The 57,671-nt window shown below is 38.7% G+C and carries 47 protein-coding genes, 1 other RNA gene and 1 pseudogene (2 of these 49 running past the window's edge); 15 read left to right on the top strand and 34 right to left on the bottom strand.

Annotated features, from left to right (window positions below; all coding sequences use genetic code 11):
* Window positions 1-211 carry the start of a bifunctional UDP-sugar hydrolase/5'-nucleotidase gene (locus tag CXF93_RS21495; protein WP_101064544.1) on the bottom strand. 1,694 nt of this gene lie to the left of the window's left edge, so only the first 211 of its 1,905 coding nucleotides appear in the window; it begins with the start codon at window positions 209-211; its stop codon lies off the left edge, out of view.
* 352 nt (window positions 212-563) lie between these two features.
* Here CXF93_RS21495 and hflX point away from each other — a divergent pair, with 352 nt between their 5' ends.
* Entirely contained in the window at window positions 564-1,907 is a 1,344-nt protein-coding gene (hflX, locus tag CXF93_RS21490; protein WP_101064637.1) for a GTPase HflX, read from the top strand.
* A 172-nt stretch (window positions 1,908-2,079) separates the two neighbouring features.
* Here hflX and CXF93_RS22445 read toward each other — a convergent pair whose 3' ends face one another.
* Both CXF93_RS22445 and CXF93_RS22490 read right to left on the bottom strand, forming a co-directional pair.
* Complete coding sequence (locus CXF93_RS22445; protein ID WP_101064543.1) at window positions 2,080-2,589, bottom strand: prepilin-type N-terminal cleavage/methylation domain-containing protein; 510 nt, start codon at window positions 2,587-2,589, stop codon at window positions 2,080-2,082.
* Window positions 2,590-2,755: 166 nt separating this feature from the next.
* Complete coding sequence (locus CXF93_RS22490) at window positions 2,756-2,977, bottom strand: DUF3955 domain-containing protein (protein ID WP_101064542.1); 222 nt, start codon at window positions 2,975-2,977, stop codon at window positions 2,756-2,758.
* A gap of 113 nt (window positions 2,978-3,090) precedes the next feature.
* Between CXF93_RS22490 and CXF93_RS22340 the strand changes: the two are divergent.
* Window positions 3,091-3,297 (top strand): annotated as a pseudogene (locus CXF93_RS22340) (hypothetical protein); the annotation flags it as partial.
* 58 nt (window positions 3,298-3,355) lie between these two features.
* Here CXF93_RS22340 and CXF93_RS21470 read toward each other — a convergent pair.
* Entirely contained in the window at window positions 3,356-4,300 is a 945-nt protein-coding gene (locus CXF93_RS21470; RefSeq protein ID WP_101064541.1) for a porin, read from the bottom strand.
* A gap of 455 nt (window positions 4,301-4,755) precedes the next feature.
* Here CXF93_RS21470 and CXF93_RS21465 point away from each other — a divergent pair, with 455 nt between their 5' ends.
* On the top strand, window positions 4,756-5,124 hold the full coding sequence (locus tag CXF93_RS21465) for a hypothetical protein (RefSeq protein WP_101064540.1): 369 nt from the start codon (window positions 4,756-4,758) through the stop codon (window positions 5,122-5,124).
* Window positions 5,125-5,273: 149 nt separating this feature from the next.
* Here CXF93_RS21465 and CXF93_RS21460 read toward each other — a convergent pair whose 3' ends face one another.
* Window positions 5,274-5,633: a hypothetical protein gene (locus tag CXF93_RS21460; protein WP_101064539.1), complete on the bottom strand. Its 360-nt coding sequence runs from the start codon at window positions 5,631-5,633 to the stop codon at window positions 5,274-5,276.
* A gap of 373 nt (window positions 5,634-6,006) precedes the next feature.
* On the opposite strand from CXF93_RS21460, the gene CXF93_RS21455 reads away from it, so the two are divergent.
* On the top strand, window positions 6,007-7,587 hold the full coding sequence (locus CXF93_RS21455; protein ID WP_101064538.1) for a phospholipase D family protein: 1,581 nt from the start codon (window positions 6,007-6,009) through the stop codon (window positions 7,585-7,587).
* A 250-nt stretch (window positions 7,588-7,837) separates the two neighbouring features.
* The gene (locus tag CXF93_RS21450) at window positions 7,838-8,239 is read left to right on the top strand and encodes a hypothetical protein (protein ID WP_101064537.1); all 402 of its coding nucleotides are present in this window, start codon (window positions 7,838-7,840) and stop codon (window positions 8,237-8,239) included.
* Window positions 8,240-8,401: 162 nt separating this feature from the next.
* Here CXF93_RS21450 and CXF93_RS21445 read toward each other — a convergent pair whose 3' ends face one another.
* Window positions 8,402-9,451: a DUF2235 domain-containing protein gene (locus CXF93_RS21445; protein WP_101064536.1), complete on the bottom strand. Its 1,050-nt coding sequence runs from the start codon at window positions 9,449-9,451 to the stop codon at window positions 8,402-8,404.
* Between the two features lie 140 nt (window positions 9,452-9,591).
* Here CXF93_RS21445 and CXF93_RS21440 point away from each other — a divergent pair, with 140 nt between their 5' ends.
* Window positions 9,592-9,993 (top strand): hypothetical protein, encoded by a 402-nt coding sequence (locus tag CXF93_RS21440; protein ID WP_101064535.1) that lies wholly within the window; start codon window positions 9,592-9,594, stop codon window positions 9,991-9,993.
* Window positions 9,994-10,262: 269 nt separating this feature from the next.
* Here the strand turns inward: CXF93_RS21440 and alr are convergent, their stop codons facing one another.
* Window positions 10,263-11,483 (bottom strand): alanine racemase, encoded by a 1,221-nt coding sequence (gene alr, locus CXF93_RS21435; protein WP_101064534.1) that lies wholly within the window; start codon window positions 11,481-11,483, stop codon window positions 10,263-10,265.
* Window positions 11,484-12,423: 940 nt separating this feature from the next.
* Between alr and CXF93_RS21425 the strand changes: the two genes are divergently transcribed.
* Entirely contained in the window at window positions 12,424-13,050 is a 627-nt protein-coding gene (locus tag CXF93_RS21425) for a hypothetical protein (RefSeq protein WP_101064533.1), read from the top strand.
* 117 nt (window positions 13,051-13,167) lie between these two features.
* Here the strand turns inward: CXF93_RS21425 and CXF93_RS21420 are convergent, their stop codons facing one another.
* The gene (locus CXF93_RS21420) at window positions 13,168-13,953 is read right to left on the bottom strand and encodes a leishmanolysin-related zinc metalloendopeptidase (RefSeq protein WP_101064532.1); all 786 of its coding nucleotides are present in this window, start codon (window positions 13,951-13,953) and stop codon (window positions 13,168-13,170) included.
* Window positions 13,954-14,473: 520 nt separating this feature from the next.
* Here CXF93_RS21420 and CXF93_RS21415 point away from each other — a divergent pair.
* Window positions 14,474-16,297 carry a hypothetical protein gene (locus CXF93_RS21415; RefSeq protein WP_101064531.1) on the top strand — a complete coding sequence of 608 codons (1,824 nt, stop codon included), beginning with the start codon at window positions 14,474-14,476 and terminating at the stop codon, window positions 16,295-16,297.
* Window positions 16,298-17,013: 716 nt separating this feature from the next.
* Here the strand turns inward: CXF93_RS21415 and CXF93_RS21405 are convergent.
* The 17 genes from CXF93_RS21405 to CXF93_RS21320 form a co-directional block, all read right to left on the bottom strand.
* Window positions 17,014-17,394, bottom strand: coding sequence for a hypothetical protein (locus tag CXF93_RS21405; RefSeq protein ID WP_101064529.1), 381 nt, complete (start codon window positions 17,392-17,394; stop codon window positions 17,014-17,016).
* A 93-nt stretch (window positions 17,395-17,487) separates the two neighbouring features.
* Window positions 17,488-18,213 (bottom strand): hypothetical protein, encoded by a 726-nt coding sequence (locus CXF93_RS21400; RefSeq protein WP_101064528.1) that lies wholly within the window; start codon window positions 18,211-18,213, stop codon window positions 17,488-17,490.
* Window positions 18,214-18,325: 112 nt separating this feature from the next.
* Entirely contained in the window at window positions 18,326-18,742 is a 417-nt protein-coding gene (locus CXF93_RS21395) for a hypothetical protein (RefSeq protein ID WP_101064527.1), read from the bottom strand.
* A gap of 107 nt (window positions 18,743-18,849) precedes the next feature.
* The gene (locus CXF93_RS21390) at window positions 18,850-19,176 is read right to left on the bottom strand and encodes a hypothetical protein (protein WP_101064526.1); all 327 of its coding nucleotides are present in this window, start codon (window positions 19,174-19,176) and stop codon (window positions 18,850-18,852) included.
* Between the two features lie 642 nt (window positions 19,177-19,818).
* On the bottom strand, window positions 19,819-20,661 hold the full coding sequence (locus CXF93_RS21385; RefSeq protein ID WP_101064525.1) for a methyltransferase domain-containing protein: 843 nt from the start codon (window positions 20,659-20,661) through the stop codon (window positions 19,819-19,821).
* A 655-nt stretch (window positions 20,662-21,316) separates the two neighbouring features.
* Window positions 21,317-22,765: a hypothetical protein gene (locus CXF93_RS21380; protein ID WP_101064524.1), complete on the bottom strand. Its 1,449-nt coding sequence runs from the start codon at window positions 22,763-22,765 to the stop codon at window positions 21,317-21,319.
* Window positions 22,766-22,817: 52 nt separating this feature from the next.
* Complete coding sequence (locus CXF93_RS21375; protein WP_101064523.1) at window positions 22,818-24,581, bottom strand: hypothetical protein; 1,764 nt, start codon at window positions 24,579-24,581, stop codon at window positions 22,818-22,820.
* A gap of 316 nt (window positions 24,582-24,897) precedes the next feature.
* A complete protein-coding gene (locus tag CXF93_RS21370; protein ID WP_232784287.1) occupies window positions 24,898-26,040 on the bottom strand; it encodes an HNH endonuclease signature motif containing protein in 1,143 nt (380 codons plus the stop codon).
* Complete coding sequence (locus tag CXF93_RS21365) at window positions 26,041-26,760, bottom strand: OmpA family protein (protein ID WP_198551728.1); 720 nt, start codon at window positions 26,758-26,760, stop codon at window positions 26,041-26,043.
* A 3-nt stretch (window positions 26,761-26,763) separates the two neighbouring features.
* Complete coding sequence (locus CXF93_RS21360) at window positions 26,764-28,566, bottom strand: MotA/TolQ/ExbB proton channel family protein (RefSeq protein ID WP_101064522.1); 1,803 nt, start codon at window positions 28,564-28,566, stop codon at window positions 26,764-26,766.
* Between the two features lie 296 nt (window positions 28,567-28,862).
* Window positions 28,863-29,252 carry a hypothetical protein gene (locus CXF93_RS21355; protein ID WP_157824470.1) on the bottom strand — a complete coding sequence of 130 codons (390 nt, stop codon included), beginning with the start codon at window positions 29,250-29,252 and terminating at the stop codon, window positions 28,863-28,865.
* Window positions 29,236-30,714, bottom strand: a complete 1,479-nt coding sequence (locus CXF93_RS21350) for a TnsD family Tn7-like transposition protein (protein ID WP_101064520.1) — start codon at window positions 30,712-30,714, stop codon at window positions 29,236-29,238. The genes CXF93_RS21355 and CXF93_RS21350 overlap by 17 nt, the downstream gene beginning before the upstream one ends.
* A complete protein-coding gene (locus CXF93_RS21345; protein ID WP_101064519.1) occupies window positions 30,711-31,676 on the bottom strand; it encodes a TniQ family protein in 966 nt (321 codons plus the stop codon). Before CXF93_RS21345 ends, CXF93_RS21350 begins: the two co-directional genes overlap by 4 nt.
* Entirely contained in the window at window positions 31,666-33,111 is a 1,446-nt protein-coding gene (locus CXF93_RS21340) for an ATP-binding protein (protein WP_101064518.1), read from the bottom strand. Before CXF93_RS21340 ends, CXF93_RS21345 begins: the two co-directional genes overlap by 11 nt.
* An 11-nt stretch (window positions 33,112-33,122) precedes the next feature.
* Window positions 33,123-35,351 carry a hypothetical protein gene (locus CXF93_RS21335; RefSeq protein WP_101064517.1) on the bottom strand — a complete coding sequence of 743 codons (2,229 nt, stop codon included), beginning with the start codon at window positions 35,349-35,351 and terminating at the stop codon, window positions 33,123-33,125.
* Entirely contained in the window at window positions 35,348-36,175 is an 828-nt protein-coding gene (locus tag CXF93_RS21330; RefSeq protein ID WP_101064516.1) for a TnsA endonuclease N-terminal domain-containing protein, read from the bottom strand. The genes CXF93_RS21335 and CXF93_RS21330 overlap by 4 nt, the downstream gene beginning before the upstream one ends.
* A 736-nt stretch (window positions 36,176-36,911) precedes the next feature.
* A complete protein-coding gene (locus CXF93_RS21320) occupies window positions 36,912-37,763 on the bottom strand; it encodes a hypothetical protein (protein WP_101064514.1) in 852 nt (283 codons plus the stop codon).
* 459 nt (window positions 37,764-38,222) lie between these two features.
* Between CXF93_RS21320 and CXF93_RS21315 the strand changes: the two genes are divergently transcribed.
* Window positions 38,223-41,438, top strand: coding sequence for an ATP-binding protein (locus CXF93_RS21315; RefSeq protein ID WP_101064513.1), 3,216 nt, complete (start codon window positions 38,223-38,225; stop codon window positions 41,436-41,438).
* 341 nt (window positions 41,439-41,779) lie between these two features.
* Here the strand turns inward: CXF93_RS21315 and gcvP are convergent, their stop codons facing one another.
* From gcvP to CXF93_RS21275, 8 genes are all read right to left on the bottom strand, one after another.
* Window positions 41,780-44,686, bottom strand: a complete 2,907-nt coding sequence (gene gcvP, locus CXF93_RS21310) for an aminomethyl-transferring glycine dehydrogenase (protein ID WP_101064512.1) — start codon at window positions 44,684-44,686, stop codon at window positions 41,780-41,782.
* A 123-nt stretch (window positions 44,687-44,809) separates the two neighbouring features.
* Entirely contained in the window at window positions 44,810-45,196 is a 387-nt protein-coding gene (gene gcvH, locus CXF93_RS21305; protein WP_101064511.1) for a glycine cleavage system protein GcvH, read from the bottom strand.
* Between the two features lie 218 nt (window positions 45,197-45,414).
* Window positions 45,415-46,509 (bottom strand): glycine cleavage system aminomethyltransferase GcvT, encoded by a 1,095-nt coding sequence (gcvT, locus tag CXF93_RS21300; protein ID WP_101064510.1) that lies wholly within the window; start codon window positions 46,507-46,509, stop codon window positions 45,415-45,417.
* Window positions 46,510-47,018: 509 nt separating this feature from the next.
* Window positions 47,019-48,236 carry an FAD-dependent 2-octaprenylphenol hydroxylase gene (locus CXF93_RS21295; RefSeq protein ID WP_101064509.1) on the bottom strand — a complete coding sequence of 406 codons (1,218 nt, stop codon included), beginning with the start codon at window positions 48,234-48,236 and terminating at the stop codon, window positions 47,019-47,021.
* Window positions 48,237-48,290: 54 nt separating this feature from the next.
* On the bottom strand, window positions 48,291-49,496 hold the full coding sequence (gene ubiH, locus CXF93_RS21290) for a 2-octaprenyl-6-methoxyphenyl hydroxylase (RefSeq protein WP_101064508.1): 1,206 nt from the start codon (window positions 49,494-49,496) through the stop codon (window positions 48,291-48,293).
* 223 nt (window positions 49,497-49,719) lie between these two features.
* Complete coding sequence (locus CXF93_RS21285) at window positions 49,720-50,487, bottom strand: tetratricopeptide repeat protein (protein WP_101064507.1); 768 nt, start codon at window positions 50,485-50,487, stop codon at window positions 49,720-49,722.
* 198 nt (window positions 50,488-50,685) lie between these two features.
* A complete protein-coding gene (locus CXF93_RS21280; RefSeq protein WP_101064506.1) occupies window positions 50,686-51,258 on the bottom strand; it encodes a UPF0149 family protein in 573 nt (190 codons plus the stop codon).
* A gap of 98 nt (window positions 51,259-51,356) precedes the next feature.
* Window positions 51,357-52,325 (bottom strand): LysR family transcriptional regulator, encoded by a 969-nt coding sequence (locus CXF93_RS21275; RefSeq protein ID WP_101064505.1) that lies wholly within the window; start codon window positions 52,323-52,325, stop codon window positions 51,357-51,359.
* Between the two features lie 179 nt (window positions 52,326-52,504).
* On the opposite strand from CXF93_RS21275, the gene CXF93_RS21270 reads away from it, so the two are divergent.
* The 6 genes from CXF93_RS21270 to serA all read left to right on the top strand — a co-directional run bounded on the left by CXF93_RS21270 (window position 52,505) and on the right by serA (window position 57,273).
* A complete protein-coding gene (locus tag CXF93_RS21270) occupies window positions 52,505-53,452 on the top strand; it encodes a DMT family transporter (RefSeq protein WP_101064504.1) in 948 nt (315 codons plus the stop codon).
* A gap of 352 nt (window positions 53,453-53,804) precedes the next feature.
* Window positions 53,805-54,125, top strand: a complete 321-nt coding sequence (gene zapA / locus CXF93_RS21265; protein WP_101064503.1) for a cell division protein ZapA — start codon at window positions 53,805-53,807, stop codon at window positions 54,123-54,125.
* A 4-nt stretch (window positions 54,126-54,129) separates the two neighbouring features.
* Window positions 54,130-54,314, top strand: a non-coding RNA gene (ssrS, locus tag CXF93_RS21260) — 6S RNA.
* A 54-nt stretch (window positions 54,315-54,368) separates the two neighbouring features.
* The gene (locus CXF93_RS21255; protein ID WP_101064502.1) at window positions 54,369-54,986 is read left to right on the top strand and encodes a 5-formyltetrahydrofolate cyclo-ligase; all 618 of its coding nucleotides are present in this window, start codon (window positions 54,369-54,371) and stop codon (window positions 54,984-54,986) included.
* A gap of 71 nt (window positions 54,987-55,057) precedes the next feature.
* A complete protein-coding gene (gene rpiA, locus CXF93_RS21250) occupies window positions 55,058-55,714 on the top strand; it encodes a ribose-5-phosphate isomerase RpiA (RefSeq protein WP_101064501.1) in 657 nt (218 codons plus the stop codon).
* A 329-nt stretch (window positions 55,715-56,043) separates the two neighbouring features.
* Window positions 56,044-57,273, top strand: coding sequence for a phosphoglycerate dehydrogenase (gene serA / locus CXF93_RS21245; RefSeq protein WP_101064500.1), 1,230 nt, complete (start codon window positions 56,044-56,046; stop codon window positions 57,271-57,273).
* Between the two features lie 75 nt (window positions 57,274-57,348).
* On the opposite strand, the gene CXF93_RS21240 is transcribed toward serA, so the two are convergent.
* Window positions 57,349-57,671 carry the end of a LysR family transcriptional regulator gene (locus CXF93_RS21240; protein ID WP_101064499.1) on the bottom strand. Its footprint extends 574 nt past the window's final position, so the window shows 323 of its 897 coding nt (coding positions 575-897); its start codon lies off the right edge, out of view; it ends in the stop codon at window positions 57,349-57,351.

Here is a 57,671-nt window from a genome sequence, read left to right as displayed (position 1 = left end):
CTTGCTCGTCACGGATCGCTTTCACTTTGGTTGCAATCTGGCTCAGGCTACCCACCATATTCAGTTTATCGCTCGCGTAATCCCAAGGCATGAAATGGCCATGAATGTCAGATGTACCGAGGATAGTGACATCAACCATGTCACCGTCAGCAGCCATCGCAGTGCCCGTTAATGAAAGTAGAATTGCAGTCACTAATATATGTTTTTTCATTATTGAATCTATCGATAGAGAAGAAGAAACAGGAGCATAAACAGATACCTCTTTAGTATCAATAATAATGTTTATAATATCCCGTGCTATTACAACAAATAAACAGATAACTAAGCAAATAGATAACTGATGTTATCCATTCCCCTAGCCTCACTGCCATATCAACATATTTAACTATTTTAACTAAAGTTCGAACGGTTGGGTTACGCTGTCAATTTAGCCTAAGCAGTATCGTTTTCATTATTTTTAGCATTACATTCACGCCACTAAACAGAGAAACTCGAAATGCGTATATAAAAGCGCAGCACAAACGCGTAGGATGCACCCCATATTACTTAAAATGAGTACCGACATGTCGATCGCAACAACAGAACACTCCGTTAACCGCGCCTTATTAATCGCTATTCGCACGCCTTGTGTTAGCCAGCAAGAAGTAGACGAATCATTATCTGAATTAGGCCGCTTAGTTAGCACCCTTGGTTTCTCTGTAGTTGGCGCTAAAACCCAACGTCAAAGATCGACTAAACAGTTGTCTGTATTAGGCTCGGGTAAACTAGAAGAATTAGCCACATTAACAGGTGAAAGCACATTTTATGAAGATGAAGTGCAGATTGAATTAGACCAAGACGAGTTAAGCCAATTATTAGCAACAACAGATGTTACATGCCAAGCTAACGTTGTGGTATTTGATTGCGAACTAAGCCCGAATCAATTAAGTAATGTTGAAGAGGCACTCGGCGTAGAAGTTTACGATCGTACCCGCGTTATTATCGAAATTTTTAGTAAACACGCCCGTACTCGTACTGCGAAGCTGCAAGTAGAGATCGCGCGACTTAACTACTTAACACCGCGATTACGTGATGAAAGCAGTGGTGATCGCGAACGCCAAAAAGGCCGCTCAATCAGTGAAACAGTGTTTGAGATTAGTCGTCGCCGTGTTCGCACTCAAATCGCTGAGCTAAGACGTGAGCTAATCAAGCTACAACGTGAAATGGACGGCCGCAGCAGTGGTCGTGTTGAACAGCTAACCGTGGCACTTGTTGGTTATACCAATGCTGGTAAATCATCATTAATGCGCGCTTTAACAGATACCGAAGTATTAGTTGAAGACAAACTGTTTGCGACGCTAGATACCACAGTGCGTACGCTACAGCCGCCAACACAACCGCGTATTTTAATCTCGGACACCGTTGGTTTTATTCAAAAACTGCCACATGATTTAGTTGCATCGTTTCATTCCACTTTGGAAGAAGCTAAAAATGCCGACTTATTGCTGTACGTCGTTGATGCCTCGGATCCGAATTTCACTTCGCAGTTAGCCATTGTTGACCATGTATTAGATCAGTTAAATATAGATTTAAACAACAAGGTATTATTGTTAAACAAGGTTGATCGTTTAACTGAAGAACAACAGTTAGACTTGCTGGAGCGTTATCCTGATGCATTACAAATCAGTGCACACGATAAAGCCGATGTTGCATTCGTACATAAAGAAATTCAAAAGTTACTTGAAAAGAAAATGTGCGCAGCGTGTTTTGATATCCCTTACACTGCCAGCGGCGTGATGGGTGAAATTCACAGTAAAATGCAGGTTATTGAAGAGGAATATCACGAGACTGGTATTCGTATTACCATGAAAGCGAGTCCTGTTGCTTTAGAGCGATTACATAAAATGCTGCAACTCACTACTTTTTAATAGCTAGTTAAAAACTTCTTTTAAAGACACAGTTAAAAGCTATCGCACACAGATAAGGATATCAGTGTGCAAGTCTATCCCCGTATACTTGTACCTTTCTCGTCACTCACGCCAAACCTTACTCATCCATCCTACTTGCAGGCCTTTGATGATGTGAATAAAAGAACTGTTATTAACAGCCGCTATAATTTTTTGTTATGGAGATTTCAGTTATAGCAGTTATTGCCTTATCGATTTCACCAGGAATACTTTTATCTCTTGTTATGTAAACCCAGCATTTTTTACCTATCAATAAATCCAGATTTGATTTTTCTTTTCCAGGATAAGCCATCAAAGATCCAGATTGCTTCACAGAGCCCGGATTAAACTTTAAACTTATACCGCTTATATGCATAGCCGCTTCTATATTCTCCTTTGTCAACGTCATGTGGCCATATTGAATATCAACACCAGTATCACCAACAGGCGTAACGGTTTCAGAATACTTTAACCCTAATATCGTCGCCTTACTCATCACCATTGAGTCCGCACTATTGAAGCCACCAACAAAACCATCAAGCACAGCCTTTTTTGCATCTGATTGTAAATTGATAAATTTAGGGATAGCAGTGGCAGAAAGAATGCCAAGAATAATGATGACTATCACTAACTCAATGAGTGTAAAACCGGTTTGATTTTTGATTGTCGGATCCTGATTTTATGAATTAAAGTCGAAAAAACTATAAAATGCTTAATCTATAGATATATTATCCGGCATTCTAATTCATTCAGGATTCAAGTAAAGGCCTTTACGAAAACAACTCAAAGTAGGTAGTTATATTATTGATCACATGTTCAAACCGAGAGCCTTACTGGCAGTTAGTCCTACTTTTCCTATTTCTGAATAACGACACACAGAAGGAAACCAGCGCCAGCAATATAAACAACAAGGACAGTGGAATAAGTCCGAAAGGCTCAACAAGCAATCCCGTTTCATCGACATAAGAGCCAATCAGGTTGAAACTAATTAAACATGTCGCGCTAAAAATCAGAAATAAAGCTGATAGCCAAAATTTTGTTAGTGTCTTCATTCATTAACCTCAGTAATTAAAGCACATTGTTTCGCTCTTCTTTTCGTTATTCTGACAGTTAAAATAGTGAACAAGTTCATCGCGGTTGCAAGGTACCAGGTCCAGCGAGGAGCGGTACGCAAGTTGAACCGAAACTAAAAGAAAAAGCGTCTGGTCTTTTTGCTAAGATAATCACGTTAGACTCAATTGAAACTAAAGCGCAAAGCATCACAAGTCGTTTTACTGGTGTTCAAGGTCAAAAATTGAATGAAGTAGAAGTTAAAATTGACCAACTGACTGCTATGATCAGCGAATTAAAAGCTGAACCAGCAAAAGTATAATCATACGCTTTATTGTTATTAGCCTCCTTCCTTGGAGGCTTTTTGATCTTGGGATAAATTAGAAAGAGTAACGAGCACCAAGCATAAACTCATCTGCATTTGCATTTTTACCAGCTGAAGCTGAAGTATCACTGCCTAATGCTACTTTATAACCTGTGTATAGCGCTACGCCACCAAAATAACGACCATATTCAAATGCAAGGAAGTTAATATCTAGGTTTTCATTTGCATCAGCACTTAAATAGTTATACGAAAGGCTAACGGTATTGTCACCGAAGCCATAAGACGCAAATGCATCAACGGCATTAAAATCATCATCGAATACAGTACCTTTTTGCACTAAACCAGACAGTAAAAATCCATCTTTAGTATAGCGAGCACCAAGCATATATACCTCAGATGAATCTGAATAATACCTAGTCGCTTCCGTGTTAGCATAACCCGCACTCACTTCAACATCGGGACGTAATTGATAAGCAAGCATCACGCCGCCGCCTTTTTCATTTTCGTCTAAATTTGCTGACGCATTAAATTTAACATCACCCTTTGTCACACTATAAAGCAGCGTACTTTCAGCACGATCATCACTTGCTAGAATATTAGAGTTGGTATAACCGCTATAAACTTCAGCCATATCGGTAAAGTCTGTTAGATAGGTAACAGCATTATCTTGCGTACCGTATGTTAGCGCACCGTAAGCCGTTTCAACACCCGCATAGGCATAACGGGTATAATCTGAAAATGATCTATCAGATGAAGAGCTTGGTATTTCAGATTCAAGTTCTAATTTACCAACTGCCGTAATAGCATCATTAAGTTGGTATTTGCCTTGACCATGTAAGCGAGTTGTAAATTCATCGTTATAAACGCTATCAGTAAGGAAACTTTGTGCTTCAACACGTCCACCAAAAGAAAATTCGTTGGTGTTTTTATCGTTTGCAACAGCAGCGGTAGATACAAATGCGGTCAGTGTAAGAGATAATGCTTTATTGACATTTTTCATGAAAAATTCCGATTTTTTAAGGCGATAATTAAAGTAATAATGAAGAAGACAGTTACAGTAATAGCAAGATAACGATTTAAAATCGTATATTAAATCAAGTACTACCCCGTCAATGGGCGCCAATATATTTAAAATGCTTAGTGAAATCAAATTGAACTAAATTTTCTTACCGTACTTTACTTTCCACTCTAACTTACTGACTTTAATTTACTTTTCACGCTAAACTACTGACTTTACTTTACTTTCCTCATCACTTTGCTCAATAAATAGCTAAATACACGACCACTAGTAGCATTATCTAAACCTTATTCATGTTTCTTCCTCGGTGATGAACGGCAATTTATCATTAGATAATTTAATTATTTGCTCTGGAATTCTATTTCTAAATAAAACCAATATGCTTAACTCAGTTAGAAAAAACCTGAAGCTACATTATTTAACGAGGAGTGATTATCATGAGTAACTTACTTAACCAAGCAAAAACTATCTTAACTGTCGCAAAAGACACTGCAAAAACATCTGTCACTGCTGGTTTTGGTGTTTATGGCACCATCATTGATGAAGCATCAAAATCATCAGATAAAGCAACGCAACTGTTTGAATCTTTGGTTGAACGCGGTACGCAAGTAGAGCCGAAGCTGAAAGAGAAAACGTCTGCAATCTTTGCTAAAAAGATCACGTTAGAAGCAATTGAAACCAAAGCGCAAAGTATCACTAGCCGTTTTACTGGTGTTCAAGGTTCAAAATTGAGTGAAGTAGAAGCTAAAATTGACCAACTTACTGCGATGATCAGTGAACTGAAAGCTGAACCTGCAAAAGTATAATAATAAGTGTTTCATTGCAATTAGCCTCCTTGTTGGAGGCTTTTTTCTATGTGCTGCATGCAATATCGTTTTTACCTGGGCAGTGATAGCGTGGTTTTTCCATGCGCTTTTTACCGCCAGAGCAGCTGTTATGTCAGACTACGTGTTTACTAAGCCTTTTTCGCAATGATCAGCATGCCTTCGGTATAACTGAAACCATAGCCATACGAGCCCCCATCATTTTGAGTGCCTCTCTCACTGTGATAATTTCCTGACGTCACAGGAGATAACGATACCACTTCAAATCCGTCATTATTTAGATCGTTCAATGCTATCTGAATATCTTCCTGAAGTTGGAAACCATCCATTTCTTTGTCAGACCAGCCTGATTGCTCCCACTTTTGTTCTTTTTTCATTACTTCTTCTGGGCCGAAGTACCCCTCTTTATACTCACCAGTACCGACTTTGATGGTTTTATTTCCGCCAATCGATTTTGGTTTAGCTGGTACAAATACCGTGACATTTTTCATTTAAATATTCCTTTTTAATGTGATTTAATGATTTAGTGGCTTAACTTCACACACGACATCAATATAGGGGCGAGAGATAGCAATGATAATCTGACGGGCCAGTAACTTGAACACCGTGAATGGCTCCATTACTTAAACGTTGAAGATGAAGTCTGTATAGCAGGACGTCTTGCCTACTAAGCTATCCAGAAAAGTATACAACTCTGTTAATTACTAACAATTAAGAGTATATGACTGATTATATTCTCATTTAAATTTATAAAAAAGTAAAAAAAGACTATTTCATAATAAACTGTGAGCCAATAGATAAAAAATAAGCAGTAAATCATCCCTAATGATATGGTTAGTTAAATAACAAAAGGAAGTGTAGCAAATGCCAGTACTGCAACGGATCAGTGTCACCCTACTTTTAATCACGACTCTCGCAGGGTGTGCGTCATTGCCCGAAGAGATCGAACACCCTACTGAGCCGTTAGTCACGCAGCCAGCCAGTTCCTTGTCCGCATTGATTGATACCCATAAACCGGAACACACTGAGCCAGGGCAAGATCAAGCTGCAATGAGCGGTGTGCTGCTATTAGATAGCGGTTGGGATGCATTAGCGCAGCGCTTGGCACTTATCGAAACAGCAGAACACAGCATCGATATCCAGTATTACATTTGGAACAGCGATGGGTCAGGAAGCTATCTAGCCAGTCGTTTGCTTGCAGCAGCAGATCGCGGCGTTAAGGTGCGCGTTATGCTTGATGATATCAATCTTAACGAACGAGAGGCGCTGCTGGCGACACTTGATCGCCACCCGCAAATAGCGATCCGCATATTTAATCCGATCCCCACTCGTAATGGCTTCACCAAGTGGTTCAATTTCATGGGTGATTTTTCTCGTCTAAACCGCCGTATGCACAATAAGTCATTTACCGTCGACGGGGCTTTGTCTATTGTCGGTGGCCGTAATATCGGCGATGAATATTTTGACCTTTCCGATGACATCAATTTCCGCGATCGAGATGTACTGGTATCAGGTTCAGTGGTTAATGATATTGAAGCCAGCTTTGGCCAATACTGGAACAGCCAATGGTCTTATCCAGTTAACTTACTGAGCGATGATTCATCAAGCGATAATTCATCAAAGAAGACTAAAGCACCTGTCGAATTCACCATGCTAGATGAAGTACCAGCGCCCCACTACAAGCATTATCCCCCGTTACCAACAGATAATGACATGGCCAAGCGCTTGTTAAATGATTCAATGGCCAAATTATCTTGGGTGCAAGCACGTTTTGTTTTTGACCGTCCAGTGCCTATCGATACCAGTGATACCAACAAGCCTAAACTGACAGCCAAAACACTCGGCGAATTAGCGGTTCAGTCCAAGCAAGAGATATTACTGGAATCTGCCTATCTAATATTCGATGATCGTCAACTGGCAGCGTTCCAAACATTGACCGACAAAGGCGTGCAGATAAAAACATTAACTAATTCACAAGCCTCTAATGACTTAGTCACGAATCATTCTGGTTATGCTGCGCGACGTGAGGACATGCTTGACAGCGGCATACAGCTATTCGAATTAAAACCAGAATCAAATCTCTGTGAAGCGTCAACTAAAGACTTATCCAAGTGCGCGCCAATAGCGGCCTATGGTCTGCATGCTAAGTCGGCGGTATTTGACCGGAAGATCGCGGTTATCGGTTCGTTTAACTACAACTTACGCTCAACCTACCTCAATACAGAGTCTATTTTGATTATTGAAAATAAAGCTGTAGCGATAAGTCTGGCGAATGATATTGAGCAGGCGATGAATGCCGATAACAGCTGGAGTCTGGACTTAAATGACGGCGATATCCGTTGGCATTCAGCGACACAAGATTGGGATAGCGACCCAGAGACAAGCCAGTGGCAACGCTTTAAGTCAGGCTTTTTACAATTACTGCCTATTGAGAAGTACTTGTAAAATAAGTTAGCAGGCAAAATTCAACGAACTTCTACAGCCTAAGTGGAGCACTACATTTAAAGTAACCCATGCGGCAGAACAAGCGGCAGTGTCGGTTATGAACCACGCATGTTTCCTCCTATGTGATAACGGCAATTTATCATTAGATAATTTATTTGTTTACTATGGAATTATATTTCTAAATAAAACCAATATGATTAACTCAGTTGGAACAAACCTGAATCAAATTATTTAACGAGGAGTGATCATCATGAGTAAATTACTTAACCAAGCAAAAACTATCTTAACTGTCGCAAAAGACACGGCTAAAACATCTGTCACTGCTGGTTTTGGTGTTTATGGCACTATCATTGATGAAGCATCAAAATCATCAGATAAAGCAACGCAACTGTTTGAATCTCTTGTTGAGCGCGGTACACAAGTTGAGCCGAAACTAAAAGAGCAAACGTCTGCAATCTTTGCTAAAAAAATCACGTTAGGATCAGTTGAAGCTAAAACGAAAAGCATCACTAGCCGTTTTACTGGTGACCAAGGTTCAAAATTGAGTGAAGTTGAAGGCAAAATTGACCAACTTACTGCAATGATCGCTGAACTAAACGCAGCACCTAAAAAAGTGACTAAAGCTAAAGTAACTGCTGAAGCTGAAGCATAATAATACCTTAACTCTTGTGGTTAATTGAAATGAGCCTCCTGATTGGAGGCTTTTTTGATCTTGCGGAAAAATAATATAATCCCGCCCACATTACGTAATACACAGCCAGGTGAACCCTCTATTTTTATTGGCCTTTAAGGGTCATATTTGATTCTACTAGCTTTACGTCACTACCTTATAAGGCGCAAGTCCAACCCGACGATGAAGATCCACTAACGCGAGCGGTGTGTAGTCATCAATGAGCGTTAATTTCTTCAGTACAGAGACATGGACACTTGGGGTGTTGATATCAGTCACCGATGCCAGCCTACGCGCCTTTCCTCCGTAGTAAAATTTATATGAATCATGTATTTTTTTCGATACATCTTCAGGGTAAGGGTAATGACGAATATCTAATGCAACTTTGTGTTTTATTTTGGCTATCATCCAATTAAATGCCACATTAGAATGATGCCTTGCTTTGTATCCGCCGCCGATATCAGCATGCACTCCCGAAAACCAAACCTGTTCTATTTTCTGCGTTATTTCCTGCACGATTTCCTCCGTTCTCAGTTGTTCATCAGTACTAGAAGTCGTTGCCCATAAGGTCGGCTTGAACGCTTCTCGTTGCTCATCGATTGCAACGGCGTGATAGGCATGCAAAACATCTTTATTAAGCTTGGTATCGTGAAATTGCAGATATTGATTGGTGATTTGTTTTAAGAACCCGAGAGGGATACCAAGGGCACCGACAGTATCCCATACGCCAATCACTTCGATTTGGCAGGTGGTATTATTCTCTTTAAAGCTCGCTCTTTCGCGCTTATCTGCATTTTTATAGATGTCGAAAGCATGCTCAACCGACTTGTCAGTAAGCTGGTCTTTGTTTAACAGCCCACAACTGTAGATCATGCCAGCGAGTGAACGGGCGGTATATGCGCCGCGGCTAAAACCAAAAATAAAGATTTTATCGCCACGCTGATAATGCTGACATAATTCGAAATATGCCTCTCTGATGTTTTGAGCCAACCCCCAGCCTGATATCCCACCGATGATGCTGTTATACCATTGCGAACCGACCCCTTCATCGTAATAAACCACTTGCCGCTTTGGTTGGGTTTTATCTAAGATCTCCCATAAATTACGTACATTGGTTTCTTCGTTTTCTGCATGCGCATCTTCATCTGGTTTGTTCCATGTACCATCTAAACAAAGAATAATATTTTTACTCATGTTTCCTCCTATGTGATGAGCGGCTATTCATCATTAGGAGTTTATTTGTTTGCTATGGAATTATATTTCTAAATAAAAGCAATATAATTAACTCAGTTAAAACAAACCTGAATCAAATTATTTAACGAGGAGTGATTATCATGAGTAACTTACTTAACCAAGCAAAAAAAATCTTAACTGTCGCAAAAGACACGGCTAAAACATCTGTCACTGCTGGTTTTGGTGTTTATGGCACTATCGTTGATGAAGCATCAAAATCATCAGATAAAGCAACGCAACTGTTTGAATCTCTTGTTGAGCGCGGTACACAAGTTGAGCCGAAACTAAAAGAGCAAACGTCTGCAATCTTTGCTAAAAAAATCACGTTAGAATCAGTTGAAGCTAAAGCGCAAAGTATCACTAGCCGCTTTACCGGTGCTCAAGGTTCAAAACTAAGTGAAGTTGAAGGCAAAATTGACCAACTTACTGCGATGATTAACGAACTAAATACGGCACCGAAAAAAGTAACTAAAACTAAAGCACTAGCTATTGCTGAAGCATAATAATACGTTAACTCTTGCGGTTAATTGAAATGAGCCTCCTGATTGGAGGCTTTTTTGATCTTGGGATAAATATACAGTCCCACGACACTTGGCTCATTTTTAGTTATTTATATATCCAAATCAATTAAGCCAGCTTAGATGATGAGGAAGTGGTGTGCATTGGACGGGGTTATTTTGGATGTAGCCCTTTTATATCAAGGGCTACAGAAGGTCGTAGTGACAAAACGTTATTTTAGTCAGAGAACCCCATTAATAATGACCGTTGGTTATTAATTAACGTAAATACGGGGATTTGTTTGACCCCACTGTGAGTAAATTTCAGGGAAAATTACCTCAGCAGATTTTTCGAACTCAGGAGCGAAAATAGCTTCTTTGCCTTGTCGTCCAAACAATACGACTTCATCCCCCTCTTTAATACCGTCAATATCAGTGATATCGATCATTGCAGTATTCATCGAGACTACACCAGTGACTTTAGCACGTTGACCATTCACTAACACATCGGCTGTATTCCCCATTTTACGAGGGTAAGAATCACTGTAGCCAACAGGTAAATTAGCGAGTATGGAATCCCGCTCAAGCGTTACGGTAGAATCATAGCCAACAGTTGATCCTTTCGGTAAATTCATGAGAGATGCAACGCGAGTTTTGAATGAGAAGATAGGCGGATATTCAGGGTTTGTCGGTTGATCACCATATAATACGCCACCTGGTCTCACCATATCAAACTGGGCTTCTGGGACGTTTAGAGCAGTGTAAGAGTTAGCAGCATGAAAGGTAACATCTTCACGGTTAAGTTCAGCTCGGCGTACTAAGGTAAGTGCATTCTCATAAAACTTCTTAGATTTAACCAAAACATCATCGCGGTCATAATGCGGGAAGTGAGTCATGATCCCAACTACATCTAGGTTTGGTGTAGTGGCAATCTTAACTGCTTCAGTCATCCCCTCTACTGAGTCAACGTCAACACCATTACGCCCCATCCCACCATTGTTCAGAACTATGTGGACCTTTAACTCTCGACCTGCTTTTTTTGCAATATCCGCCAGTAGTTGTGCGTGATGCCCATCACCCACAAATTCTTCCACGTTATATTGCAGTGCCGATTCAATCTCAGTGATTGAAGCGGTGCGTACACGCATTACTTCACCTTTGTACCCAGCATCACGTACCACTCGTATTTCTTCATTGCTGGTCACACCTACGCAAGGAATTTCGTTTGCAATTATGGTTGGTATTAATGCGGTAATTCCGTTCCCATAAGCATCTGCTTTCATGATTGCGCACACTTTCACACCTGACTTAATATTCTTTTTAAAATCCTTCACGTTCGTATCAAACTGTGACAAATCCACTTCTATCCAACTGTTAGAAGCTTGAGCAATGGATTGAGGAGCAATCCCATTAGCAGGTAAGAACGGAGCTGCCAAAGCAGGACCAGTGCAAACAGATGCAATGAGAAGCGCAAGTGTAGTATGTTTCAGGTTCATAGATATCTCTTTATGGATTCTTATTATAGGGACGTCCATCATAATAAATATAGTAAGCTCTAACTGAGGTCAAACTCACACAAGAAATATAAAGGCATCCAATAAGCCATTGTAATAAAAGACAATTAACATACTTACCAAGAGACTTACACTGCGAATAACGCATATTATGTCAGATTTGAAGAAAGTGCTGATTCGCAATGTAATCATTTAAGCGGTTAAAAGCACCACTTAAGCGGTAGTCGCGCAAAGGTTAACGGTTTATGTGCATAACGTACATTATGTAATATTTGAGCAAGATTATTCCTAGCTACGTTAAGATTCGCAGGTTTTATTTAAGATGGATTCAAAAGAAATTTTTGCGCAAAAATAATATCATTCAATTTCAGATAAACTTGACGCTTTAAAAATCGAGTTTTCAACTTTCAATGCAGAGAACATAGACTCTGAAGATGCAGATAGCTGTTACCGTATATCTCATTATACTTTTGCGCTGCCATGCTGTTTGGCACTTTCAACACATTACCTTGGTATTCTTCACTGTACTCGGTGAACACTTCTGTATACGTACCGATACCAAGGATATGCCCCATCTCATGAAGAATATTGGCTTTAAACTCTACCTGATCAAATCCTTGTTCGTAGGTATGATTACCGATAACTAATGTGCCGCTGGTTGGTATCTCGTTCTCACCGACTTATTCTTCAGAATCTGGGCCAGCGTAACCATTACCGTCATTCATTTCTGTAACGGAGATTCTCTTAAATGTATGATAACCCGTCAAAAAGAGATATTAACGTATCCGAAAATAATAATAATCCATTGATTTAGCTTACCTTTAAATTAAAAAACCCACTTAGAGGTAAATCCTGTTAGAGTCATTACACTAGATACACTTAACGTATAATAACAAAAAAAATTAATATAAATGGAAGTGACATGTTAAAAAAAACACTGGTTTTATCAAGTATTTTACTCTCTTCAGCAATGGTAAATTCGGCTGATATTGCGGACTCAAAATCACAAGTTAATTTTGAAGGCGCACTCCTGCAAGGAGCCGGAAATCAAATCACAATGCTCCGAGTACCAATAACAAATAAAGAAACAGGGGTTACCCACCTTTTTGATATGAGTGCAGTATTTGCACCAGATCCAAATGGTGACTTAGGATTTGAAAATGTTAGTTCAGTAAAATCCGTTGTTTTTGGTAGTGCTAACCAATTGATTGCAGGACAATACAAAGATTCTAATCAGTATACTTGGTATGTAGACGGTCCGTCTGTGGCGGCTGATGGGAGATTAAGTTGGGTTTTATCGCAGACAAGAAATTCGCATGATGTTCATTTATTAAGTGGTCCTTTAAAGGGTAACGAATTAGCTGTTAACTCTAAGGGATACTCGACTCTCATCAAAAATGCTTCTGGCTTAAATTATGGCATTCTTAATGGTGATTACATTATGTCTGGTGCTCAATCTGGAAAAATGATTTCTCTAACTTCTTACAATTCTGATGGTACACCAAGAAATACTTGGGCGTTACGTCCCGACCCGAAAAAACCTAAATAGGTGAATTAGACCGAATAGTAAGATATTCAATATCACTACGCATAGCGAATGTTATGTGTAGTCTAAGTAAATGCCGTCTAGATCCTGCACTCTAATCCGTAAATACCTAATGTAACATTAGTATTCAGCCCCACTATAAGAAACCTCATAACCAATATCATCTAACACCCCTAGCGTCACTGCACCAAAGACCACACCATTAGCCATAAACTCTTGGGTTAATGGCGCTAGCACTTGACCGTTATCCAATACCCGTTTTTTGTCTTCCTGCAATACATAATCATACAAGTGTCCGCCGTCATCACTGATTGGTACATACTGATAGCTGTTACCGTATATCTGGTTATATTTTTGCGCAGCCATGCTGTGTGGCACTTTCAATACATTGCCTTGGAGTTCCTCGCTGTATTCAGTAAACCTTTCTGTATACGATCCGATACCAAGGATGTGCCCCATTTCATGGAGGATGTTGGCTTTAAACTCGACCTGATCAAAGCCTTGTTCGTAGGTATGATTACCGATAACTAACGTACCGCTGGTTGGTATCTCGTACTCACCGATTTGTTCTTCAGAATCAGGGCCAGCGTAACCATTGCCGTCATTCATTTCTGTCACCGAGATCCGCATGCGGATGGTGTGCAGCGGTTTACCCTCAACGCCGACTAATGCCGTTAACCATTGGTTGGCAGCCTCGATATAAGGTTGCTGTAACGCTTCATTCCACATCAACTCTTTGCCGCCCTCGAGGTATAGTTCATCTTCGAATTCGAGCTCGAAAGTTAATGCACCGTTAGTGACTGTTTTAACTACGTTGCTAGCTTGCGCGGTATGAGTGCAAGCCGTTAAATACAGGGCGGCAGTGACGGATAATATTGCAGAATTTTTCAGTGTAAAAAAGTGCATAAAGTGGTTTCCCTAAATCGAGAGGATGTATGATCGATTATAGGGATAAATATATTTATGAGTGTAAGGGTTTGTATGAGGGATAACTGGCTTGATGATTATTTGATACTAGTGCACTTACTAATTAAAACGCTTCATAGAACACCGTTTTTAAATACGTATTATATAAATACATATATATTTATATAATACGTATTCCTATCTAAATATCACTAACACACAAAGTTAAAATAGGATTAAGCCATTGAATTTAAATACATAAAATGATACATTTGGTTATCAAGAAATAAAATTACAAATAAATTATATCGTAAGGAAAAGGTCAGAGGTGTTGATGCTTTGCACTGAGTAATCAACTCAAAGTAGGCTTAAGTTATACGTAAACAACCCAAATCAATCACCTTCTGGCAGTCAATTAAGTATGATCCTGCATGATGATCATCCAAGCCTCTAGTATTATTGCCAACCATTTTCGCAGCCTAGAAGCCGTAATAAATTTTAGATAATGAGTAAAATCAAAATGAATAATGTACTAGATAAAATTGATGAGATGTTGACTTGTGCAACTTTGCAAGGAGCTACACGTTCTCAACTTGAAAACCATCACGAGATGTATAAACGTAGTATGCAATATCTTGCGGGAAATGAGCATAAAATTGCCTTTATCGGTAACGTTGGAGCAGGAAAAACAACATCCGTTTGCCACTTATTAGGACTTGTAGACAAAGAGGTACCAGTATTAAGCACGGGCTCTGGTCGCACTACATTATGTGAAGTTCATATAAAGAAAGCCCCCGAAGATAAAATTGAAGTACTTCCATATACCGACGAAGAAGTACGTGACTATCTTTATGACTTTTCTCTTTATCTTAAATCTAATGATGAAGACGGCGAACAAGAGGGCTTTAAGTTAAGTGCAGAGATTGAACGTGCTTTACGTAATATGCTTGATCTAAAAGTTATTAGAACAAAAGTAAACGGAAAGCGTTCAGCCATTGATCACGCTAAAATCTATGCAGAACAGTTTACAAATGCAAATGAGCTCTGTAATGAATTTATTCAGCGCGTTAATTTGACGTCTCGTACTCAAACTGAATTTATTAATTTAGATGGCCAAGAAAAAATGACTTGGCTGCGTGAAACGTTTAAATTAATTAATAGTGCTACACACAAGAATGTAGGATTAGCAAAAAAAATAACACTTTTTATTCCTGAACTTAACGTCAACGATGAAACTTTTTCTATTACGTTCATTGATACAAAGGGTGTTGATCAAACAGTGAACCGCGTAGACCTTGATCAATGTTTAACAAACGATAAAACAGTCAGTGTATTTTGTTCACGATTTAATGATGCTCCCGATCAAACTTGTTCAAAGATGGTAGATAGTGCAATCCAAGCTGGTCTGAAACCTCGATTGAATGAAGAGTCTATATTGTTAGTTCTAGATCGTGCAGGTGAAGCTGAAGACGTGATGGACTATGACGAAGCAGTCGGCAATAAAGAAGATGGCCGTGACATCAAAGCAGATCAAGTTAGTGGTGAACTATCTCAAAAATATGCAGTACGTAATTTTGGCATTGAATTTTTTGATGCCAAACAAGATAAACCAGAAGAGCTATTAGGCTTGTTGGTTAACAAAGTTAGAACACTACGAATTAAGCACGAACAACACTTAATTGATATTAATCAGTCTGTATATCAAATTGAAAGTGAAATAAAATCGCAATCAACTTCACTCGCTATGAACCAAGTTAAGCTAACTTTGGAATCATGGCTAAAAAAGTCTCAAGCTTGCTCTCCTACATTAAGTGAATTCTTCATTCCTTTAATTGATAGAATTAGTTCTAAAGGAACTTACGCAGCAAGTGTACGAGCAAGTGTAAATCGGAACGGAGACTGGCATAATCTTGATTACTATCAAGAATTAGCGGTAGCTGCACGCCGCCAGTGTGTATCTAAAATACATCCACTACGAGATGAATTAACAATACTTATTGACAACATGCTTTCGCAAGAAGAGCTAAAACCAGCCTACTCACTATTAAAACAACTAAAAAATACGACCGAGATTCGCTTAGACGAAATATCTCAGTTAGCACTAGCAAAAGGTCGCTCTGTCTACGAAAGTAAAGTCAAAGCAGACTCTACGCTATGGAACAACATGTATAAGGAGTGGGGGCAAGGTTCTGGTTATAAGGGTCGCATAGCAGAACATTCTCACCATTGGTTCAAAGTAAACGACTATAGCCGCTTCGAGTTTGATATAACACGCGTACTAGTAGAACATTGGGAACGCTACATATTAGAAATCGAGAAACTTATTGGATCTGGTTTAAAGTAAATGATTAGAATGCTGTGACTTAGATCTATAAGAAGCAAGCACTCTAAGTTTTGGTGTTGATTGTAACTTCAGAAATTGAGCTTACAAAGATAGGATCTAGAAATATTCTCACTGTATATTGATACTTACCGTTGAATAAGGTTACCGACACTATCAATCGCTTAATGCTATATCTACAAGTAAACAGAACTCCCCTAATAATCTTAAAATATACCTCATATTTTGAGTACTGCAGACAAAAGAATAGACAAACATAAGTTTGTCTATTCTTTAAATACTTGGCTACACTGTAGTGGTGTATTTAAAAAATAGACAAAGCAGCTCGTTAAGCCTTATTAACCTCTTCCAAAAATAACCATGTAGTGTATTTAAATTTTAGACAAACTTAATCTTTTACTGTTAGAAGACGGTTGTATCCTTGATTTCGTCATTTTGTCGAATAAATAAAAATATGCTTTATCGCTCGATATCTACAAAATGTTAACGATGATTTAGGGGCAATTTAGAATTAGCTCGTTCGTGGACAGAATTGGCTTAATGCTTAAGCTTCAAAGGGTATGGTTCGCATTACAGAAAGTATGGTGAAATTGAGATTAACGCCTTGTTAAGGGTGAGCAACGTAATTTAAGCTTCCGCATACCACTTTAAACACTAAAACCAACGCATAGTAAAAATGCCACGTGCTGGGAATCCCACTTGAACAATTTGATAATAGTTTAGTCACAACGCCCTTTTATGTTGCCGACAAACATATTTGCACCATTAAACCCACCAAAACCATTAATTGATTTTGTATAAACTGCTTTGTTTTTATCAGGGTAGACAGCCCACGTTTCGATAGTTGATTCTCCACTTGAGCCGACGTCGGCACAAATCAAAGTAGATGAACCAGTCTGAAAACAGTTCATATTGTTTGGAGAAACACTACTTTCTTGCCCATTAAACTCCACAATAAATTTTTGAGATGAGATACCATCTTTTTCAATTTCAAAGCCTTCAATTTGGCGAGTAGAAAAACCTTTTAGATCGCCAACCACATAACAGCTAGCTTGCGCTGAAAATGACAACACAGAACAAATAATAACGAGATACTTCATAAATCCTCCAAACTGCTAACGCCTTAATTACCGAACCAATTATACTCTAAACCGCGAATGCCGAGTGTAATAAGCATCGTGTTGATTGCTTTGTTAGGTTTTTTTTACATACCACTCCATTAGTTCTCGTTCGCGCTCAACGATCCTCTCAGGGTGCGGTATCCTACAGCTCTGAAGAAGAGCACTTTTTACTAGCCATGGATATCCTTTTTTGTAAAGCTCATTCATAGTTTCTGGGCCGTGAAGAATAGGACTAAAGACAACTTCATTAACGGAATAGCTCTCTAGGAATATTTCTAATTCTTGTATTACTTTAGTTTGGAAAACCTCCAAATCAACCATTTCCTGCGATGGTAACTCAAGGTTTACTGGACCTTGGGGTAGGTATTTGATCACACTAGGCCATCGAGAAATATCACTCCACCAAATTGCCGGCATTTGAAGCTGATTACTATTAGTTGCTGGGTGAAGGTGCAAGTACTTGACCGTAAGGTCTATAATTTCATTGAACTCGGTTCTTAACCATACATGGTGGTCGTCTCCCCAAAACCCATTCCAATTAGGTACAATTCTATCGTCTAGAAATACCTGAGACACACATAATTCACCTGTATAGAGTTGAGACTTAATTCCAAATCGTTTTAGAAGTAATGAAAGAGCAACTGAAGATTGTAAACATCTCATTGAATATGAGTCAGAATAATGTTGAGTCAATACTTTCTCGACTACTATAAAACACAACCTGCACAAAAACTCTGGGGTTTTAGACTCACTTCGAGCTTTAGAAACTTGCTTATCCAAAAAAGCCTTTTTAATCATTCATCAATACCTACTGAAAACCTAACGGAACCTTAAGCGGCTAAATATAGTTGGCTAAAATATTGAACAGAATGAAAATAGTTAACTGTATTCTGTCCGTTTGAAGGTCTTGTTATGTAACGATTAAGACACTACTTTGAATACTCTTTAATAGAATTGAACTTGGTTTGGCAGAATGATAAAGACCTTTTTCAACCCAAGACTCTGTATTTAACCAGTTTGTGGTATTTGAAACATGTTCCACTAAATCATCGTGTAGAATTAGACACCAATTACCTTTTATTGGAAACGCCATATAGAGATCTTTACCTTGATACTTTTTATCAATAGTTAGTCTGGCTTTTAACTGGACTCTTAAAGTTTCAGTCCCATCTTTATGGTAGGCGAGAAAATCTGCACCTAACCAATCATCTGCGAGTTTAATACAATTAAATCCATAATCAGCTAGAAACCCTGCAAGCTTCTGAAAATTATAGATTTCTTTTTGTTTAGCATTTAGAGCGCTGTACTCGATTTTTAAAATGTTCATAGATTTACATAAAGCCTCGTTAAGCTCCGGGAATAGTTGGCAAAAATGTACTAGGAACGAGCGCTAGCCAACTGTTAAACGTACATTTAAAAGACTTGTTATATGTTTTATAAAGCAGAAAAGACCACAGCCCATATAGCAAGCACCAACCATAGTTTTTCGATTCGATTCACATGCAACAGGTGTTTCTGTCTAAGTTCGTAAACACCAGGTATGGCAAAACTCCCCGTTTCTTTTAATAGACTAGATGCTGATTTATGAAACCAATTGACTAATAGAACTGAGGTAGCTGGAACAATCAACTTGTATTGAGAACTTAAAAATTCAAAATCATAAGATGCGAGTACTAAAGGTGTGGCAAAACCAATAAGTAGACAAACATAGAATCCGACTAAATTTAAAACTATTTGGAACTCTCTTTGTTTACTGGTCACGATTACTCCTGAACTGACACATAACGCCGCGTTAAGCGGACTAAAATGTTGGTTATAATGTGTAGTGAAACGAAACCTAACCACTGTTTTAATTACATTTAAACACCTTACTAGCTGTGTGTTTAAGTCCAGTTTGTTAGGCTACCTAAAAAAGCAGCATTGTAGTGGTGTATTTAAAAAATAGACAAAACAGCTCGCTAAACCTTATTAATATCTTCCAAAAATAACCATGTAGTGTATTTAAATTTTAGACAAACTTAATTTTCTACTGTTAGAAGGCTGTTTGGTCACTTCTTTCGCCATCTTTGTCAGATAGATAAAAGATATACCTTATAGATCGATGTCTACAAAAATGTTAACAGTGAAGACAAATCACTATAGGGCATGAATCTGCTAGCTGAGTTCTATTATTACTGAGTTCAGCTAGCGAAAGGTGTAACACGTTACTGGACAAAACTTCGTTAGATTACTCGCTCCAACAAGTTTATAAGTATTAGGCAAAGTATGGCTAAAGTGAGGTTAACACCTTGCTCAGTACCACCAAAGCGGAGAGGCTTTTTGTATAAGATGGCGAAGCCATACACAAAAAGACGCGGAGCTTTGGTGGTCAACTGGAGCAAGGTGTTAGCGCCAGCTATTTAGTTACGACTGTTTTTCTGCAATAACTGCAAATTCTGTATTATTCTTTGAATAATTAGAACCAGCCACATCATCATACATAGCCTCAATTTTAAAACCCGCATCTTTCAATTCATGCAACAAGGTATCTTCACTGAAATACTGCAGCCAGTTATATACAACCTTAGAACCTTGTTCTTCAACAATTGTATATTTATCCAGAACTACTTTTTCATCTTCATATTTAAAAGTATTCAGAAAGCCGTAATAATCATTACTTGACCAGAATCCATACAACTGATTGTGTTCATACAATGATGTTTCAGTTCTTTCTTCAAAGCCTTTTAATGAATATACATCCAGCAATATTCGCCCACCATCTTTAAGCAAACGATGGAACTTTTCGAGCATTAACTTTCTTTGCACAGGGCTTAAAGCACAAAAATCACACATTATCATTATGATTATGTCGTATTGCTCTTCAGCTTCGTAGCCAAGATAATTTTGAAGAACATAATTAATGTCTAGGTTTTCTTTTTTAGCATATTCTTTCGCGTACTCAATAGAGTTCTTTGAAAAGTCAATGCCAGTTACCTTCGCCCCAGTACGTGCTAAACCAGATGAATAAAGGCCCGGTCCACATCCAAAATCACATATTTTGGTTTTCTCACCAATAGAAAAATGGGACACAATCCAATCAATGGATTTTTCAATAAACACTTTATTTCTTGAAGCCAAATCAACATCTTCATTAAGATGATAAGACAACATTTGTTTTGATGTATGTGGATCTGCCCACAACGAATCAGCCGTATAAAACTCAAAAGCTTTTGGTTTATGGTTTATCTCTTTTAATTGTGTATACATTATTTGTCACCGAATTATATTAAACATATATCAGTGACAATCAGTTAATCAGGTCATAATATTCCTGATTTTAATTGCCACTGATGTTATTAACGAGCTCATATAATTAGATTTCATAAGTCACCTCCTGTTTGTTGTTTATGCGATAAAACAATTGTAAAAAATTTGTTTAGTTGCTCAAGGTTCATTATTTGTAGTACTAGCTGTGTATTGTACCTGCATACAACGCCAGTTTAAAGTAATGCCGAAATATGAATATATCGATTAAAATCTTTCTTTTGCTAACTAAAACAGGGGATTACTTTGAATTCATTCACAAAACTGATGCATAAATGAATTTACTTTTGTGTTATACGCAGTGAGCAGAAATCGATATGGCATATTGTCAGTGAGTAACAATCCTAAAAAAAAAAAGACAAACCGAAGTTTGTCTTTTTTTTAATACCTTTGTCTATTTTTTTAATACACCGTCACAAACTGATGACTAGTAATTAAGTTTGTGACTCAAGGTATCTAAAAATCAGTGTTTTAGATACAGGATAATTCAAATTAAGTTTGTGACTTTTAATTTCAATATCTAACTCAGAAACACTGTAAATGTAATTAAGTTTGTGACTCTCCAACTAATAATAGTTAGCGCTACTAAGTTTTTTAATTACCTTTCTTTAAGTGCTCTCAACCAATCATCTATTGGTATTTCCAGTCTTTTTAATATTTTCTTAATGAAAAAGGAGGATATTTTTTGATCTTTTTTATGACGACCTAAAGTAAATATTTTTGAGCCATACCTCCAAATTTTCATTTCACTACCTTTCCCATTTGCTACCTTACAATTAAATATCCTTTGCATAAACGTAAAAAAAGCTAACATTGTCATTGATGGAACAACACGCCGCCGTTCATTAGCTAGTTGACACTCAACCTCTTCATTAACAGCCAACGCCTGATAATAATTAGTTGTAAAATCAGCAATGTCATTCAATTTCCCATCCAGTTCTATTTCTGAAACTGTATTTGTTTTTTCAGGTTTACGGATAGAAAACAATGAAATCAGTTTGTCATGAAACTCTTTTAAAACATAGTCACCTAGTATGTTCAACTCTTCTGAGTAACAATCTAGTTTTGCAGTAATTTTAAATTCATGAGTAACGGTCCAATAAAATTTAAACGTAGATGTAATTAAAACATCAGCTTTATCATCATGTTTACCTATGGTGAAAATTGGGAACCCGTACTCCATAGAAAGAAATATAGCCAGCTCATCATTTAGAAAAATCTTGTTATTATCTGGCGACCAACTTTTAATATACAGTGGAATTAATTCATAAATATCAAATAAAAGTTCTTCATTACTCATTAATGATTCATTTTTAATAGCGGTCAAACCTGAAGATATCCCTCGTATGACACTATCAATGATCATATAGTCCCTAACGTTATAGAGTCCTATTTGTTCTTGTAAAAATGCTGCTTCAAATGGAGTTTTACAAACTTTAATCAATTCAAACGAAATGCTATCGTGGAAACTAACTTTATCTGACAGGCAAAAAGTATCACCAAGAAACTCACTCAAATATGATTGAACTAACAGGTCAAAACTTTGGTGAAAAATAAAATCTAAGCGACAGCCATCTTTCCACGTAAATTGATCTAAAGGAGATGTTACATTCTTGAATAGATACACCTGAGCTTCATAAGCTGTTTTTCTTCTTTTTCTATATGCTAAATTTTTACCTACACTTGAAAAAACTTTATATAACTTAGTTTGAAAGTTACTGATTTCAGGTTGATTAAACCACTCAAATACATCATTAGGAAACTTACCACCAGCAATATATTTATTGTGTATCTCAACACTTTCTTTAAATAGATTTAACACAAGTGAGTAATCGTCTTTCAATGCATCTCTAAAATTAACAGGGAAAAAGACGTGTTCTTCAAATTTGGAGACGAAATGTGATGAATCAGTTGTTGTAGATAAAAACTGCTTTAAAGACGGTGAAGCACCAAAATTCAAGTTTAATGATTTATCTACTGATTCTTGATTCTCTTTTATTAGTTCTTTTTTTAAATTTTTTGAAAATATTGGGCGATCATTACTCATAAATGCAAATCCCTTTATTTAACAAAAGATTAGGTGACGATGGTTTCATTGTTCACACCTCTACTTCATAGCAAAGTCTAAACCCTATCTTAGTGCTCTTATATGCTCCAGTAGTATCCAATGCCCCACCTCTGAAACAATCATCACCATAAAAACTGGTTAGATTACCGCTTCTTATACAGGTCCTTTCCATGACCCATTCAGCAAAATAGTTCAATAAAATGAATTTTAAACCATCTTTCCTATTATCCCATTTTAAATCATGTGGAAACGTAACGGTGCGCTGAACTACGTCCATATCACAAAGCATTGGGCGAGTATCTCTCAGTAAAATCCCTTGCTTACGTAACTGCTCAAATTCATGTTTTGAGAGCAATTTCATTGACGTCCGAGTTTCTTTTTCAATCCACTTTATAAAAGCGAGAGCATCATACCAAGTGCAAGCAACTGGCAGCGTTTTATCCAAGTCCTGATTATCTATTTCTAATTGGTTTTCTACTAGGCCCCTTCTATAAGCGTTATAGTCAGGATTGTTCTCAATAAACTCTTCAAATTGCGAAATATTAATTAAATCAGACACCATTAGCTTAGTTCCATCAGCCTGCTTGAAATTAATATCTAAAGGTAAACGACTTACTTCTTTATATTTTACTGTTTCATAATTTCCTAGATGTTGATGAAAAACTTTTAATAATCTAGAGTCAGGATAATTCTTAGCTGTTCCAGCATTATCATAATGAAATTCTTCTGCACTGTGTGCTTCGAGATCTCTGTAACCTTCATGTGAAAAATAATGCCAGCGTTGAAAGTCATAATCGTTTATACAACTAGGTAAATCTGATAATTTCAACGCACCGTTGTCAAAATTATATACAAAAGGTTTGTCTCTTATATTTTTAAAAACAAAGTCATATTCACCATTACGTCCCTTCAAGAAAACAAGATTTTTGTTAAATGGAATGACCTCTAGCCAACCCTCTTTAAATTGCCTTATTCTTTTAGAAAAAATACCAGATACTTTTTCATAGCATGAGATTTCAAGCTTATAAGACTCGTCTTTTGTTGATGAGTATATCTCTACTACTGGAGCATGATTTCCATCATCAATTAAGGGGCCGCCAATGAGGTTGAATGTCATATGAAGGGATAAAAGATACTTACCCAAGACTACATCAGCAATAGACCGTCCTGAATAATAATCATCATTAATTTTGCCTAGTTTTTCACGACCAAACGTCTCAATTATAGCTATATCTTTAGATATTGATTCAATGCTATGAACCATAGAGGGCTCGATACCATACTTATTTAGGCTTGCGTAACTGTCCGCATGACGACCATTAACAAAGTAGTGGCCATCAGATATTGTTTTATCGAATGGAAAGTCATAGCCAGTAAAAACTTTTTGGGGAAGTGTAGAAGAACCAAAAAATAATTTTTCAGATACCCTCTGAGGAGTTAATGAAGTAAGAGGTAATGCATATCCTTTCTTCTGAAATTCAAATAAATTTGCTCTTCTTTTTAAGCCGTGTTTTAAAAAGAAAGGTATTATTTCTTCATTATATCGTTTTTCGTAAGTAGAGTAGCCTTCAGTAAAACCTAGTGTTTTTACGATCCAATTTTGTGCCGTAGTAGTTTTGACCTTTTCACGCCCTTTTTTAACATGAGCAATTGAATTATGAGAAACCTCTTTCGCTGATTTTTTGATCGCACAGGGAGATAAATCGCAAAGTTTAGCGAAATGATAATCTTTAAAAACAAGATAATGATCTAGAGGTGGTAAGAATTTAGGAGTGGTGTTGGTAGATTTAACCATTTTTAATTATCCATAAGATAAGCCAAAACGTAAAAACGACCTACTTCCTTTGGCATTAAAAGGATATAAAAAATTATTCCAACATAGCTTATTACTTTGAGGGATGGACTCTTTGTTTGAAGGAAGTAGAACTTCAACCGCTGGTATGAGTCAACCATTGATTTCATGCTATCAAGCCAGATTTAATCTGTCAACGATTCAAAGTGAAAATTAATTATATATCTATAAGCTAATTCAACAGCTTATCTTCCTAATTATTTTTCACTCAATCTTTCGCATACTAACGCGACAAGAGCCATTAACCCAAGTAGTTCTTCTATCTTAGTTTACGCGATAGAATATCGAATTGTGACAAAGCATGGCGCATGCTAAATACTTTCCAGCCAACTTTTGAAGCTGCTACAGCTGAATCTTTATCAACTGCAACACCGACTTTTTTTAGTGGCCAAGCAAGTTCAAGCTCGCTAACCACTTCATGTTGTTCATTTGTAACTTCCAAACCAACATCAGGCATAGGAAGATGATGGCTTTCAAGCATATTAATCACACCAAACATGCCAGGATCTGCTAGCAGGTATATATCTCGCCAATTTTCTTTAGTGTTTAAACCTTGCTCTTGCCTTAAATGATTAATTGATTTTGTGTCTTTATGAGCCACAAAAAGATGAGTATGAAATGGCTGTTTTCTATGGCAATCAGCGCAAAGTGGAGTTAAATTTACATCGGTATTATCTGTTTTAACTCCATTCTTATGATGGGTTTGTAATAATCGTTTATTGCTATTTAAATCAACACCGCATTGCTGACAAATAAATTGATATTTTTCTTTAACAGAATTTGAGACTTGCTTCCAATCATCGCTATAGCTCTCTTTTTGATTATCAGCGATACCTGAAGGCATAAATTTAAAGAATGAACTGTAGGTATCAAAGAAGTCTGAAAGATTAAAAGTTGCAACAAAACTTTGCCTTTTAGGACCCCTAGGTATATTTTTAAAACCTTGGTAATTGATCGCATCTAAGCAAAATTGACAAATTTGCAATTTTGACTCACCTTCTTGAGTTTCTCTATTTTCAGTGGACCCTCTTGATATTTTAAATATCCCGTCAAGTTTATTAGTAACTACATAACGCTCTAACCTGCCTTTTTTTCTCATTTCTTCAAGTTTAGAGCAATCAGCGACATGATATCTATTCCCAGATTTCCCATCTTCAATGGCTTGTTCTAATTTGTTCCCATAGCTGTGATCTTTTATATACAAAAGAACCTGCCGCCCTTCATAACTTGCAAGGCCAGTTTCAAATTTAATATCATTAAAATCAACCTCAAAGCCAGCTCCTAACTGAATATCAATGGGAGCTCGAGGCTTATAGTCTTGCTTAATTGTAAATTGACCACTAGTTCCTCCCATTTTGCTGACCGCGGCTTCTAAAACTGAAAAATTAATATTTAATTTCATTTAGAGTCCATCAATAATTTTACGGATTTGAATGTCTGCATTTGTGATGACTCGGAATGAAACTCGTCGAGATCTTTGCTTATCTTCAGTTCCATTATCATTCAATTTCATTCTAGATGAAGCAAGACCTACAGCAGCAAAATTAGACTTTACCCAATTTTTCTGAACTTCATCTAGATCTGATAACAGGTAAGAATAAGTTAATACGCTTCGCGTTCTATTTTGTGATAATTTCATGTTCAAAAAATAAGCATCTTGTATAGAAGTCTCACGCGCCCACTCAGAGGACGTATGCCCCTCTATACGGACTTCATCGATGCTTGATTTAAACTTATCTAATACTGTTAGGTAACGTGGTATAAAGTCATTTAAAATTATTTTAAACTCTGGTTTTAGGGCACTTTTACCACTATCAAATAGTACTTCTGGTGAATCAAATTGGAAAGATAATGTTTCTTTATCTATAGAAGCACGCCATAGGTTTAATTGCTCACCAAACTCACTGTTAAGTGCATCGAAAATAGCAACTTGATTCTCTTGGTATGCAACCGCAATATTTTTAATTTTGTCTCGTTCAACAGAAACATGGCGCATAAACGCAATTGCAATAAACAAGAACACCATCATTAAACCTGCCATTAAATCTGACACACTTAACCATTGTTCCTCAGTTGCTTCTTGAGGTTTATTAACACCGAAAATAGAACTTGTTTTAGACATACATTACGCTCTTTGCTTAACGACGGCATTCATTTGGTTCACTAAATCGGTATAGTCAGAAGTGAACTTCTCTGTTATTTGACCAAGGTTATTACCCATGGTGTTCATAACTCTTGTTATCTCATCCTGCATTGCTTTATCAATAGCTCCAACCTGCCCTTCAACAACATCACCTGTTTTACTAACTTGTTCTCTCAGGCCTTTATCAATATTATTAAACATTTGTTGCATATGCTGACTCTGTTGCTGATAAACGCCTTCAAGTGACGACTCTAAAGATTTTTGCATATTATCAATAGACTCAACAACATGGTCTCTCGCAGCTGTTGTTTCTGTTTTTAATGAACTGTTTGCATCAATAAGCGTTGTGCCGATACGTTTTGAATCTTCAATCAAGCCGTTAACCATATCTCTCACATTTAGACTCAGTTCCTTAACGGTGTGGTCTAATTCTTCTCGGATTTTTAGCGTGTTATCACTTACCGCATGAGTTGTTTCTTTTAACTTTTCGTTTGTTAATTTAACGTTAGTTTCAAAATGTTCCGCTCCACTTAAGATCACTTTTTCAACCTGGTTTGCACTTTCAGCTAACCTTTCACCTATAGTCTCGACTCCTTCTTTACTATTTGACACAAACTTATCTAGTAACTCATTTGAAGTAGATATGTGGGTTTGAATATATTTATCCGATTCAGTAAGAAGGGTTTTGTAATGCTCACTAGCAACATTTACTGATTCCGTAATAGTCGATACAGTTTCATCAATTTGCTTACGAATTTCAGGAACAGCTTCTACTGCCTTATCACGAATATCTTTGAATGCTTCTAAGTGTCGTTCTAACTCATCTAGCTGATGCTTATTAACTGTCATGACCTCTTTCAAGTCATTCATTGTTGAAGGTATAATTTTGGATTCTGTGCTTATGTTGGCAACTGATTTTTCAGTTTCTGTAATTGCTACAACACCTTGCTTGTACTGTTCAATCATATCTGACAATTGGTCTTTATAGTTATCTTGCCATTTTACTAACTCTTTAACAGACTCATTCAGTTGCTTGAAATTTTCGCCAAATTGCTCTGTAAGATTATGATTAAAATCGGTAATAACTTGCTTTAAAGCCTCAATAACAGTTTCCGTTGCCGATTTTGAAAGCATATCTGAAAAATCCTGCATTTTAATCCATAACTCATCTGAAAACTGATTAAAGACGTTATGTTGAGCCTCTATTTTTGTATTAATTTCAATAAGATTTTCACTGCTTTCTTGTGCAAATTTTATAGATGATTTTTGATTGTCATTAATATCGGAACGCATTAGCTGCATCAAATTAACCAATGATTTATCTTGTTCCCCACCAATGGTATTTACCAATCGCTCAATGCTTCGCCCTTGTTGCTTAATCGCATTCAGTATATCTACAGGTGTCGCTTCAGTAATTTCATCTTCGATAATTTCTTTTGATTCCAGTAAACCCAAGGATTGGAGAACCTTAAATAGTATTGAAGTAAAGATACCGAACAAACTCGTAATAAACGCTGTTTTCAGACCTGCGAGTAACTCACTAATACTGCCATCTATATTTGTATGGTCAAACATCAATAGTCCAATCGCGATACCAGTGAAGGTACCAAATATACCGATGGTAGTAAGTAATGAAGGAGTATAATTAACGAACGCAGGAAAACGATTTTTTTTAGCAAAAAAGATTGAAGTAGCAAAAGCTATCAGTATTGAATAACATACTAATTCTGCAACAGTTTCCGCCGTAGAAACTTGTAAAATATTTTCAACTGAACTAGCTAGCATGATGATTCCTGTATTAATTATTGTTTGAGTTTAATTTAACAAATAATGGAGTAATGAATAGAAATAAAGAGTTATGTGAATTTTTTATTAGCTTATTCTAGTGAAGAGTGTATTTAATTTAACCTATTGATTATATTAAATTGAAATTTTATTTCATACTATTAAATACAATTAATCGCTAATGCTTACTAAATATTTCAAACATTATAACTAAGTTGATAATAATTCCACTCTTAACTTAAGCATGAGTACTTATAATTCTCAACTCGTTGCGTATCTAAAATATATTTATCTAACTAAACATCATCAAAACGTACCTGACATCTAAGCCCTAACCCAACCATCACATAACAAGTATTTCTTGTTACAAATAGCCCTGGATGTTGATACTCAACTAGCATTGAGGTTTTAACCCAATCAATTCCTCTTTGAGGCGAATCTTCAAGGATCGTATCTGCAAATAAAAGATCTGGTTTTAAATCACTTGGGAGCAGTTTTTTACCTTGCTTAGTCAATTCAATATCGATCCATTTCCAATCAGCAACAACGCAGATTCCCTTTCCAAAATAAAGATCATATGCATCATCAATTCGCTGTTGAACCTCATCCATTTCACAGCCAACATCGTAGTCTAATACTCCAGGTAGAGACATAAGATACTCATAAATTTCATTCGTTGTCATCATGCGTTCCTTTGGTCTTTCTAGGCCAATATTTATAGTCTTGTCGTTCAGGTAATTTACCGTAGAGCCATTTTTGATCATACCTAAAGAGCCACGTGTAACTATTCCGAGCCTCTTTCTGAAGGTCATGTCGCGTACCCGTTGAATTACGCTTGAGCGCTTGTATCAGATTTGCTCGATGCAGACTACGAGAGTGAAGAAATCGTAGTTCTTTTCTTCTAACTACAATTTCAGGATGTTGAGAAAGGATTTGTTCTACCGCCGGTATAGATAAGTGCATAAACTCTGATATTGCTGTCGTTGAAAATCCTTCAGATAATTTTTCAATAATAAGGTTACGGTCTTTCTCGAATATACTCTGCTCTCGCCTCTTTATTTCAATGCCATTAGAAATCGCTATCTGCTTTACTTTTGCAACACTCAAGCCGCTAATTTTACTTGAGTGTCGTAAACTGCACCCAGCTTTGAGCTCTTTAAGCGCAAGCTTAACTTCTTGTGGTTTATACGATTCCTTTAAGGCAGGGTTTGCGATAGCAATATAGGTATTAACAAGATCGTAATTAAACTCTAGGAGCTCTTCTATTGAATGAAACAGCATCCCTATCATAAGTATATGTTTCAGCGGATGATGATGAGCAGCGGAATGATAAAACATGCACGCAGGATAAGTACGCTTATCCCCTAAATCAAAAATGATCGCAATCGTTTCATCAGTAAGAATTGGTTGCCAATATTCTTCTAACGCCGCCCGCAACTCGGTTTGATGCACATTAAAGGAGGTTGACGCCATCCCCATTTCTCTCAACCGAGTGCGATATATCAGCGACATCCTATAACCTTCGAATAAAGGCTTTTTTCTAGAAAGAATTTTTAAGCTCAGACGGGCCAGCTTTAAGGCCTCAGAGCTTGCATCAATAAAATCATATTTAACAACATATTGAGGTGGTTTTATCATTCCTCGGCGTAGCTTATGGAGCCCTTTAAGTTGAAGTTTATGCTTTACGCATGAGAGTACACCCGGTATTTGATGAGATACATGCCAATAAGCAATACCGTATTGTTCAACATCTTCCTCAACACAGCGAGGACAGTAATTTAAATAGCTGGTCGTATTTATCCGACTGGCTGTAAGTGACATTTTAGAATAAATGGCCTGTGTATCCCCCCTGTGCATATCTTGTAATATTTCTTGATACAGTTTTTCACCACAAAAATGGCTAAAGTAAGGAACAACAGTATGAGCTGTGATTAGTTGATCTTCGCTCATCGACGATTGATAAACCAAGTTCTCAATATAGCTAGGAAATATTGAATCTAACTGCTTATTACGAGTTCCTAGTAGGTGCTTTAACAACTCACCGACACTCGGATATGGTGATTCATAGGCCCAGCGAATAAGCCAACTATGCAGCGTTTCATCAATAAACAATTTAGGGCAATACTGCGCTAAGTTGATTTTATTCATGAGTAGCTGTCCAGTAATAATTTGGTAAGCTCATGCTCAAGCCCAAGTGACCTCAACATAAGCAACAAACTAATTGGTGGGACCTGGGAATTACGATAAACGGTCGTAATTATATTAAGTACTTTTTGACCTTGCTTATAAATATCTTCTTGCTCACGAGTAAAGTAAGTAGAAATTACGCTACCCTCTAGACTCCGCTCAAATGCCTTTTGTATTTCAACAATTTCTTTTCGTAACGCTAACGGGATATTACGTGGTAAACATTGATATCCAAGTTTTTCCCTCATCAATTCAAGAAACACATTTAACGTCAAATCAGTCTGCTTTTGCTGCAAAGCAATACTGACGGCATCCAGCCAATATGATGTCGTTGATTTTAATACCGTCGGTACTTCAACTATCTCACCACACTCCAAACATCCACCATTAACAGGCGGCAACCAATGCCGCTGAAAAGACATATATTTAAAATCACAACTCTGACACCTAGATACCAAAGGTGTTTGATGTTTATAGCAGCGTAACATCGTAGGAATTTGGTGATAGGTATGCCAATAAGTAACCCCATATTCCTCATAGTCTTCATCTGCACATGATTGACACCAGCGCCACGTACAAACACCTGCAACGCTATTTTGTAAGCTAGGTATAACCTTGTGCCTAGCTCCAGCCGTAATAGCTTTTTGAAGCAATGTATATTGGGGCTTAGCTATAAAGGATCTGTAGTAATGGACTAGCGTATGCTCAGATATAATCTTATCAACACCAGTAGTGTCAGCATAATGGCTCATAAGATCGCTATATACCGGACGCCAAATGGTCGAAGCATTAAGCTTGCTCAGGTTAGTTGACACCCACTTCGATGTCATTAGAAAATCATTTCGACCTGTTCCATCAAACCAGCGGGCAAGTACACTCAATATATGTTCATTTGGCAATAATCTAGGTAACTCAATTAGCATCTTTGCTATCCTCAATCCCTATTAGAAAATTATCTAATTGAAGTTTTGAAACAGTCGATGGCTGAGTACTGCTTTCATCGTGATTTTTTAATATTTTTGGCACTGGGGTTCGAACTTTTTTTTGCTCTTTTATTACATCTTTGTTTGTGTATGTCGTTTTGTTGGTCGTTTTATCCCGTATCTTTTTTTCATAATCTTCTCTGTTACCCGCCCTAAGAGCTTTTAGTGCTGGATCAATCAAATGAAATTGATTGGTATAAACCCTATCTAATAATTGGGGGTCGAAAGTAAAATAATTTTTATATTCACAACCGTCTTTCATTAGCAAAGTTTGTAACGTTTCATGATGCATATGAGCCAATCGAGTCATGATCGCAGGCAGACCACAACTAAGGGATTGAAATTTGATTTTAAAATTTTCATTTGAAGCGTTTTGAATTCCATAAATCAATGATGAAGGAAATAGCGCATTAAATAATTCAGTAAAATATTCAGACCCATAGGCATGTGTAGAAAATTTAAATTCACGATCATTCAGCATTCGGCGCACTGTTGTTGAATCATGGCCTAAACGATGATCACTGTCCTCTAACGAATCAAATAGTTCGACACCTTGCTGAGTTGAACTTTGAATGATCGGCACACCTATTTTATTAAATAGAGTCTCAAGTGTTTGAAGTGAAGGACTGTCTTTAATTTTTTTATAACCCAACATAAACTGTAATTCATCAATATGAACAATACCAAGGCAATGCGTTGCAGCTATATGTTGCATTGCGGCGATTAGTTGATCTGCTGAAAACTTTTTGTGATCACTCCATTGCTCCGCATAATCAGTGTCTAGTGCACTATCAACAGCCCTAAAAAAATTAGCCGCCATCGCCTTAGGCGAACCATTGGGCGGAAGATCAAACGAAATCCATACAAGTTGCTTCTTCTTAAAATGTTCTCCTTGGTAAATTTTATGATTAATTACTTGTTCTACTTGCCCTAAAATACTCCGTATACATTTAGTTTTTCCACTACCTGAATCTCCATACACTAATGATGAAGCGGCGGTTGTAGGCCCAATACCAATCATTGGGCCAGGGTTATACAATTTACCAAGCCGCATACACTCTGCGATTCTAGCGTATTGCATGCGCATCTCTTTTGACAACGGATTACGCCGGACGTAACCAAACAGAATTAAACTGAGAATCTTGTTGTATAAATTCCACGTTTGAGGAACGGGAATATGCACTTCAGTCAACTGACGCAACTGTGTTTGCTGATATATCTCAGGTAAATCCCAAAAATTCTCTTGAATGTAGGGTACTTCCGTCAGATTTTTAATTAACTGTTCACGACTCAACTCAACATGAACAGCCTCAGATAATGGATTGTTATTTAAATTGAAATCTAAATGGGGCTTATAAACGGCTTCTATGCTCATGATTAATACTCCTAACTATTCATTTCATTATCTAAATCGTCTTGCTCAGTAATTCGACCAGAGCAATCAGAGAGACGTGTTTCATCCATAAGCTCCTCATGCATCTCAATTGCATGAATAAGCTTCTCAACCGCTTTATAAGTTGCCTGACGGCCTTTAATACCTGGTTGGATACTAATGCGAGTATTCTTAGGGGCTAATTCAATCTGACCTTGATTATATTCCATGATTTTGGCCTGTAATCCGTCCTTAAATAGTCTTAATCTCTTAGCATTAATTTTATTTTGATGTCTTTTATCTTTGAATTGTTCAAGAAGGTGCAATACAGGTTCCCAATGAGTCGCTACAAATGGGCTTTCGCCATTGACGCTCTTCAAATCAAAACGTACATACTGACCAGCTGTAGTTTTGTGCCAAATATTCGAACTCCAATCTCGTGGTCTTTTTACTGGTATTTTGAATGCACCTGTATGTTTAGCTTTAGTGAACCAGCCAGCTTGTTTAGCAAAATCAGAGTAATAAACGAGACCTTTTAAATAAATGCCATTTTCTCTCACTGAAGCTTCTTCTTCAGGTAAAAAGGCCCAATGAATACGACCAGCGTCTTCTTTTCTTGCATCACGACCTCCGTTCATTTCTTTCGAAAGGCTATGCAGAAAAAGAGCTTGAGGTGTTATATCAATACCATTTCTAACGGCGTTAATATCAAACCGTTTGAGCCTATCCGCAGAGTTATTGTGATGAATAATTTCATGTATTAAAAATGCGATAAGAGAGTCGTAATCCAATAGTGATTGATTAGACTGATGTTGCTCACCGCGTGGCGCAGCTTCAGGAATGGCACCAGGTACAAAATGTATGGCTTGCTTATTCAAACAGTTAAACTTACTTTCCACTGTCCCTTTCGCATCACCACGGAATACAGCCGTGAAATTATATCCACGCACTCCGATCTCAGAACTTAATGCCGATGCGATCACTTTATTTGTGTGTTCGGTCCCATTATCAACCGTTACTTGAACTGGTACATAATAAGCGGGCCAATCCCCCTCTTTAAGTTCAACACCATATCGAGCAGCAAACTCAACTTTGTCCGAACAAGCGTTCACAAGCGCCTGTGAAGCTCCCGTCCAATTTGGTCCATCGAAGCCCACATAAAAGCCAACAATCATGGTAGAAAAGACATCAATAACGATATAAAAAACAGGTCTCCCCATTGAAAGACGCCCAGTTGTGTCAAACGGATATCGAATATAGGTATCTAATACAGTAGCATCCGTTTCATATCGATATGTCGCGCCTATAACACCTTCGTGCGCAGAACCTTGACGGTCAGCATGATCTTTTTCATAAACGATATGCCCATGTTGAATTTTCAGATAAGACGTTTTATCGATAATTTGCTTTAGGTGATATCGAAGCTGTTCATCTGATAGGCAAGCGCTCTCCTCATAAGGAACATAAGTTCTGCTAACTACACCGTCGACGTCACGTTCAACCTCTGAAGATTCAAAAAGATTTTGGTACACTTCGGCCGTTTTCTTAAACGAAAACTTGGGGAAGTGTTCTTTATTTTTATCTGCTTTTACAAATGCCACGACAGCCTTTAAGTTGTCTTTTTGCAACTGGGTAACACCGATACTCTTTGAGCGACTATTACGATTATCAGCCCCACCGCGACCTCGTTTTACATTCTCGACACCTGGAGTGGCAGGAAGGAAGTAATTACTACCTGTATTTTTTAATTTAAATGGTAATAGCGCATTAATATTACAGCCAAACACAATGTATCGATTCAAAGTATTGTAATAAGCTCCTTTAGTTTTCCATGCTTTATCAGGATTAGTGGCAAGGTTAGCTTCAAGCAATAGTTCAACTTCACTCGCGATCCCTCCATAATATAAATATTGAGTAATGTGCGATTCTGCCGTAAGAGATTTAATTATTTGGTATTTTTTGTCTCTTCTATCAAGCCATTTTTGCCGGCCCTCCTGAATCAAAAATTTATCTGAAAATGAAAATTCAGCGGGCAGTTCATACTGAGATGTCTGTACCGATTTTTTTTTGATGAGTATTTCAATGCTGTTAAAATTCCAAATTTCTGGTTTAGAAATATTGTCAGCACTCCCAGCTATATTCATATCCGCAATTACAGCTAATTTAAGCTGATAATTAACATGACAAACTCTCAGTAGCTGAGACGTCTCGCTATCATATATTTTCTGACCCACATAAATCATAAGCTCAACTCCACAGCGCGGAATAAGCGAATGTATTTATCTGTTTTAACAGGTAATAGGTGGTGCAAGCATGAGTACTGAAATAGGCTTTGTACACGCTGGTAAGGCTTGTTGATTCGGTGTTGCACTGATTCAAAGTGATCCTGTAGTTCAGCTCTAGGTTCAATAGTCCAAGATTCGATAAAGGCCAACCCAAACTCTTTGAGTTCGTCAGCACTGGCAACCAAGTCATGAGATAATTCAAAGTACTCAATATTCCAAGCAGAAATCTTAGTCGTATCAAGTTCAGTGATGACGCGATACTCCACATTACGTTTACGCCAATACTCACGTTCGATGGCAAATTTTTGCCAAGTACGTGCTTTAATTTTCTCGACATCACCGTTATCTAATCGCTTGAAAATCTGATCCCAATATTTAAACGTATATGCAATTCGTTTTTGTGAATAATCATCCAGACGTATCGTAACGACAAAATCTGTCGTCATCACATGTGCAAGGTTAGTTTTCCAATCACGCGGGTGTATTAAGTTAGCGGCCACGGCAATATCAAGCGTTTCATCTATATCTAAAGCGAACTGTTCTTCAACAGATATGACATTTGGTTTCCAAAGAAGGATTTTGTATGCGCGGAATTCACCGTCTGATAGCAGATGAACCTGTCGTTTTTGCCGAGGGCAAAAAATCCAATGACGTCGTCCAATCTTATTTACTTTACGCACAGTGATGAAAGGGATGTAGCAACCAGATTTAACGATCTCACGCTTCCAGTCATTAAGTGACTTGATTACCTCAGCTGAAGCGAGTACTTGTTTATGTCTCATAAAAACTCCGTAATTGAAGTTCTAGTTATAGCACTAAGAAACATAAAATAGCAGTCTACAAAAACACCTAAGTATATGATATAATAGGGATATATTATATCAATAAGTAATGAAATGTCAGTGGGTCAAAAGTTGCTATAAATCAGATAGGTAGAAAATTAATTTGAGAGGGGTTTTAATATTTTTTAGATTAGGCTGTTAAAAGAAATACTAAACAATTTAAAAATATTGAGGAATTAACGTAACATTCAAATATAGGAAATCTGATAGTGAAGTAAACAGAGGAATTTTGTAAGCAAATTAAGTATCTGTTTATATTTAAATATAAGCAACATCAATCTTAAGAAAGTGATGGAATAGCTAAGGTTCGTTCCTATTATTTAGTCGGTATGCCGCTCTGCCATATTTGAAGTGCGAAATGGTAGCTATCAAGAAAATCACAATTTGAATAAACCCTGCGGTTAATGATGGTCGAAGCAAAATAACGCTATAGACGGCTATATTAATACATACGAGTGCTAGCGATTTCGACATGAACCACTTCAGACTAGTGTCATTAATATTGACTCCTCTGGTCGAGTTCCACACGTTAAACATACATGATGAATAAATCATTGCGCTTGCAATTGACCAATCACTAGCCATAACTATGTTCCGCCAATCCCCTGTCAATAACCTTATAGTTATCATCACAAGAAAAGGGATAGCGATAAACACATACGATGTTGCAACAACTTTAATCTCGTTCAATGATTTCATGTTGATAGTCACTGCCTTTGATTACATCAATAACTTCAAGAACCTTAGCATTTGTAACAGTATCTTTTCCGTTAATTCGCCAAACTTCATAACTAGAGTGAATAAGTAAGCAATCTACAGGGTTTACCTGATGGATACCTTCATGGAACTCTTGCAACCATTTTTTATGTTTAATTGGTGCGTTGTATTCAAGTCTAGTTTTACGATTCTGGAAACGCCACATGTACTGGTCTCCTCGATGGTAAGATCTAATAACATCAACATATTCTTCACCATCATGCTTTCCAACGAAATTCTTAAACATTTCCTTTGGGCTACCCGTAAATCTAAAACTAGTATCAATACTAATTACATTGCCAGGTAAGGCATCGACATCTCCAATAGTGATACTTTCATCTTGTTGAAGCTGTTTATTCGCCAATGTCCATTTTTCCAAAGTCAAAGCGACATTTAAATCATTAATCGTTGGTTCTATACGCTCAGAGTACTTATTATTACTCTTTAGTGTTTCTGAGAGTCTCTTATTCTGTTTGGCTGTGACTGCTTGTAATTGATCCAAAGTTCCAATCTCACCTTTAAGGTCACAAATAAAAATATCAGGACTGGTAATAGCATCAAAAAATTTGAGAAACCTAACTTTTATTGAACCTTCAGTAACGCTCGTTAGCTGAATTTCAAAATCTAAGTCGTCACCAATCGCATCAGCCATGATCTGACCAAACTCAACGTACGCATCAATGAAGTAACCAAGTGCGTGAAATACTTCACCAGCATTCTTACGGTTCTTGCTATAGTTAAAATGGAATTCTAGTAACGGTTCAACTTTCAAAGCTCAATAACCTTCGACGAATCAGTGATATCTCTATTCTACATTTATAATTATGCTCATAAAAGTTAATTAATTCATTTATATAGACACATTTTTAGAAAATTGAAATCCGTTGACATATAAAGTCATCTGACGCTGTGTAATAAGTTTTTAATTGTAACGATATAACAAGGCTTTGTCCGCGAACAAGTTAGCCAGACTAACTCTGAATTGCCTTGAATCGAGTGATTACAGAGACTACCTTTAATATGCTCATAGCAATTTTCATACATTTTATTATACATAAATACTGGTTACTTGAGATGACTTATATTTATCTAAGATCTATATCTTAAATTCGTAAAATTATGAATAAAAACGTATTTATTCATAAGGTTAAGTGGTGACAACATCTTACGTCTATGTTAGCTTTAATATTACTAGTTTCACATCAACTCATTGAATATATTGGAGATAACCTTGGACACACTGCAAGCTGCTTTGGATATAGAGACGGCGGTAAACAACCTATCTGAAAAATCTTCAGATGAAGACCTGAAGTTAGCTCGACTTTCTGTTAGAAGCACTCTACAACATTACGCTGGTGTAGATGAAGATAAGTCACTTACTTTGATTGATTCAATACAGTTGATTTCTGAGGCTGGCATAAAAAAAAATAGACGAAATATTTCCATACTAATTTTAAGACTTAATTCCATACCCAATTTTTTTCCAAAGCAAGTAATTGGGTCAGGAGCTGACGCTAAAATTATAAATATTCTCGAACCTGTATTAGGAGACTTTTATAAGAGGTTCGATATTGACAAAAAATTTCAAACTTTTGAAAAACTAGACAAACTATACGAAGTTCATGATTTCTGCTGTGAAAAGCTAAAATGCTTAAGTATAGTTCCAGCAAAAATTGAAAGTATATCAGCAGAAAAGCAGATGATTTTAAAGTCGCTTGGTGATAAGACTCTAAATTCATATTTATCACCTTATGAATTTCAGAACCTTCGAGGTTCTGTTGAAGCGATTCTGACACAAATTGTAGAGCTATCTAGGTCTATTGACTCAACATTTACTCGAAGGCTTAAAGAGTTATCAGACTTGCTAGAAGACGAAGTAAGATACTGTAATGAAAAGTCTTCTTTTATTACAAAAAACTATTATCAAATATTTCTAGAAAAAATTCAGACTGTGATTGAATCTGAAGCAGTACGTTCGAAAGAACGCTTCAAGTGTGAAATTAAAAGTAGGAATGGCACCAAGTTTGAACTTGAAAAAAAATATCCACTTCATCGTGAAAATGAAGAAATAAGAATATTCATTCCATTAAGGAATACGGGACCAGGAATAGCAGAAAAAGTTGTATCTTATATATCAACTAACAATGAGAATGTACTGATAAATACAGAAGATATCGAACTTGGAAGCATACAGTCCGGAGACTTTGTTTTACCTGTATCATTCACAATTTGTTCTTCAACTGCTGATGTAACATTAGATATCGTATTATCCTGGGAGGTAATTGGCGATACCAAAGAAAAAATTCTATCCCTATCTGCAACTATTAATTCTCAATCTGCCAATATAAACTGGAACTCATTAAAACACACCAATCCATATAGTTTAGATATAGCGACTGGTGTAGATTTTTATGGAAGAAAGGACAAAATTGATAGACTATTATCTAGATTTACTCAAAATAAAATGCAATCTAGTTACATTACTGGTCAGCGTAGGGTTGGGAAGAGCTCTTTAGCCAAAGCTGTTGAGGACTCTGTAATAAACACTCTTTCTGATTATTATGTACTCAATATTGAATGTGGTGATTTTAAATATCCAGATGCGGTGAGCACAGTGAACGCCCTTGGCGAAAATATTGAATTTTTTCTGTCTCAATATTTACCTCAGGATGTAAATTGGTCATCCACACCAATGAATGGCTCGCTAGCACCGTTATCTAGATTAATAATGATGCTTCAAAAATTAGAACCCAAGAAACGATTTCTTATAATTATTGATGAGTTCGATGAGATAAATCAAGAGCTATATCGCTACAGTGAAATAGCTGAAACGTTCTTTCTCAATATTCGTTCATTGAGTGGAAAAGGAAACATGTCTTTTTGTCTAATTGGAGCTGAAAGGATGTCTTTTGTTATGGCATCTCAAGGTGAAAAACTTAATAAGTTCTCTAGAGAATCACTCGATATTTTTAAGCAAGATGACGAATGGCAAGACTATGAAGATTTAGTTAAATCAAATATTAAAGACACCATTATTTGGCATGATAATGCTATTAGAGCTATCTATAACATTACGAATGGACATCCATATTTCACAAAGCAAATCTGTTCAAAAGTATTTGATAACGCTGTGCAGAGCCGAGATTCAGAAATATCTTTAGAAGAAGTTGAAAAATCGGTAGGAACGCTAATTCCTGAATTAGATGTAAATGCCTTTCAACATTTTTGGCGAGATGGGATTCAAGGTGATTTAGATGAAGTTGAAATAATTACATTAAAACGATGTAGAATTTTAGTTGGATATGCTCGAGTGAAAAGATTGTCTCTTGACACAACAGTAGAAAATATAAAAAGCCATATTCATTCAAATCAAATTTCTGAAGCCGATGTTCTACCTATTCTAATGGATTTTTGTCGTCGAGGTATTATGTATGATACCGGGAATCACTATAGCATAGTCATCCCAATATTTGAGCGTTGGCTTGTAAATCAAGGTTTTAATCTATTAATAGCAGATCAGTTAGGTGATGAACTAGCGGAGAAAAAACAAAAAGAAGAAGATAAAGCCTACATTAGTGATGTTGAAATAGACGAATTACTTGAACGTTGGCCAAGTTATAGAGGGATGCAATTTGGTATCCATGAAGTACGCCAATGGCTTTCTCAAGTTCCCAGCCATATACATCAGAGATTGTTATTTAATTTACTTCGTAACATTCGTTTTTTTGGTGAGCATGATATTAGACAGAACCTCACATCTCTACATGAGAGAGTCCGTAAAAAATTACCTATTATTGTACAACGTTCAAAGGCTCAAAGAAGAAAAGACATATGGATCACTTATGTTGATGGTGCAGGAAAAAGTGGTTCCCAATTTGCCTCTTATTATGCTGAAGAAAACTTAATTAGTACCACATGTGTAAAAGAAATATCTGAAATAAACTCCATTGTTGAGAAAACACAGAGTATACCGTCAGATATATCTACAATTATAATTATTGATGATTTTATCGGTAGTGGAAATACACTTTCTGATGGCTTAACCTCATTTTATGACAGAAACGGAGCTGTTTTACGCGATAAAAATATTACAGTATTAGTAGCTGTAGTGTGTGCTACTCCTAATGGTGAGGAGCAAGTTAGATCTTCGTTGTCTAAGTTAGATGAAAATAGCGATCTAATTGTTTGTGAAACTCTAGATTCAAAGCACTTTGCATTTAAAGATGGTAATTCTATTTGGTCTAATATGGATGAATTTCATGCCGCAAAAGAACTCTGCCAGCGGCTAGGTATAAACGTAGATAAAAGTAGACCGCTGGGTTATGAAGAACAAGGTTTACTTATTGTTTTTTCAAGAAATTGCCCTAACAACACCCTTCCAATACTTCACTCTTCAGGCCGTGGTGAAGAACGCTGGAAGCCACTATTCGAACGAATAAAACACTAATATGAATAAAATAAATCATCGATTAGAGGGATAACCTCTAGTTTGATGGATGGCATCACAGTATCACGGCACAGCTCTAAATTTATTTAGCTTAGTAATTAAATATCTACAGAGCAAGATACTCGATAATATTTTATTGATGATTCTCATACAAAGTACAACGCTGGTTTGTCTTAATTGAAAATACCCCGATACAATTTTTGAACAAAAAAGCGAATATCGTTTTCACAATACTCGCTTCTAAACTATCAAATTAGTGTCTGCTAGTCACAATCTTAATTACGGTCACAACCTTCATTAAAACAGTCACAAACTTAATTACTAGTCATCACAAACCAAAATTAATCGTTATACGATTCAATTGGTGGGCATGAGCAGAATAAGTTACGGTCGCCATACACATCATCGATGCGGTTTACAGTAGGCCAGAACTTGTCTTTCTTCACGTAAGCAGCAGGGTAAACCGCAGTTTCACGGTCATAAGCACGATCCCAGTTAGCGTCAACAATATCAGCTAATGTGTGTGGTGCGTTATGGAGTGGGCTTTGTTCTGCAGTCCACTCACCCGATTCAACTTTAGCAATCTCAGCACGGATGCCTGTCATTGCTAGAATGAAGCGATCTAATTCAGCTTTAGATTCTGATTCAGTCGGCTCAATCATTAGCGTACCCGCAACTGGGAAGCTCATTGTTGGCGCATGGAAACCATAATCCATTAGACGTTTAGCAACATCAGACTCGCTGATACCCGTCGCTTCTTTAAGTGGGCGTAAATCAATGATGCACTCGTGAGCAACACGATCATTACGGCCTTTATAAAGCACAGGGAACAGTGGGTCTAAGTTTTGAGCTAGGTAGTTAGCATTCAAGATAGCTGTCTGTGTAGACGCTTTCAGACCCTGCGTACCTAACATGTTGATGTACATCCACGTAATAGGCAAGATGCTGGCGCTACCGAACTGCGCACCAGATACCGCGCGATTATTACGGCTTTCTTTACCTGTATCAGCAATGCTGTGACCGGCAAGGAACGGTGCTAAGTGTGCTTTAACGCCGATAGGACCCATACCTGGACCACCGCCACCGTGTGGGATAGCGAATGTTTTGTGTAAGTTAAGGTGAGAAACATCAGAACCCATAGAGCCCGGAGATGTTAATGCTACCTGTGCATTCATGTTCGCGCCGTCCATATAAACTTGGCCGCCGTTGTCATGAATGATTTCACAGATTTCTTTAATCGTTTCTTCGTATACACCGTGCGTCGATGGGTACGTGATCATGATGCAAGAAAGGTTATCTTTCAGTTCAATCGCTTTTTCACGTAAGTCTTCAACGTCAACGTTACCGTTGGCATCACACTTAGTTACCACAACTTTCAGACCGGCCATTTGCGCAGATGCAGGGTTAGTACCGTGCGCCGAGCTAGGGATCAGACAGATGTTACGGTGCGATTCGCCACGTGACTCATGGTATTTGTGAATAGCTAATAGACCCGCATATTCACCTGATGCACCCGAGTTTGGTTGCATAGACATGTAATCGTAGCCGGTGATACTAACTAACCAGTCTTCTAACAGGTCAATCATCACTTTATAACCAACCGCTTGATCTGCTGGGCAGAACGGGTGCATGTTACTGAATTCAGGCCATGTTACTGGGATCATTTCGGCAACCGCATTCAATTTCATAGTACAAGAACCTAATGAAATCATTGAATGGTTAAGGGCTAAATCTTTATTTTCCAGAGATTTAATATAACGCATCATTTCTGTTTCAGAATGATGAGAATTAAATACTGGGTGTGTTAGGAATGCAGATTCACGTTCAACTGATGCAGGGATAGACGTGCTACCTGTTGCAGCCAGTTCAGCTTCTAGTGCGTCAATCGAGATACCGTGGTCATCGCCAAGTAATACGTCGAATAATGTCGCTAGGTCAGCTTGAGTGATGGTTTCATCGATGCTGATACCCACTTGATGTTCGACATCAATACGGAAGTTAACACCTGCAGCGATTGAACGAGTCACTACTTTTTCTTTGCTGTCTGGTAGTTCGCTATCCCATTTAACCGTGATAGTGTCAAACCAAGTGTCATGAGCGAGTGTTAACCCACCTTTAACAAGACCAGCTGCTAATAAATCAGTAAAACGGTGTACACGCTTAGCAATATCTTTCAGGCCTTGAGGACCGTGATATGTTGCGTAGAAACCAGCCATGTTCGCGAGTAATACCTGCGCGGTACAAATGTTTGAGTTGGCTTTTTCACGGCGAATGTGTTGCTCGCGCGTTTGCATTGCCATACGCAGTGCAGGTTTATCACGCGTATCTTTAGATACACCAATGATACGACCAGGCATAGAACGTTTATGTTTGTCACATGTTGCGAAGAACGCCGCGTGTGGACCGCCATAACCCATAGGTACACCAAAGCGCTGTGAACTACCAAACGCGATGTCTGCGCCCAGTTCTGCAGGTGACTTAATGCGGGTAAGAGCTAATAAATCAGAACCAACTGCAACAACACCTTTTTTAGCTTGGATAGCAGCAATAATATCGCTGATGTCTGTTACGTCGCCGTTCGTACCTGGATACTGTAGTGCGGCACCAAACAAGTCATGCTCAGCGGCTGTTGCTGCTGGGCCTTGAATAATAGTGAAACCGAAGTGCTCCGCACGTTCAATCATCACATCAGCTACTTGTGGGTGTACGCTGTCGGCGATAAAGAAGTTATCAGATTTTTTGTTTTTAGAAACACGCTTACACATTGACATCGCTTCAGCGGCTGCTGTTGCTTCGTCAAGCAGTGATGCGCTTGCTAAGTCCATGCCGGTTAAATCACACGTCATTGTTTGGAAGTTAAGTAGTGCTTCTAAACGACCTTGTGCAATTTCTGGTTGGTAAGGCGTATATGCCGTGTACCAGCCTGGATTTTCGAATACGTTACGTAGGATAACATTCGGCACATTAGTACCGTAATAGCCCATACCAATGTAGCTTTTGTTTACTGTATTTTTCGCTGCGATGGCTTTTAATTCTTGCAGTGCGGCAACTTCAGATAACTGATGGCCAGCAACAACGTCTTCTGCCAATAAGATCGAGCTTGGTACAGTTTGTTGAATAAGGTCTTCTAAAGAGTCAGCGCCAACTTTCGTTAACATTGCTTTAGTTTCTTCGTCGCAAGGACCGATATGGCGACGGGCGAAATTATCAATCTGCTCTAAATGGGCAAGTGGGGTATGGGTTTTCATGCAATTCCCTGTATTTTTACTATTACAAAAATAAGTAAGTGTTTAATAAACGTAATTTAGTACTTAAAGAGAGTTTAAACACTTAAAAAAAACCCCGAGACTAGCTCAGGGTTTCAACAACAATTAGTCTTCGATTGACTCGCCGTAAGCAGCTGCGTCAAGTAACGCTTCTAGCTGGCTTTCGTCAGACGCTTTAACGCGGAACAACCAGCCTTCGCCGAATGCATCCGAGTTTACTAGCTCTGGAGAGTCTTCAAGTTCTTCATTGATTGCAACAACTTCACCACTGATTGGTGCGTAGATATCTGATGCTGCTTTAACAGATTCGCCTACTGCGCAATCTTCGCCAGCTTCAATCTCATCACCAACATCTGGTAAGTCGATGAATACCATGTCACCTAGAAGGCCTTGAGCATGGTCAGAAATACCGACAGTAAACGTACCGTCGCCTTCGTTACGAACCCATTCGTGTGAAGATGCATATTTTAATTCAGTTGGGATATTGCTCATTGTTGAAATTCCTTTTGTCTTATACTTAAATGATTATGTTTTTTATTTGGTAACGCTGTAGACACTGAATTACGGTTTCTTATAAACAGAATGATTGCTATTCCTTATAATGGAATTTATACCATCCCTTATAAGTAGCACTTAGACATTTTCTTATAAAAAGAAAGCGCTGTAATTCAGCTTACGTCATACAATTTTCAGTTAAATCAAACGTAGCACTAAACTAGTTTTTTACCATTACGAACAAACGCTGGTTTAGTCACTGCAACTGCTATCAACTTCTTACGCATTTCAACTTCAGCCGTTTCACCGATTGATGCTGGAACACGTGCAAATGCAATGCTGTAACCTAACGTAGGTGAGAAGCTACCACTGGTGATAACGCCTTCACATGCTTCGCCTGCAGCGTTAGTAAATACGACTTTTTGACCAGTACGTAAAATACCTTTCGCTTCCAGAACTAAACCAACAAGCTTGTCAGTGCCTTCTGCTTTTTGAGCAGTTAGCGCTGCGCGACCAATAAAGTCACGTTCTTGTGGTTCCCAAGCAATCGTCCAGCCCATGTTAGCGGCTAGCGGAGATACAGTTTCATCCATATCTAAACCATAAAGGTTCATGCCAGCTTCAAGACGTAGTGTATCACGTGCGCCTAGACCTGCTGGTTGAACCCCTGCGTCCACAAGTTGCTGCCATAAATCGCAAGCTTGGTCTTGTGGAACAACTATTTCATAACCTGCTTCACCGGTATAACCCGTTGTAGCAATAAACAAACTACCCGCTTGTACACCAAAGAAAGGCTTCATGCCTTCAACAGCAGCGTTTTGCTCAGCTGTGAATACAGTAGCGGCTTTTTCTTTCGCTTTAGGGCCTTGAACAGCAATCATTGCCAGTTCAGGTAATTCAGTAACAGCAACAGAGAAATCTGCAGCTTGTTTGTTGATCCATGCTAAATCTTTAACACGAGTCGCTGAGTTAACCACTAAACGGTAGTATTCATCATTGAAGAAGTAAACGATAAGGTCATCAATAACCCCACCATCTTGTTGTAACATTCCGGTATATAGTGCTTTACCAGAAACAGTTAATTTTGCCACATCATTGGCAAGTAAATAACGTAAGAACGACTTTGCATCAGAGCCTTTGATATCCACGATCGTCATGTGTGACACATCGAACATACCCGCATCTTCGCGTACAGCATTATGTTCAGCAATCTGAGAACCATAATTGATTGGCATATCCCAACCATGGAAGTCCACCATTTTTGCCCCTGCTTCTACGTGCTTCGGGAACAGTACTGTTTGTTGAGCCATTCTATAATTCCTTTAATTGACAGTTATTAATCAAGACTTTGGGATCAAGTAAAATTGCTTTCTTGTGTTGTATAAAGTGTTATATAAAGTGTTATATAAAACTTTTATTTAACGCTTTCATGTAAAGCCTATTACACGACAATGATTTTATTATACCCCTAGATAGCATCCGTTAAAAATTATTTAAGGAATAGAAAATCTAATGGTTAACAAAATAATAATGCAGATAAGGCTAACACTTAAAAAGTTAAAAACGTTATTCGAGGGGGATAATGACGTTGTAGATCACAAAAAAACTAGAATAGGCAGCTGAATTTACTAAGTATTAGCGATATTGGCAATTATTAAGCTAGTAACATGCTAAAAACAGCCACCTTATTCATTAATATAACTAATGCAAACGGGGTGTTTACATTAGTTATTCTCATTATTTGTGCAATTATAGGGGTGGATTAATTACACTATATTAACAATTCCCTGTGATCAGGTTAACGCTAATCGAGATCAGGTTAACGCTTGTAGTCTGATTTAGCAAGATCAGGTAACTCACCATCCAAGCCCATCGCCCGTTTAATAAAGCTTAGCTTTAGCCCAGGTAATGTATTCGATAAGGTTAAACCTATATCGCGGAAAATGCGTTTCGCCGGATGATCGCCACTAAATAACCGTTTTAAACCTTCCATACTCGAGATCATCACCGCCGCTTCGGCTTTACGCCAGCGCTCAAATTTTCGCAAGTGTGCATGGCTGCCGATGTCTTTATTCGCTAGGTGATTTTCTAATACACATTGCGCCAAACTCGCCGCATCTAACAAACCTAGGTTAACACCCTGCCCTGCTAATGGATGTATGGTGTGTGCTGCATCGCCAATTAATGCCACGCGGTCGCTAGCAAAGCTACGGGCATAACGCATTTTAAGCGGGAATGCCTGACGTTGACCTTCAACACTACACAGACCTAAACGACCATCAAAGGCCACGGTCAATTGTTTGTTAAACTCGCTTTCATCCATGGCTAACAATTCAGTCGCACGCTCTGGTGGTAACGACCATACAATTGAACACAGATCCGGTTGCCATAAGGGTAAAAACGCTAAGGGCCCTTCTGGATTAAAGATCTGACGCGCGCAAGACTGATGCGGTTCAACGGTGCGAATATTCGCGACGATCGCATGGTGATTATAATCCCATGTGGTCAGCGGAATATTCACTTGTGCACGCGTCCATGAATTAGCACCATCAGCGCCAACAATTAACTTCGCATACACAGGTTCTTGATCTTCTAAGGTTAACCAAGCCGCATCATCGCCACGGGTTAATTTACTAATGCGAGTACCGGTTAATAAGGTAATGTTGCTGGCTTTTTCTATTTGTTCTAACAGCGCTAATTGGATCACTTTGTTTTCAACTAAATGACCTAAGGTATCTGTCATTAGCGCATCGCCGTCAAAGTCGATATGGCCGAAACCATCACGATCCCAAACTTGCATGGCGTTGTACGCTTGATGGCGGCGGCTTTCGATACCTGACCACGCATCTAAATTTTGTAATATGTTTTGGCTGGCACGACTCAGTGCGCTAACGCGTAATTCTGGTGATTCACCTAATTCGCGATCCAGTTCATTACCTTCGATAACCACGATCTTAAGGGTGGTTCCCTTTAACGCTGCAGCAAAAGCAAGGCCAACCATGCCACCGCCAACAACCGCAATATCATAAGATTGCATATAACATCCTAATTCTACTTTTAATGTTTTAAACAGTTAAATAGCTAACGCAGCTTAAAATAACTTGAACGCACCCAGTGCTTGACGTGCGAGTGCGCGTTTATATTCTGGTTTGTAACCCATGGTGTGTAGGGCTAAATTACGACCGGCCACCAGCGGCGCATAGTTATTAGCAAACAAGGTCGCTAATGAGGTCGTCATCCAAATGGTTTTTTGATGATCGCCTTGACGCTTGTGCCAGTAACCTTTGGTGACGGCTTGAGCACCGACATCTTGGTCGTTTAAAAAAGCTTGTTCAATTTGATGATGCAATACCGCCACATCACGTAAGCCCAGGTTATAACCTTGACCCGCAATCGGGTGCAGCGCATGCGCGGCATTACCAATCACAACACTACGATGTTGAGTTGGCTCTAACGCCTCTGTTAATAGTAGCGGGTATGAAAAACGCTGACCGGTTTTGGTAAACGTACCTAAACGATAGCCAAAACGCAGCTGTAAACGCGCTAAAAATGCTTCATCACTCAATGCCATGATCGCGTCGACTTCATCGCTACGCACTGACCAAACTAACGAGCTGCGTTGATCTTTCATTGGCAATAAAGCTAATGGACCGGTATCAGTAAAGCGCTCAAAAGCTTTGCCTTCGTGCAACTTACTGGTGGTGACATTGGCAATGATCGCAGTTTGTTCAAAATCGGTCACTTCAATAGGCACGTTGGTTAACTGGCGTACCATTGAGTTGTTACCATCTGCACCGATTAATAATTTACAGCGCAGTTGCTGACCGTCATCAAGGGTAAGATCGGTATGGTTGATCTGGCGATCTAAACTGACTAACTGATTTGGGCAATACCAATTGATATTACGCGTCGCTGCTAGATCTTGTTGGAATATATGCCCTGCGGTTTGCAGTTCGATCACTTGCCCTAATGCAGGTAAATTGTATTCGCTGTGATCAAGACGGGTAAAACCCCAATGACCACGATCGGATACATGAATATGTTTGATCGCCGTGGCTGTCGGCGCGATCTTATCCCACAACTTAAACTGGGTTAAGATCTGTTGGGAACCATAAGATAATGCAATCACCCGCGCATCAAAACCAGGATGGTTACTGGTGGTTGGCGGATTGGCATCAATTAACGCTATCGATAATTGACGACCATCTTGGTGCTGTATTTGGCTTATCGCGTGCGCAAGTGTAGCCCCGACCATGCCGGCACCCACAATTGCAATATCATATTCAACCACTGACATTTCGATCCTAACAAGTTATTGAAATTAAAAACGATGACACTATAACAAAGCCAACAAACCCGAACAATAAAACCTACTGAGCATCATTAATTAAACGACGCTGAATACCTCACATAGTGATTAAAGAAAGCCACCTGTTGCTGGCAAGGATGCCAGCCCCAAGCCCCCATGGATGGGTTTATGGCGTGGTGGTGTCTTTAAACACTATGTGCTAACTAGATCATTAACCTTCAAATCGGGTTTCTATTGGTAAATAAGCTAAAAAGCCTTGTTGTAAGTGATCAAACTGCGCTTTACCCACCAAGATCTCGGTCGAGTTTAACGCTTGTGTCATCTCTGGTTCTGCGGCGATAGCCTCGTCGACACCGGCCTTTGCCGCTAATAATGTCCACGCGTACGCCTTTAATTTATCGGCTTCAACGCCTTCACCACGGTAATACATCACCGCAATGTTTTGCCATGCTTGGGTATAACCTTGCTCGGCGGCTTTGTTGTACCAGTCAAAAGCAGCGGTTTGATCTTGAAAACAGCCCGAGCCCTGATCCAACATACTGGCGAGATTATACTGCGCCTGTACTAGCCCGTGCTTGGCCGCTTGCTCAAAATAGCTAAACGCCAATACCGCATTGGGTTTACCCAACTGGCCCTGTAATTGTAATAACGCCAGATTAAATAATGACTCTGGGTGGCCACAATCGCCAGCGCGTTGATAACAACTCAGCGCTTGGCTTAAATAAGTTTGCTGACCATCACCTTGTTCATACTGCAGCGCTAATAAATATAACGCCATCACCACGCCTTCATCGGCTTGTGCGCGACAAAATTCAAAGGCTTGTTGTGGATTAGTATAAGCATGGTAAGTCTGACTAAACTGAGTATTACGCACTGCATGCTGTTCGCGACTAAAAGCCGTTTCTGGCCACACGATAGCTGCTGCAGAGGCGTTGGATTTACTACTCAACTTCGCCGTTAATTTGTTTATTAAAGACATAAAACACTCCTTGTCCGTATTACATTTACCTAACCTCATCGCGGTTATTACGTCGATAAGTATCCGTTTAAGTAAGCGTTAATATGCGCAACATAATCATAGCGAGCTAGCGTTATGTTGCGCTTGCGATAAATCATCTTTTATCAAACTAATGTAAAGATTGTCTCGTATCAAAGATAAAAGAATGTCGTCGCAGAATTAGTGCAGGATTGGCATTGCTTGCGCTTCACCGCCACCGTCGCCTAATTCATTAAAGCAATAAGTCGCACCCATACGCACGTATTCAACGATCTCGTAGAACGATTCTTCTGCTTCATTACTGTCGTCGTCAGTCTCAATGTCCATTTGCGAAATACTGGCAAAATCAGCAATCAGTTCTTTCACATCATCGCTGGCAACGGTTGTTACCGAGTGCACCATACCAAAACCGCCAAGGAAACCTTGAACCCATTCAGCTAATGCTTCCATACGGAGCTCTAACGGCTGGTCCATATCTGGTAGCAACAGTTCGAAACCTAATGTCATGTCTTTTAACGCCGCTTCACTACCGCTATAAACGTCAGCTAATATCGCGTCAAGTGAATCTGGAATACCAAGACCTTCGTTGATCAGTTGATCAAACGGTTCTAACCAAGCTTTGCTGTCTAGCTTAACGCCGCCACATAATAGACCACAGATCACACCGTGCACATCAGCAGGGTTCACTAATAAATCACTTTGTTGTAGCTGCTCATTTACGTCAGCAAAAAGAGGAAGTTTAACTTTATCCATGTGAGGACCTTACCAATAGATTAATGTATTTAGAATAATGGCGACTATATTAGCATTTAGCCCAGATCAAGACCATAGCCACATATTTTGCACAGACCTTAATCGCTGGCTAATGCCGCCTTGCCTTGTACCCTACTACCGGCTTGTGGTTCTTGCTCGTAACTGTTCTGGTCTTGGTCATAACATTGCTGCTTTAACCAGCGCCCTAGCTTGACGATATCGGTTTGCTTGGCGCGAGATTTTTTATAGACGAAATAAAAGCTATCACCGGTTAAGATCTCGTGCATCGGAATACGCACAAAGTTATGTTGGCGGTCTTGATCGTTCATTAAATAATGATTTACCAAGGTGATGCCCTGTTCATAGCGCGCCGCTTCTGCCGCCATAAGCATATGACTAAAATAGTTCATCTTCACTGTTTTCGGCAGGGTGAACCCACCTAACTCACACCAACGGATCCAATCTTCACCCAAGGCGCTGTCGGGAAACACTGACTGCACCGATAATAACGGATATTGCCACAATGCTTCAGGCAGTGGTTTATCTTGGATCTGCTGCCAGATCTTTTTGCCACACACCGGATATAAACGCTCCGCATATAACAGCTGACTGACAAAATTGCGTTTCGGCGGGTACACGGTAATAAAACAATCAGCGACTTGATCACTGCAATCAGGTTCATCGGCCACCATGTTTAATGACAGCTCAATTTCCGGATGTTGCTGACGTAAATGATCTAATCGTGGGATCAACCATTTCACCGCTAATGAGCTGTATAAGGCTAAACGGATCTTACCCGATTTACCCTCGCGGATCTGCTGGCTGGCATTAGATATATTGGCCAATGATTGGCTGACTTCTTCGTAATAGCGCTCGCCCATATCGGTAAGCGACAAGGTGCGGCCTTTACGGTTAAACATCGATTCACCCAGATACTCTTCTAACTGACGTACCTGATGACTCACTGCACTTTGGGTAATATGCAGTTGATCGGCCGCTTTGGAAAAGCTGTTAAAACGGGCAACCGCTTCAAAACATTGCAAGGCGCGTAACGGAGGCAGTTTCACTATTAGCTCAGCTCATACTAAAAATATATTTATCATTATACTTCATCATAGCTTTTCGAATATGCTACTCACATCACACTTTGCCCTTTCAACGTCCCAGCCTTGTGTTGTTACTTTTTAGGTTACTTTTACTTTTTACTTACTACTTATTGCTTTAAGTTTATGTATAGGAGCACACCATGCCAAAAATGACTGTCGGTTTAGCAATGACCTTGCTAATTATTGGTAACGTTATTGCCGTTTTTTCTGATGCCTTAATTAAGACATTATCGGAAGATGCAGCCGTTTATCAATTTGTATTTTTCCGACAGCTGACGGCGGTATTGCTGCTGCTACCATTTTGCTTGAAAAGTAGCAGAGAAAGTCTGGTTAATGGCCTTAAATGGCATGCGGTACGTGGTCACATTTGGCTACTTGGCGCGATATTCATGGTTTATTCCATCAATTCGATGCCACTGGCTACCGCGAATGCGATCTTCTATGCAGCACCCTTAATCATGTTGCCGATGGCGATGATGTGGTTCCAAGAAAAACTCACCATTCCTTCTATTACCGCTGGTGTATTAGGCTTTGTAGGGGTATTAATTGTCGTGCGTCCAACCGAGATTGATTGGGCCGCAATGGCAGCGCTAGTCGTCGCGTTTACTTTAGCCGCGAATAATTTATTGATCCGTAAACTGCCAAAGCACCAAACGGTATTTCAAACCCTATTATTAACTAATTTAGTCGGTATGCCGGCCTCATTAGGACTCACTATTTGGGAAGGTAAACCGTGGGACTTTGCCCCACTATTAACGGCTGCAGGGTCAACCTTGTTTATCCTTATCTATGCAGGTTTTTGTGTTATGGCTTATCGTTCAGGTGAAGCCAGCAAAATTGCCAGTGCCGAATACAGCGGTTTAATTGGCGCTGTGGTTGTCGGGCTTATTTGGTTTGATGAGATCCCAGATATTGGTATGGCGATTGGTACTGCCTTTATTATCATACCGTTATTATGGCTAGCAAAAGTAGAAGCGAAAACCAAGCGCTTAGCTGCGCAAGCTAACGCCCAGCAAGCCAGTACAGAACAAGACAGCAACAATGTGTTGGTTAAACCTGTGCTAGCGACAAGCACCACTGGCGCTTAAAATATTTATCGACCGCGATACATTATTTAATACCGCTATGCACTATTTATAACTATTATATAAAGGTGTGATAGCGGTCAAATTGCTTGGTAAATTAGAGTAAAATAGCTAACGGCAAGGGCTTTTTTTTCCCGTAAATCCCTGTGTTTGATACCGATTAAGCCATTCAAGCCGCTAAAATAAATACTAAGCTGTTGGATTTATGGGCAACTTGATTAATCTCGATCCGCAACTCAAAATTTCAATTAGATAACCCCTTGCAATGCTCACTATTGCGGGATATAGTCAGTTCAGACGTATCAGCCGAGGTGCTTGATATAGCCCTTGTAGCCAGATAACTTAGAGTATAGCCATGAGCACAACTGCGGTTGACATAGCAATATTGGGTCGCCACTTTAAAGTCGGTAGTCCAAGTGAAGAAGTCGATGAACTTCATCAAACAGCTGCTGTACTTAATAAAAAGTTAGAAGAGATACAAGCGAAGACCAAAATAAAAAATTTAGAGCATTTAGCTGTAATGGCGGCGTTAAATTTTTGTCATGAGCTTCGTAAAGAACGTCATAAAACAACAGAATATACAAATACCGTAGATGATCGTATTCAATTGTTACAAGAAAGCATTGAACGCGCGCTAATCAATAATAAAATTGATAAAGAGCCATCTGCAGTATAACCAAATAACCCTGGGGTGATTGGTATGCGGGTTATGTCCCTGAGCCGATAATCACACTTTATAGGCTTTCATTCCTGTTGCTATTGTGCAAGCTCAGCTCGTACTGAGAAGCCTGACGCAACAGCTTGAATAGCCAACCTGAACCTTCTGGTTCAGGACTAAACCTTGTAGCCGCACCCTGGGGCCCACTTCTTGTGTTAACATCAATCCCTTACCGAAATTAACGAGTATGGGATCTTGTTTATGTCTGACTTAATACCATCGCTAGCCACTACCCGAACTGCAATAAGACAACAAATACGCCAACGTCGCCAGCAGCTTTCAATCCAGCAGCAGCAACAAGCCGGTCTTGATCTGGTTTTACAATTCAGTCAGCACCCGCATATTCAATCCGCCCAGCATATTGCACTTTATTTACATAATGATGGCGAACTCGATACCCAAGCCGTTATCGACTGGTGTTGGCAGCAAGACAAGCAAGTCTACATTCCTATTTTACATCCGTTTAGTCACAAGCAATTGTTGTTTACCCGACTCACCGCGACGACCCCCCTAGTTAAAAATAAATACGGCATTAGTGAACCGCGACTTAATGTCACTGACGTGATCCCGTATCTGCAATTAGATTTAGTCTGCAGCCCGTTAGTGGCATTTGATTTAGCCGGTAATCGCTTGGGCATGGGCGGCGGATATTACGATCGCACTTTTTCTCAGCATCAGTTTGTACGCCGCGATCAGCAAGCCCCCTACGTACTGGGTTTAGCCCACGACTGCCAACAGCATGATAATTTACCGATTGCGCCGTGGGATATGCCGATTAAAGAAATAATCACACCATCAAGAACATTGCTGTTTGGGTAACGATTTGGGTATAATCAAACGTAATACAACACGATCACAGCATCAAGCCAATCAATAATTATGGATATAACATGACTCAAGATGAATTAAAAAAAGCAGCAGGCTGGGCAGCATTAGAATATGTTGAAAAGGATAGCATCGTTGGTGTGGGTACCGGTTCAACCGTTAATCATTTTATTGATGCACTGGGTACAATCCGTGAAGATATTCAAGGTGCAGTTTCAAGTTCAATCGCCTCAACAAAGCGTTTAGAAGCACTGGGTATTGAAGTATTTGATTTAAACAGCGTAGCGCAACTGGATATCTATGTTGATGGCGCCGATGAAATTGATGGCAACAACAACATGATTAAAGGTGGTGGCGCAGCGCTAACACGTGAAAAGATTGTATCTGCCGTTGCTAAAAAATTCGTGTGTATTATTGATGATACTAAAAATGTCGACGTATTAGGTGATTTCCCATTACCGGTTGAAGTGATCCCGATGGCACGCTCTTACGTGGCACGTGAATTACTTAAACTCGGCGGTGATCCGGTTTACCGTGAAGGTGTCGTCACTGATAACGGCAATATTATTATTGATGTTTACCACATGCAGATTAAAGATCCGAAAGCCCTAGAAATCGCTATTAACGGCTTAGTTGGCGTAGTAACAAACGGTTTATTTGCGGCTCGCGGCGCAGATGTTGTGCTAACTGGCACGCAGAATGGCGTTGTTACCACTAAATAATAACGCTGAGTTGGTGTTATCTAACAACGCCAACTCAACCCTTGTTGATACCTTACAATACTTCCCCAAATGTTCTATGGCTTTGCCAACACTTCATATTATATAAGTATAACAACTGGTTATATTAAACTTTATTTGATAGATAAACATTTTTATAGTCCGAAAAGTGTAAATATCTAAGTAAATCAAGCTGCCGTCAATCACAAATTAACTATTTTGTTTGATTTTCGTCACAAACATTCACTAATGAAAAGAAACCTGCTACTTTATCATTTAGTGCGATTTTAGCATTAAGTGCGATTTGCGAATTATGTGATAAAGGAATTTACATGACCAACTTCTCTCTGCAGAAAGATAAGATCAAGATATTACTTCTTGAAGGACTACACCAAAGTGCAGTTGATACATTTGCTGATGCCGGTTACACCAATATCGAGTCGATTAAGACCGCATTAAGTGAAGAAGAACTGTGTGAAAAAATTAAAGATGTCCATTTTGTTGGTATTCGTTCACGTACTCATTTAAATGCAAACGTCATTGCTGCAGCAGAAAAGCTGGTTGGTATTGGCTGTTTTTGTATTGGCACTAATCAGGTTGATCTGGCTGCCGCTCAGAAAGCTGCGATCCCTGTATTTAACGCCCCGTTCTCGAACACCCGTAGTGTGGCAGAATTAGTACTTGGCGAAATTTTATTATTATTACGTGGTATTCCTGAGAAAAATGCAAAAGCACACCGTGGCGAATGGCTTAAGTCAGCAACGGGTTCTTATGAAGCACGTGGTAAGCAGTTGGGTATTATTGGTTATGGCCATATCGGTATTCAATTAAGTATTCTGGCAGAAAATTTAGGTCTACGCGTTAAATATTATGACGTTGAAACTAAGCTTTCTTTGGGTAATGCTACCCAGGTCATGAGTATGCAAGACTTGTTAGCGACGTCTGATATTATCTCGCTGCACGTGCCAGAAACCCCACAAACAAAACTGATGATGGGCGAAGTTGAATTTGCACAAATGAAACAAGGTGCAATCTTCATTAATGCTTCACGCGGAACAGTTGTTGATATTGATGCACTTGCTTCAGCATTGGCAAGCAAGAAAATCTCTGGCGCAGCCATTGATGTATTCCCGGTTGAACCATCATCAAATAACGATGAATTTACTTCACCGTTACGTGAATTTGATAATGTGATCCTAACGCCGCACGTCGGTGGTAGTACCCAAGAAGCACAAGAAAACATCGGCTATGAAGTGGCTGGTAAACTAACTAAATATTCTGATAATGGTTCAACCTTGTCTGCAGTTAACTTCCCTGAAGTTTCGCTACCGACACACCAAGGTTCAAGCCGTTTAATGCATATTCACCATAACCAACCGGGTATTTTAAACCAGATCACGCAAACATTTGCTGAAGAAGGGGTAAATATTTCCGGTCAATACCTGCAAACTGCTGGTGATATTGGTTATGTGGTTATCGATGTTGAAAGTGACCATGCTGAACGTGGTTTAGCAAAATTAAGAATGATTGACGGTACTATCCGCGCGCGTCTATTACGCTAGGTTAGACCTGCCACTCTTGCAAAAGGGTGGCAACAAAAAAGCCTGCCAGTTTATGCTGACAGGCTTTTTTTTGGGTTATTTTTGTGGGTATAACTGACGTAGTAAACCGGTGATCCATTGATGCACCTGAGTTTGACTTGAACGTTGATGCCATGCCGCAATAACCTCAAAACTGGGTAATGCTTCAGGCAATGCCACTTCCACTAATTTATCATTTGGTAACATGCGAGATGGTAAGAATGCTAAGACCCCCATCGCTTCAATGCAATCAGGCGCGGCCGAAAAACTCGGTAGTGACATAATAATATTACGCTGAAAGCCCTTACCAGCGAACCATTCATCTGCCGATCCCTTTAAACTCGCGCGTGACGGGGAAATAACCAATTGTGGAGCTGCTG

The organism is Moritella sp. Urea-trap-13 (assembly GCF_002836355.1).
Classification (GTDB): domain Bacteria; phylum Pseudomonadota; class Gammaproteobacteria; order Enterobacterales; family Moritellaceae; genus Moritella.
Note: the sequence above shows the minus strand (reverse complement) of the source record. Positions and strands in the feature narration are given on the sequence as shown.

Bases quoted from the DNA above. Each gene is read 5' to 3' on its own strand.
- CXF93_RS21295 (WP_101064509.1), bottom strand. From the start codon at position 48,236: ATGCAATCTTATGATATTGCGGTTGTTGGCGGTGGCATGGTTGGCCTT.
- CXF93_RS21355 (WP_157824470.1), bottom strand. From the start codon at position 29,252: ATGATGACAACGAATGAAATTTATGAGTATCTTATGTCTCTACCTGGA.
- CXF93_RS21405 (WP_101064529.1), bottom strand. From the start codon at position 17,394: ATGAAGTATCTCGTTATTATTTGTTCTGTGTTGTCATTTTCAGCGCAA.
- gcvT (WP_101064510.1), bottom strand. From the start codon at position 46,509: ATGGCTCAACAAACAGTACTGTTCCCGAAGCACGTAGAAGCAGGGGCA.
- CXF93_RS21330 (WP_101064516.1), bottom strand. From the start codon at position 36,175: ATGAGACATAAACAAGTACTCGCTTCAGCTGAGGTAATCAAGTCACTT.
- CXF93_RS21420 (WP_101064532.1), bottom strand. From the start codon at position 13,953: ATGCACTTTTTTACACTGAAAAATTCTGCAATATTATCCGTCACTGCC.
- CXF93_RS21280 (WP_101064506.1), bottom strand. From the start codon at position 51,258: ATGGATAAAGTTAAACTTCCTCTTTTTGCTGACGTAAATGAGCAGCTA.
- CXF93_RS21340 (WP_101064518.1), bottom strand. From the start codon at position 33,111: ATGAGCATAGAAGCCGTTTATAAGCCCCATTTAGATTTCAATTTAAAT.
- CXF93_RS21470 (WP_101064541.1), bottom strand. From the start codon at position 4,300: ATGAAAAATGTCAATAAAGCATTATCTCTTACACTGACCGCATTTGTA.
- gcvH (WP_101064511.1), bottom strand. From the start codon at position 45,196: ATGAGCAATATCCCAACTGAATTAAAATATGCATCTTCACACGAATGG.
- gcvP (WP_101064512.1), bottom strand. From the start codon at position 44,686: ATGAAAACCCATACCCCACTTGCCCATTTAGAGCAGATTGATAATTTC.
- CXF93_RS21375 (WP_101064523.1), bottom strand. From the start codon at position 24,581: ATGGTTAAATCTACCAACACCACTCCTAAATTCTTACCACCTCTAGAT.
- CXF93_RS21450 (WP_101064537.1), top strand. From the start codon at position 7,838: ATGAGTAAATTACTTAACCAAGCAAAAACTATCTTAACTGTCGCAAAA.
- hflX (WP_101064637.1), top strand. From the start codon at position 564: ATGTCGATCGCAACAACAGAACACTCCGTTAACCGCGCCTTATTAATC.
- rpiA (WP_101064501.1), top strand. From the start codon at position 55,058: ATGACTCAAGATGAATTAAAAAAAGCAGCAGGCTGGGCAGCATTAGAA.
- CXF93_RS21395 (WP_101064527.1), bottom strand. From the start codon at position 18,742: ATGAACATTTTAAAAATCGAGTACAGCGCTCTAAATGCTAAACAAAAA.
- CXF93_RS22490 (WP_101064542.1), bottom strand. From the start codon at position 2,977: ATGAAGACACTAACAAAATTTTGGCTATCAGCTTTATTTCTGATTTTT.
- CXF93_RS21440 (WP_101064535.1), top strand. From the start codon at position 9,592: ATGAGTAACTTACTTAACCAAGCAAAAAAAATCTTAACTGTCGCAAAA.
- CXF93_RS21255 (WP_101064502.1), top strand. From the start codon at position 54,369: ATGTCTGACTTAATACCATCGCTAGCCACTACCCGAACTGCAATAAGA.
- CXF93_RS21425 (WP_101064533.1), top strand. From the start codon at position 12,424: ATGTTAAAAAAAACACTGGTTTTATCAAGTATTTTACTCTCTTCAGCA.
- ubiH (WP_101064508.1), bottom strand. From the start codon at position 49,496: ATGTCAGTGGTTGAATATGATATTGCAATTGTGGGTGCCGGCATGGTC.
- CXF93_RS21385 (WP_101064525.1), bottom strand. From the start codon at position 20,661: ATGTATACACAATTAAAAGAGATAAACCATAAACCAAAAGCTTTTGAG.
- CXF93_RS21370 (WP_232784287.1), bottom strand. From the start codon at position 26,040: ATGAAATTAAATATTAATTTTTCAGTTTTAGAAGCCGCGGTCAGCAAA.
- CXF93_RS21445 (WP_101064536.1), bottom strand. From the start codon at position 9,451: ATGAGTAAAAATATTATTCTTTGTTTAGATGGTACATGGAACAAACCA.
- CXF93_RS21335 (WP_101064517.1), bottom strand. From the start codon at position 35,351: ATGATTTATGTGGGTCAGAAAATATATGATAGCGAGACGTCTCAGCTA.
- CXF93_RS21380 (WP_101064524.1), bottom strand. From the start codon at position 22,765: ATGAGTAATGATCGCCCAATATTTTCAAAAAATTTAAAAAAAGAACTA.
- serA (WP_101064500.1), top strand. From the start codon at position 56,044: ATGACCAACTTCTCTCTGCAGAAAGATAAGATCAAGATATTACTTCTT.
- CXF93_RS21460 (WP_101064539.1), bottom strand. From the start codon at position 5,633: ATGAAAAATGTCACGGTATTTGTACCAGCTAAACCAAAATCGATTGGC.
- CXF93_RS21345 (WP_101064519.1), bottom strand. From the start codon at position 31,676: ATGCTAATTGAGTTACCTAGATTATTGCCAAATGAACATATATTGAGT.
- CXF93_RS21465 (WP_101064540.1), top strand. From the start codon at position 4,756: ATGAGTAACTTACTTAACCAAGCAAAAACTATCTTAACTGTCGCAAAA.
- alr (WP_101064534.1), bottom strand. From the start codon at position 11,483: ATGAACCTGAAACATACTACACTTGCGCTTCTCATTGCATCTGTTTGC.
- CXF93_RS21270 (WP_101064504.1), top strand. From the start codon at position 52,505: ATGCCAAAAATGACTGTCGGTTTAGCAATGACCTTGCTAATTATTGGT.
- CXF93_RS21365 (WP_198551728.1), bottom strand. From the start codon at position 26,760: ATGTCTAAAACAAGTTCTATTTTCGGTGTTAATAAACCTCAAGAAGCA.
- CXF93_RS21285 (WP_101064507.1), bottom strand. From the start codon at position 50,487: ATGTCTTTAATAAACAAATTAACGGCGAAGTTGAGTAGTAAATCCAAC.
- zapA (WP_101064503.1), top strand. From the start codon at position 53,805: ATGAGCACAACTGCGGTTGACATAGCAATATTGGGTCGCCACTTTAAA.
- CXF93_RS21415 (WP_101064531.1), top strand. From the start codon at position 14,474: ATGAATAATGTACTAGATAAAATTGATGAGATGTTGACTTGTGCAACT.
- CXF93_RS21400 (WP_101064528.1), bottom strand. From the start codon at position 18,213: ATGATTAAAAAGGCTTTTTTGGATAAGCAAGTTTCTAAAGCTCGAAGT.
- CXF93_RS21350 (WP_101064520.1), bottom strand. From the start codon at position 30,714: ATGAATAAAATCAACTTAGCGCAGTATTGCCCTAAATTGTTTATTGAT.
- CXF93_RS21360 (WP_101064522.1), bottom strand. From the start codon at position 28,566: ATGCTAGCTAGTTCAGTTGAAAATATTTTACAAGTTTCTACGGCGGAA.
- CXF93_RS21455 (WP_101064538.1), top strand. From the start codon at position 6,007: ATGCCAGTACTGCAACGGATCAGTGTCACCCTACTTTTAATCACGACT.